The sequence below is a fragment of the Escherichia sp. WS1265 genome (assembly GCF_046487585.1).
Classification (GTDB): Bacteria; Pseudomonadota; Gammaproteobacteria; order Enterobacterales; family Enterobacteriaceae; genus Escherichia; species Escherichia coli.
On sequence record NZ_JBJQJE010000004.1, the window covers coordinates 112,825 to 170,495 of the forward strand.

Here is a 57,671-nt window from a genome sequence, read left to right on the forward strand (position 1 = left end):
TTTCAGCTTCAGTTTCATGGTCGCTTTCTGGCTACCGAACAGGGAGTTCATGTCCAGATTGGCGTCTCCGGTTAGGGTAACCTTATTCGGCTCTTCGCGACCAATTTGGCTGGTCAGGTTTGTCAGAACAATATGGGCGTCAGCCACGCCGGGTAAACCGATATCTTTTGAGAAATTATTATGTTTCGCAAGCGACTGGTTAATTTCTTGTTCGGTGATGGTGTATTGGGTGAGTTGATTACAGCCAACGAGCAGGCCACTGACGATCAATGCAGCGGCAAATAAAAACTTGTTCATGGTAGTCCTCGACATGAAATCTGCGTCAATATCCTGACACAACGCAGCATGTGTCACCAGCGATAAACGCGCCAGCAGAAAAAACTGAAAACGGCGGCAACCCGCGAATACAGGCTGCCGCGGCGGGTCAGGATTAAATCGCCATTGATGATAACAAATTGATTTGTGTCTGTTTCGCCATATTATCGCGGTAATCAGCAACGCGGCTTGGCCAGTTGATTCCGGCTACCAGCGTCAGATTACGCAGTAGCGGAAAAAGCTGAATATCATCTTCCGAAAGTTCGCCATTCACGGCGTTCGGTTTGACGATCAGTTTGTCCAGCGCACGTAAATCATCGCTGATATTCTTAATCAGACCGTCAGAGTGGGCCAGCAGGTCGGCAAAATTACCCGCGCTGGCCTCTTTCTTGTCGACGAAATATTTGCGCGCGGCGGGAGTAGAAAACTCATCAAATGCCGATTTGGCAAAACGCGGCAACAGCAGTTTGTTGGCGTAGCCATTGACCTTGCGCAGCCACTCTTCAATGGCAGGGGAACGTTTGCCGGTCAGTAACGGTTTGCCGTCGAGTTTATCGACATAGTGAACGATGTCCATGCTTTCTGGCATATAGCGGCTGTCATCTTTTTGCAGAATGGGAACCTGTTTTTGACCGACCATCCGGGTGGGTGTTTCTGCGTCGTCGTTGAGCAGAACATGTAATTCGACGGGGATATTTTTCAGGCCGAAAATCATGCGGGCTTTGAGGCAGTAAGGGCAGTGATCGTAAATGTATAGCTTCACGTGACTCCTCCATTTGGCTGTCAGTTCACTTTCAGTATGGAGGAGTCAGGGGGGAGTATCAAATCAGGCGTCGCGTTCAAGCAAACGACGCGCGGCGCGTTTCTGGCTAAACTGCCAACCCAGCGCAAGGAAAGTGAAGATGCCAATAATGCCCAGCATCATCCACGGAAGCTCTGGCTGGTGTGCCGATTTGCCCAGGTCAAACAGCCAGCCGCCACCGATATAACCAATAGCGCCGCCAATCGCCAGACCCAGACGGCTAAACCCCATATAGCTGCCGCGAGCTCTTGCGTCTGCCAGCGAAGCACTTAAGGTTTCACGCGCAGGCTCGGCAATGATCGACCCGATATAAAACAGACAAATCAGGGTGAAAAGTTGTTGCAGGCCGCTGACCATGCCCACCGGCATCATGCTTAATGACATTATCAACAGCCCAGCCATCAACCGGTGTTCCAGACGAAAATGCTTTTCACTCCAGCGGGCGATAGGATAGAGCAACGTTAACGACAGACACGCTTCAATGGCATACATCCATTTAACGGCAGAGGGCGCGCCCGCCACGTCGTTGACCATAATTGGCAGCATCAGCATCACTTGTACAGCCAGCATGTAGTAACCCGCCAGCGTCAGGACATAGGTGACAAAACGCTTGTCGCGCATCACGCGGGTCATGCCTTCGCGAACGGGCGTGCGTACGGTGGAGAGTTTCCATGCCGGTAACAACCACGCATTGAACGCTGCACACAGCACAAACAAAACTGCCCCTGTGGCGCAGACCAGGCGAAAGTCGTATTGCAACAGCCAGCTACCCAACAATGCGCCAATGACCGCACCGGCACTGTCCTGCATCATCAACAGCGAGAAAAAACGACCACGCTGTTGTGGACGGATTAGTTTCACCACCAGCGCCGAACGCGGCGGATCAAACAACGTGCCGCCGAGTCCCGAGAGCAGGCATGAAAACCACAATAGCCACGGTTCGTGGGCGATACCCATCGTGGCGAATCCGGCGGCACGCATCAGCATACCGGTAACAATCATCGGTTTGGCACCAAAGCGGTCGGCAATTGCGCCGCCGAAAATACCCAGACCTTGCTGAATAAACTGGCGTAGGCCGAGGGCAATACCGACCATGACGGCGGCCCAGCCCATTTGATCAACGAAGCGGATAGAGATCAGCGGGAAGACAACAAAGAACCCCAGCACGACCAGCATATTATCGATGAGCAGGAAATATTTACCCAGGTTCCTCGCCTGCGACACGCGGGACATTTCCCCTCCCGGGAAATAAAAGATGAGCACTTTCTATTCTGCATTGCCGCTAAGACTTTTCCCATCACTTCGGGGACAATATTTTTTTATCAAAACGTCGCTTTGATAGAGAGTTTTTATCAAATATGTGAATAATGCAGAAAATGGCATTCTGGACTTTTCACAGGGTCTGGTTGCGCAGGTATAGTAATACTTACAGCGTATTAAAGACGTTACGGGAAGGAGTAGGTATAGAATGTTTGGCTATCGCAGTAACGTGCCAAAAGTGCGCTTAACCACAGACCGACTGGTCGTGCGTCTGGTGCATGATCGTGATGCCTGGCGTCTTGCGGATTATTACGCAGAGAATCGCCATTTCCTCAAGCCCTGGGAGCCAGTGCGCGACGAAAGCCACTGTTATCCATCAGGCTGGCAGGCCAGGCTAGGGATGATTAACGAATTTCATAAACAAGGTTCAGCTTTCTACTTTGGCTTATTCGACCCGGACGAAAAAGAGATTATTGGCGTTGCCAATTTTTCCAATGTTGTTCGTGGCTCTTTTCATGCCTGCTATCTCGGTTATTCGATTGGGCAAAAATGGCAGGGCAAAGGACTCATGTTTGAAGCCCTGACCGCAGCCATTCGTTATATGCAGCGCACCCAACATATTCATCGCATTATGGCTAATTATATGCCGCACAATAAACGCAGCGGTGATTTACTGGCGCGACTGGGTTTTGAAAAAGAAGGCTATGCGAAAGACTATCTGTTGATTGATGGACAATGGCGCGATCACGTACTGACGGCATTAACTACCCCAGACTGGACGCCCGGCCGCTAAGGAGAATCTCTTGAAATATCAACTGACCGCCCTGGAAGCCCGCGTGATTGGCTGCTTGCTGGAAAAGCAGGTGACCACGCCGGAGCAATACCCGCTCTCAGTAAATGGTGTAGTCACGGCCTGTAATCAGAAAACGAACCGTGAACCGGTCATGAATCTGAGTGAATCCGAAGTGCAGGAACAGCTGGATAATCTGGTCAAACGTCATTATCTACGCACAGTGAGCGGTTTTGGTAATCGGGTCACCAAATATGAGCAACGTTTTTGTAATTCAGAATTTGGCGATCTGAAACTGAGCGCCGCAGAAGTGGCGTTAATCACCACGTTGTTATTGCGTGGTGCCCAGACGCCGGGTGAACTGCGCAGCCGCGCCGCGCGAATGTATGAATTCAGCGATATGGCGGAAGTGGAGTCGACGCTGGAACAACTGGCAAATCGCGAAGATGGTCCTTTTGTGGTGCGTCTGGCCCGCGAACCGGGTAAACGTGAAAGCCGCTACATGCATCTTTTCAGTGGTGAGGTTGAAGATCAGCCGGCGGTAACGGATATGTCGAACGCGGTTGACGGTGATTTACAGGCACGCGTCGAAGCCCTGGAAATCGAAGTGGCAGAACTGAAACAGCGTCTTGATTCGTTGCTGGCCCATCTGGGAGATTAAAGTGAAAAAATTACGTATCGGCGTAGTGGGATTAGGCGGCATTGCGCAAAAAGCGTGGTTACCGGTGCTGGCGGCAGCGTCTGACTGGATGTTACAAGGAGCCTGGTCGCCTACGCGCGCGAAAGCCCTGCCAATTTGTGAAAGCTGGCGCATTCCTTATGCCGATTCGTTATCCAGCCTTGCCGCCAGTTGCGATGCTGTTTTTGTGCATTCCAGCACCGCCAGCCACTTTGACGTGGTCAGTACGTTACTCAATGCGGGGGTACATGTCTGTGTCGATAAACCGCTGGCAGAAAATCTGCGCGATGCTGAACGGCTGGTGGAACTTGCGGCGCGGAAAAAACTGACGTTGATGGTCGGTTTTAACCGTCGTTTCGCACCACTCTACGGTGAGTTAAAAACGCAACTCGCCACCGCAGCCTCGCTAAGAATGGATAAACATCGTAGCAATAGCGTCGGGCCACACGATCTTTATTTCACGTTGCTGGATGATTATCTGCATGTGGTGGATACCGCGCTGTGGTTGTCGGGCGGTAAAGCCTCTCTGGATGGCGGTACGCTACTGACTAATGACGCTGGCGAAATGCTGTTTGCCGAGCACCATTTTTCGGCCGGTCCTTTGCAGATCACCACCTGTATGCATCGCCGTGCCGGAAGCCAGCGTGAAACCGTGCAGGCCGTGACTGACGGTGCGCTCATCGACATTACGGATATGCGCGAATGGCGTGAGGAGCGTGGGCAGGGTGTAGTGAATAAACCGATTCCTGGTTGGCAGAGTACGCTTGAGCAACGTGGATTTGTCGGCTGTGCGCGGCACTTCATTGAATGCGTGCAAAATCAGACAGTTCCGCAAACCGCCGGCGAACAGGCTGTGCTGGCGCAACGTATCGTTGACAAGATCTGGCGCGATGCGATGAGTGAATAAACCCTGTAACATCTGGCGGTAGCAATTCACCATAATCCAGGTAGACTATTCGCCTCTTTCAGCGCCTGCCTTGCAGGCGTTTTGCCCGTGGGTCTGGATTAGAACACCGATGAATTTATTAAAATCGCTGGCCGCCGTCAGCTCGATGACCATGTTTTCGCGTGTGCTTGGCTTCGCACGTGACGCAATTGTCGCCAGAATCTTTGGCGCAGGGATGGCAACCGACGCCTTTTTCGTCGCTTTTAAACTTCCTAACTTGTTACGCCGTATCTTTGCCGAAGGGGCATTTTCCCAGGCATTTGTACCGATTCTGGCGGAATATAAAAGTAAGCAGGGTGAAGACGCCACGCGGGTCTTTGTCTCTTATGTTTCTGGTCTGTTGACACTCGCGCTGGCGGTTGTGACGGTCGCTGGCATGCTCGCCGCACCGTGGGTGATCATGGTGACTGCGCCAGGCTTCGCTGACACAGCTGACAAATTTGCCCTGACCAGCCAGCTACTAAAGATTACCTTTCCCTATATCTTGCTGATCTCCCTGGCGTCGCTGGTGGGAGCGATTCTGAATACGTGGAACCGCTTCTCGATTCCGGCGTTTGCTCCAACACTGCTTAACATCAGCATGATTGGTTTCGCGCTGTTTGCCGCACCGTACTTTAACCCACCGGTGCTGGCGCTGGCGTGGGCTGTTACGGTCGGCGGCGTCCTGCAGCTGGTGTATCAGCTACCGCACCTGAAGAAGATCGGCATGCTGGTCCTGCCGCGCATTAACTTCCACGATGCCGGAGCAATGCGCGTGGTAAAACAGATGGGACCGGCGATCCTTGGCGTCTCTGTGAGCCAGATCTCCTTAATCATCAACACCATTTTTGCCTCGTTTCTTGCTTCCGGTTCGGTGTCTTGGATGTATTACGCCGACCGCTTAATGGAGTTTCCGTCCGGTGTGCTGGGCGTGGCGCTTGGCACCATTTTGCTGCCGTCGCTGTCGAAAAGTTTTGCCAGTGGCAATCATGATGAATACAACCGTTTGATGGACTGGGGGCTGCGTCTTTGTTTCCTGTTGGCGCTGCCGAGTGCGGTTGCGTTGGGCATTCTTTCAGGTCCGTTAACCGTTTCGCTGTTCCAGTACGGTAAATTTACCGCCTTTGATGCGCTGATGACCCAGCGGGCGTTAATTGCCTACTCGGTGGGTTTGATTGGCCTGATTGTAGTGAAAGTGTTGGCTCCTGGCTTTTATTCCCGCCAGGACATTAAAACGCCAGTGAAAATTGCCATCGTTACGCTGATTTTAACGCAATTGATGAACCTGGCGTTTATCGGTCTGTTGAAACATGCCGGGCTGTCACTTTCTATTGGTCTGGCGGCGTGTCTGAATGCTTCGCTGCTTTACTGGCAGTTGCGTAAGCAGAAAATCTTTACCCCGCAACCTGGCTGGATGGCGTTTCTGTTGCGTCTGGTGGTGGCGGTACTGGTGATGTCGGGCGTGCTTTTAGGTATGTTACATATCATGCCGGAGTGGTCATTGGGTACCATGCCCTGGCGCTTACTGCGTTTAATGGCGGTCGTGCTGGCGGGGATTGCCGCGTACTTTGCAGCACTGGCGGTACTGGGCTTCAAAGTTAAAGAGTTTGCCCGCCGGACGGTGTAACAAGGCATTCCGGCCTGCAGTGCAGGCCGGAGATAATCTTCAGATCGAAATCTTTTTACTGCCGCGATGGGTTGTTGAGGTCTGACCGTTCGCTCCATATAGCGTCGGTTCCTGATGCGGTTTCAACATTTCCAGCGCCTGTTGATTGCGCTCAATCTGTCCTTCCAGTAACCAGCCGTTATGTTGATTCATTTGGCGTAGTTGCTGCGTTTTCACAGTAATATCCTGCCAGCGTTGACTAATATCAACGCTATTTGCTGAATTGGGTTCTTTCCTGCGTAACTGTTCGAGGTAATCCAGCGTCGCCAGCAGTGAGCTTTTTTGTTCTGTAATCCATTGCAACTGGCTGCCGTTGATCTGCCCCATAGAGAGATGTTGCTGCTCTTGATCCATTACCGTTTTGAGATCGTTAAGCACAGCGGACATCTGGTCGAGGATCTCTGCAAGACGTGTCATACGATCAGTTACTCTGCAAGTCTTGCTGAGCTTCGTTGATCAGCGCATCGGCAATTTTGCCTGTGTCCATTTTTAGTTCACCGTTACGAATCGCCAGTTTTAACGCTTCGACACGTTCAAGATTGATATCACTGCTGCCGGGTTGCATCAGTTTTGCTTGCGCGTCGCTTAACGTCACACTGGTGCTGGTGGAGGCGGTTGTTTTTGCCGCCCGGGTGTTCGTTACCGGCGCGTCAGTGGTTTCGCGCGGTTGAACGGTGCTTACGGGCTTCAGAGGCGAAGTGCGATCAATACTCATGGTTTATTCCTCATTGAGGGCGCTTTTATCATGTGTTGCTTATTTATCGGCAAGGGACGGGTAATCTTTAACAGCTTACAGGTTTATAAGAATATTCCCATCTGCATCAACAACGCCGCTGACCACTTGTCCCGATACCATGCGCACCCGCGCATTCTGTGCGACGGCAGCATTGTTCAGCGCCTGACCTTCTGCGTTGGCGCTAAACCCATCACCGCTGGCGATCACGTTGACGCGTTGTCCCGCTTTTACCCGCCATGCCTGGCGAAACTGGGTTAACTGGATAGGTTGATCGGGTGATAGATCGCGCAGGCTAACGGCATCAACAAGTTGATTGATATCCAGCACCGTACGCGGTGGCAAGGTGTCCAGCCGTCCGCGTTTCAGTTTGACATTGCCAGCTTCCAGCTTTCCTCCCCGCACAATGGGAATTGCGGCAACCACATAATTTCCTGTGGCCTGCACATTAACCTGTAAATATCGTTTGTCGTTACCGCAGCGTGCCAACACATTCACATTGCCCCACAGGCGGGAATTATTGCTCATCGAAAGCAATGGCTGCTCGCACGGCGGTAGTAGATTGGGCGCTGTACGAATAGAAACACGAACCTCATCACTTACCCCCGCGAGCTGGGCGCTAAAAAAGGTGTGCAATTGCGATGTGAGATTGCTCGCCGCACTTAACGGACTGAACAGTATCGCGATGATCGCCACGCTACGTTTTATTGCCAGCATTTTCGCCCCCCAGCCATTTCTACAACGTGAATTGTACCTGTCCGCAATGACCATCAACGGCATAAATAGCGACCCATTTTGCGTTTATTCCGCCGATAACGCGCGCGTAAAGGCATTTAAGCTGATGGCAGAATTTTGATACCTGCGGAGGAGATATGCTCGATAAGCTCGACGCCGCCTTACGTTTTCAACAAGAGGCGCTCAATCTGCGCGCCCAGCGTCAGGAAGTGCTGGCAGCAAACATCGCCAATGCCGATACCCCTGGTTATCAGGCGCGCGATATCGATTTTGCCAGTGAACTTAAAAAAGTCATGCAACGTGGACGGGATGCAACAAGCGTGGTTGCACTGACGATGACCTCAACGCAACACATTCCGGCGCAGGCGCTGACGCCTCCTACCGCAGAACTGCAATACCGTATTCCGGACCAGCCTTCGCTTGACGGTAATACCGTCGATATGGATCGCGAACGCACCCAGTTTGCCGATAACAGCCTGCAATACCAGATGAGCCTTAGTGCGTTGAGCGGGCAAATCAAAGGCATGATGAACGTTTTACAGAGCGGAAATTAACGGATGGCACTGCTGAATATTTTTGATATCGCCGGGTCGGCGTTAACTGCCCAGTCCCAGCGCCTGAACGTGGCGGCCAGTAATCTGGCGAATGCTGATAGCGTGACCGGTCCCGATGGACAGCCATATCGGGCAAAACAGGTGGTATTCCAGGTTAACGCTGCACCAGGTGCTGCGACAGGCGGCGTAAAGGTTGCCGATGTTATAGAAAGTCAGGCCCCGGACAAACTGGTTTATGAACCGGGTAATCCGCTGGCGGATGCAAAGGGCTACGTGAAAATGCCAAACGTTGATGTCGTCGGGGAGATGGTTAACACCATGTCGACGTCACGCAGCTATCAGGCCAATGTTGAAGTGCTCAACACGGTGAAAAGCATGATGCTGAAAACCCTTACGCTCGGTCAATAAAGGAGAAAGCTATGTCCATTGCGGTAACCACCACCGATCCGACAAATACCGGCGTCAGTACCACCAGCAGTAGTTCGCTCACGGGCAGCAACGCCGCAGATTTACAAAGCAGTTTTCTGACTTTGCTGGTGGCGCAGCTGAAAAACCAGGACCCGACCAATCCAATGGAAAACAACGAGCTGACGTCGCAACTGGCACAAATCAGCACGGTCAGCGGGATTGAAAAACTCAATACCACGCTCGGATCTATTTCCGGACAGATTGATAACAGCCAGTCGTTACAGGCCAGTAACCTGATCGGTCACGGCGTGATGATCCCCGGCACCACTGTTCTTGCGGGAACCGGTAGTGAAGAAGGGGCTGTGACCACGACCACGCCGTTTGGTGTTGAGCTGCAACAGGCGGCAGACAAAGTTACGGCCACCATCACCGATAAAAATGGCGCGGTTGTGCGTACCATTGATATTGGTGAACTGACCGCCGGAGTCCACAGTTTCACTTGGGACGGTACGTTGACTGACGGCACCACTGCGCCGAACGGTTCTTACAACGTAGCGATTAGCGCCAGTAACGGTGGTACACAACTGGTTGCCCAGCCGCTGCAGTTTGCTCTGGTGCAGGGTGTGATCCGCGGCAACAACGGTAATACGCTGGATCTCGGCACTTACGGCACCACCACCCTCGACGAAGTACGGCAGATAATTTAAGCCTTCACATTTCAGGAGTCAGTCATGGCCTTTTCTCAAGCGGTTAGCGGATTAAACGCTGCCGCCACCAACCTCGATGTTATTGGCAACAATATCGCCAACTCCGCCACCTACGGCTTTAAATCAGGCACGGCCTCTTTTGCCGATATGTTTGCCGGTTCGAAAGTGGGACTGGGGGTAAAAGTTGCCGGTATCACCCAGGACTTTACCGATGGCACGACCACCAACACCGGGCGAGGTCTGGACGTTGCTATCAGCCAGAACGGTTTTTTCCGTCTGGTAGACAGCAACGGTTCGGTGTTCTACAGCCGTAACGGACAATTTAAGCTGGATGAAAACCGTAACCTGGTGAATATGCAAGGTTTACAGCTGACGGGTTACCCGGCAACCGGTACGCCGCCGACTATTCAGCAAGGGGCGAATCCGACCAATATTTCGATCCCGAATACCCTGATGGCAGCGAAAACTACCACCACGGCGTCGATGCAGATCAACCTGAATTCCAGTGATCCGCTTCCCTCTGTTAACGCATTTGATGCCAGCAATGCGGATAGCTATAACAAAAAAGGTTCGGTGACTGTTTTCGATAGTCAGGGTAATGCTCATGACATGAGCGTGTATTTTGTGAAGACCGGGGATAATAACTGGCAGGTCTACACCCAGGATAGCAGTGATCCAAACAGCATTGCGAAGACAGCGACAACACTGGAATTTAATGCTAATGGCACATTAGTGGATGGTGCGATGGCGAATAATATCGCAACCGGCGCAATTAACGGCGCAGATCCCGCCACGTTTAGCCTGAGCTTCCTCAACTCCATGCAGCAAAATACCGGTGCTAACAACATTGTGGCAACCACCCAGAACGGCTACAAACCGGGCGATCTGGTGAGTTATCAAATCAATGATGACGGTACGGTTGTCGGCAACTATTCCAACGAACAAACCCAACTGCTGGGGCAGATTGTACTGGCGAACTTTGCCAACAACGAAGGTCTGGCATCCGAAGGCGACAACGTCTGGTCTGCGACGCAATCTTCTGGCGTGGCGCTGTTGGGGACAGCAGGGACGGGCAACTTTGGCACCCTGACCAACGGTGCGCTGGAAGCGTCCAACGTCGATCTCAGTAAAGAACTGGTCAATATGATCGTTGCTCAGCGTAACTATCAGTCTAACGCCCAGACCATCAAAACCCAGGACCAGATCCTCAACACGCTGGTTAACTTACGCTAATCGCTGACGGGATAGCTCAATGGATCACGCAATTTATACCGCGATGGGAGCAGCCAGCCAGACGTTGAATCAACAGGCGGTAACCGCCAGTAATCTGGCCAATGCCTCTACGCCCGGTTTTCGCGCGCAGTTAAACGCCTTGCGCGCAGTGCCGGTGGAAGGGCTTTCACTGCCCACGCGCACGCTGGTAACGGCGTCAACGCCGGGTGCAGACATGACGCCCGGCAAGATGGATTACACCTCGCGCCCGCTGGACGTTGCGTTGCAGCAGGATGGCTGGCTGGCCGTGCAGACCGCTGACGGCAGCGAAGGGTATACGCGTAATGGCAGCATTCAGGTTGATCCCACCGGGCAACTGACAATTCAGGGGCATCCGGTGATAGGCGAGGCGGGGCCAATTGCTGTGCCGGAAGGGGCGGAAATCACTATTGCTGCCGATGGCACAATCGCGGCGCTGAATCCGGGCGATCCGGCAAATACGGTTGCGCCAGTGGGGCGTCTGAAACTGGTGAAAGCCACGGGCAGCGAAGTGCAGCGCGGTGACGACGGCATTTTTCGTTTAAGCGCGGAAAGCCAGGCCACGCGTGGGCCGGTACTGCAGGCAGATCCAACCTTGCGTGTGATGTCGGGAGTTCTGGAAGGCAGTAACGTCAATGCCGTTGCGGCAATGAGCGACATGATTGCCAGCGCGCGGCGTTTTGAAATGCAGATGAAGGTGATCAGCAGCGTCGATGATAACGCAGGCCGTGCCAACCAACTGCTGTCGATGAGTTAATTAAACGATTGATGACATTGCAATAAAAGCGCGCGGACTATTCTCTCGCCCATTTTGGGAGAGGTTAGGGTGAGGGGAAATTCGCACCGTCGCGTGCTTCTGCTCTGCTTGTCACTAATCCACTACAGGACATTTTATGATAAGTTCATTATGGATCGCCAAAACGGGCCTGGATGCCCAGCAAACCAATATGGACGTCATTGCCAACAACCTGGCAAACGTCAGTACCAACGGTTTTAAGCGTCAGCGCGCGGTATTTGAAGATCTGCTTTATCAAACCATTCGCCAGCCGGGGGCACAGTCTTCCGAACAAACCACCTTACCCTCCGGATTACAAATCGGCACGGGTGTACGCCCGGTCGCCACTGAACGCTTACACAGCCAGGGCAACCTGTCGCAAACCAATAACAGCAAAGATGTCGCGATTAAAGGGCAGGGCTTTTTCCAGGTGATGTTGCCAGATGGCTCATCAGCCTATACCCGTGACGGCTCTTTCCAGGTGGATCAGAACGGGCAGCTGGTGACGGCAGGTGGTTTTCAGGTGCAGCCAGCGATCACCATTCCGGCGAATGCGCTAAGTATCACCATCGGTCGTGATGGCGTGGTCAGCGTAACCCAACAAGGCCAGGCAGCTCCGGTTCAGGTTGGGCAGCTCAATCTCACCACCTTTATGAATGACACCGGACTGGAGAGTATTGGCGAAAACCTCTACACCGAAACGCAATCCTCCGGTGCACCGAACGAAAGCACGCCGGGCCTGAACGGCGCGGGACTGCTGTATCAAGGGTATGTTGAAACGTCTAACGTCAACGTGGCGGAAGAACTGGTCAATATGATTCAGGTGCAACGCGCTTACGAAATCAACAGTAAAGCGGTATCCACCACCGATCAGATGCTGCAAAAACTGACGCAACTCTAAGGCATAACCGGTGGCAGATTCACCGGTTTACTGATTTTTGAAGATGATAGCCATGCAAAAAAACGCTGCGCATACTTATGCCATTTCCAGCTTGTTGGTGCTTTCACTAACCGGCTGCGCCTGGATACCCTCCACGCCGCTGGTACAGGGGGCGACCAGTGCACAACCGGTTCCCGGTCCGACGCCCGTCGCCAACGGTTCTATTTTCCAGTCTGCTCAGCCGATTAACTATGGCTATCAACCGCTGTTTGAAGATCGTCGACCACGCAATATTGGCGATACGCTGACCATCGTGTTGCAGGAGAACGTCAGCGCCAGCAAAAGCTCCTCTGCGAATGCCAGCCGTGACGGTAAAACTAATTTTGGCTTTGATACTGTGCCGCGCTATTTGCAGGGGCTGTTTGGTAACGCTCGTGCCGATGTCGAAGCCTCCGGTGGTAACACGTTCAACGGAAAAGGCGGGGCCAATGCCAGTAATACCTTTAGCGGCACGTTGACGGTGACGGTTGACCAGGTACTGGTTAACGGCAACCTGCATGTGGTGGGTGAAAAACAGATCGCCATTAATCAGGGTACCGAATTTATTCGCTTCTCTGGCGTGGTTAATCCACGCACTATCAGCGGCAGCAATACCGTACCGTCTACTCAGGTGGCGGATGCGCGCATTGAATACGTAGGCAATGGCTACATTAACGAAGCGCAAAATATGGGCTGGTTGCAGCGTTTCTTTCTTAACCTGTCTCCAATGTAAGTGAGGCTGTGGTGATTAAATTTCTCTCTGCATTAATTCTTCTACTGGTTACGACGGCGGCTCAGGCTGAGCGTATTCGCGATCTCACCAGTGTTCAGGGGGTAAGGCAAAACTCACTGATTGGCTATGGCCTGGTGGTGGGGCTGGATGGAACTGGTGACCAGACAACCCAGACGCCGTTTACCACACAAACGCTTAATAACATGCTCTCACAGCTGGGAATTACCGTTCCGACGGGCACCAATATGCAGCTAAAAAACGTCGCTGCGGTAATGGTGACGGCGTCACTTCCGCCGTTTGGACGCCAGGGGCAAACCATCGATGTGGTGGTATCTTCCATGGGTAATGCCAAAAGCTTGCGTGGCGGTACGTTGTTGATGACACCGCTTAAGGGCGTTGACAGTCAGGTGTATGCGCTGGCGCAGGGCAATATTCTGGTTGGCGGCGCAGGAGCCTCCGCTGGCGGTAGCAGTGTTCAGGTGAACCAACTGAACGGTGGACGGATCACCAATGGTGCGGTTATTGAACGTGAATTGCCCAGCCAGTTTGGCGTCGGGAATACCCTTAATTTGCAACTTAACGACGAAGATTTCAGCATGGCGCAGCAAATCGCTGACACCATCAACCGCGTGCGTGGATATGGCAGCGCCACCGCGTTAGATGCGCGGACTATTCAGGTGCGCGTACCGAGTGGCAACAGTTCCCAGGTCCGTTTCCTTGCCGATATCCAGAATATGCAGGTTAATCTCACCCCGCAGGACGCCAAAGTAGTGATTAACTCGCGTACCGGTTCGGTGGTGATGAATCGCGAAGTGACCCTCGACAGCTGCGCAGTAGCGCAGGGGAATCTCTCGGTTACGGTCAATCGTCAGGCCAATGTCAGCCAGCCAGATACACCGTTTGGTGGCGGGCAGACCGTGGTAACGCCACAAACGCAGATCGATTTACGCCAGAGCGGCGGTTCGCTGCAAAGCGTACGTTCCAGCGCCAGCCTCAATAACGTGGTGCGTGCGCTCAATGCGCTGGGCGCTACGCCGATGGATCTGATGTCCATACTGCAATCAATGCAAAGTGCGGGATGTCTGCGGGCAAAACTGGAAATCATCTGATGATCAGCGACAGCAAACTACTGGCAAGTGCGGCCTGGGATGCACAATCGCTCAACGAACTTAAGGCGAAAGCGGGCGAAGATCCGGCGGCAAATATCCGTCCGGTGGCCCGCCAGGTGGAAGGGATGTTCGTGCAGATGATGTTGAAAAGCATGCGCGACGCTTTACCAAAAGATGGCCTGTTCAGCAGCGAGCACACTCGCCTGTATACCAGTATGTATGACCAGCAGATTGCCCAACAGATGACGGCGGGCAAAGGTCTGGGGCTGGCAGAGATGATGGTTAAACAGATGACGCCAGAACAACCATTGCCAGAGGAGTCCACGCCAGCAGCACCGATGAAATTCCCGCTCGAAACCGTGGTGCGTTATCAAAATCAGACGCTTTCGCAGCTGGTGCAAAAGGCCGTCCCACGTAACTACGATGATTCGCTGCCGGGTGACAGTAAAGCATTCCTCGCGCAACTCTCGCTGCCAGCCCAACTGGCAAGCCAGCAAAGCGGTGTGCCACATCATTTGATCCTCGCTCAGGCGGCGCTGGAATCTGGCTGGGGGCAACGACAAATCCGCCGCGAAAACGGCGAGCCGAGCTATAACCTGTTTGGTGTCAAAGCCTCTGGCAACTGGAAAGGGCCAGTCACTGAAATTACCACGACTGAATATGAAAACGGCGAAGCGAAGAAAGTAAAAGCGAAGTTTCGGGTCTACAGCTCGTATCTGGAAGCATTGTCGGATTACGTTGGGCTGTTAACACGTAACCCGCGCTACGCCGCCGTGACGACCGCCGCGAGTGCGGAGCAGGGGGCGCAGGCCCTACAGGACGCGGGCTATGCCACCGATCCTCACTATGCCCGTAAACTCACCAACATGATTCAGCAAATGAAATCGATAAGCGACAAGGTGAGCAAAACCTACAGCATGAACATTGATAATCTGTTCTGAATAACTCAAGTCCGGCGGGTCGCTGCCGATAATACTCTGTAATTGAAGGCTTATAAGGAACCTCCATGTCCAGCTTGATCAATAACGCCATGAGCGGACTGAACGCGGCCCAGGCGGCGTTAAATACGGCAAGTAATAATATCTCCAGCTATAACGTTGCCGGATATACCCGCCAAACCACTATTATGGCGCAGGCCAATAGCACGTTGGGCGCTGGCGGCTGGGTTGGCAATGGCGTCTACGTTTCTGGTGTGCAGCGTGAGTATGATGCGTTTATTACCAACCAGTTACGTGCTGCGCAGACGCAAAGTAGCGGCCTGACTGCCCGCTATGAGCAGATGTCGAAAATCGACAATATGCTCTCCACCAGTACCTCTTCGCTGGCAACACAGATGCAGGATTTTTTCACCAGCCTGCAAACGCTGGTGAGTAACGCGGAAGATCCGGCAGCGCGCCAGGCGCTGATTGGGAAATCAGAAGGGTTGGTAAATCAGTTTAAAACCACCGATCAATATCTGCGCGACCAGGACAAACAGGTCAATATCGCGATAGGTGCCAGCGTTGATCAGATCAACAATTACGCTAAACAAATCGCCAGCCTGAACGATCAGATCTCCCGCCTGACAGGCGTGGGGGCAGGGACGTCACCTAACAATCTGCTGGATCAACGCGATCAACTGGTGAGCGAATTAAACCAGATTGTTGGCGTAGAAGTCAGCGTTCAGGATGGTGGCACTTATAACATCACGATGGCCAATGGCTACTCACTGGTTCAGGGAAGTACGGCGCGGCAACTTGCGGCAGTTCCTTCCAGCGCCGACCCTTCTCGTACGACTGTCGCTTATGTTGATGGGACGGCAGGCAATATTGAGATCCCTGAAAAATTACTGAATACCGGGTCGCTGGGCGGCATTCTGACATTCCGTTCTCAGGATCTGGACCAGACGCGTAATACGCTTGGACAAATGGCGCTGGCATTTGCCGAGGCTTTCAACACCCAACACAAAGCCGGATTTGATGCTAACGGCGATGCCGGTGAAGATTTCTTTGCTATCGGTAAGCCCGCGGTTCTGCAAAACACGAAAAACAAAGGTGACGTTGCGATCGGTGCAACGGTAACTGATGCCTCCGCGGTACTGGCGACAGATTACAAAATCTCGTTCGATAATAATCAGTGGCAGGTCACCCGCCTTGCCAGCAATACCACTTTTACGGTGACGCCGGATGCCAACGGTAAAGTGGCATTTGATGGTCTGGAGTTGACGTTTACAGGAACGCCTGCCGTTAACGACAGCTTCACACTGAAACCGGTAAGTGACGCCATCGTCAACATGGATGTATTAATCACCGACGAAGCGAAAATCGCCATGGCGAGCGCAGAAGATGCGGGTGATAGCGACAACCGCAACGGTCAGGCCCTGCTCGATCTGCAAAGCAACAGTAAAACGGTGGGCGGTGCGAAATCCTTTAACGACGCTTATGCCTCGTTAGTGAGTGATATCGGTAATAAAACCGCGACGTTGAAAACCAGTAGCACCACGCAAGGTAATGTGGTGACGCAGCTTTCCAATCAGCAGCAGTCGATTTCCGGTGTCAATCTCGATGAGGAGTACGGAAATCTGCAACGTTTTCAGCAGTATTACCTCGCGAATGCGCAGGTTCTGCAGACGGCAAACGCGATTTTTGATGCGCTGGTTAACATTCGCTAAGGGGAGATAAAATGCGTTTCAGTACCCAGATGATGTACCAGCAAAACATGCGCGGCATCACCAATTCTCAGGCAGAATGGATGAAGTACGGTGAACAGATGTCGACGGGTAAGCGAGTCGTTAACCCTTCAGATGATCCCATTGCTGCATCACAAGCTGTTGTTCTCTCCCAGGCACAGGCGCAAAACAGCCAGTACACGCTGGCGCGTACTTTCGCCACTCAAAAAGTGTCACTGGAAGAGAGTGTACTTAGCCAGGTCACCACCGCTATCCAGAATGCTCAGGAAAAAATTGTCTACGCCAGCAATGGCACCTTGAGTGACGATGACCGGGCCTCGCTGGCTACGGATATTCAGGGGCTTCGTGACCAGTTGCTGAATCTGGCGAACACCACTGACGGTAACGGGCGCTACATTTTTGCCGGTTATAAAACAGAAACTGCGCCGTTTAGTGTGGCAGACGGCGAATATGTTGGCGGAGCAGAAAGTATTAAACAACAGGTCGATGCTTCGCGTTCGATGGTGATAGGGCACACGGGTGACAAAATTTTCGACAGTATTACCAGCAACGCGGTAGCGGAACCAGACGGTAGCGCTTCTGAAACCAATCTTTTTGCCATGCTGGATAGTGCCATCGCAGCCCTGAAAACGCCGGTCGCGGATAGCGAAGCGGATAAAGAAACCGCCGCTGCGGCACTGGATAAAACCAACCGCGGACTGAAAAACTCGCTGAACAATGTGCTGACTGTTCACGCGGAATTAGGCACGCAGCTGAACGAACTGGAGTCGCTGGATTCATTAGGTAGCGATCGCGCTTTAGGGCAAACGCAGCAGATGAGCGATCTGGTTGATGTGGACTGGAATGCAACTATTTCATCTTACATCATGCAGCAAACGGCATTGCAGGCATCGTATAAAGCATTTACCGATATGCAGGGATTGTCGCTCTTCCAGCTCAACAAATAAGCTCGCTTTAAAACATATCATGAAACTGGGTATGTTTTGTCTGCCCGCTCTGGGATCGCCGGGGCGGGCATTTTTTTGCCTATTTTGTATTGTTGGTTAGCAAGGATGCCATTTGATGAATTTTAATATGTTGATTTAAAGATGAAATAAAAAAGCCCTGGCAGTTACCAGGGCTTGATTGCTTGAGCTAATTATTACTCAACAGGTTGCGGACGCGCAGGAGCGGCAGAGGCATGATGCGTTGCCGTATGACCACCTGCGGCACCTTTGCCTTCGAAGGCAAAAGTAGGGCGCTGCCAGTCACTGTGACGCGGTGCCTCCGGAACATATTCCGGTGCCGGAGCGCGCGTCATTGGCGCGGTAGCGTGGTTATGCTCAACGGTGACCTCAGGTTTAACCGCGGCTACCGTTTCAACTTCTGCTGCGACTTCAGCGACGACTGGCGCGGCAGGTTGAGCAACAACTTCAGGTTCAGCAACCACAACCTCAGCAGTTTCGGCAACTTCTTCAATATCAGCCGTCTCTTCCTGCGGTTCAACCACCGGTTCTGCGTGTTCTGCAACTTCCTGGGCTACGGCAACATCAGACTCGGTAATCACCTGTGGCTGTTCAGTTACCGCGGCGGCAATCACTTCAGGATGCGTCGTTTCAACCACTTCAGGTTGCGGTTCGGCAACCTGAACGGGGGCTTCTACAACTTCAGCCACTTCTTCAACAACCGGTGCGCTAACAACAGGTTCGACAGCGGCGGCGACAGGGACCTCAGTCACCATCGGCTGCACTTGTACTTCTTCCTGTTCGCGCTGCTCTTCGACCTGTACATCTTGCGGACGTACAATTGGATAGCGGATCCAGACTTTGCCAGAGGCCAGTTCCGGAGATGCGCACGCTACGGTCAAAGGCATTGGCGATTGGGTTGGATAACGCTCGTCACGATAGCGACGACGACGCTGACCACTCACGCGCAGGTGACGAGGCGAGCGGCGAGAACGACGCGGCATGCCACCGTTGTCACGGTTATCGGCATTGTTCTCTTCTTGCTGTTCTGGTGCAGCTTGCGCTACGACTGGCAGCGGGACTTTCACCAGTTCTGTGCGTGGAGCTGGCGCTTCCTGAACAATTGGTTCGGCAGCGACAGTTTCTTCAACCACCGGTGCGACTACCGCTTCTTCGGCTACGCTTTGCTCGTAACGCACTTTCTGATTGAGCTGACGCTGTTTACGACGCGGCTGAACCGGACGTACACGTTCTTCCTGTTCGGTTTCCTGAACAGATTGCTCTTCAACATTCAGCGCCTTCGCTTCTTGTTGCGCCTGACGTTTATCATCGTTACGGCGGCGGCTACGTTCACGACGCGGCGCTTGCTGCTCGTCGGTGGTACGTGCTTTTTCCGTTACCTCAGCCTGCTGACGGCTCTCACGCGTCTCGGCAGTCTGCTGCTGTGCCTGGCGACGATTACGACGGTTTTCTTCGCGATTATCGCTGCCTTCAGTACGTTCACTACGGGTGTCGCGGCGCTCATTACGATCACGGCGGTTGTTCTGACGAGGCTTGCGACGATCCTGTTGACGTTCCGGTTTCGCTTCTGCTTTCGGTGCTGGTTGCTCGGTCGGCTTGGTTTCTTCCCCACCGCTGAACAGCGCTTTCAGTGCGCCGAAGAAGCGGCTTAACAGCCCAGGTTGTGCAGGAGCTGCTGGTGTTGCCGGTGCAGCTTTAGGTGCTGGGGCTACGACAGGCGCGGCAGGTTCAGCTGGGGTTGGTGCTGGCGGCACATCCGGCATGGCAAAGGTAGCCAGCGCAGGTTGTTCCGGACGCTTACGTTCAGCGAACTCTTCTTCAGACGGCAGCGCCATCGCTTCTTCATGCAGCTTCGGCAGCATGTAGCTTAAGGTTGGGGTTTCTTCCCCTTTGCGAACGCGCAGCACATGGTAGTGCGGGGTTTCCATCTGATCGTTTGGCACAATCACACAGCGCACGCCGTCCTGACGAGTTTCAATCGCATTCACTGCAGAACGTTTTTCATTCAGCAGATAAGAAGCGATTGGCACAGGAACAATGGCGTGCACTTCCTGGGTGTTCTCTTTCAGCGCTTCTTCTTCGATCAGACGCAGAATAGAGAGCGACAGCGATTCGTTGTCACGCACGGTACCGGTACCGGAGCAGCGCGGGCAGACGTGATGGCTGGATTCACCCAGTGATGGGCTCAGGCGCTGACGGGACATTTCCAGCAGGCCAAAGCGAGAAATATGGCTGATTTGAATACGCGCACGGTCCTGACGCACCGCTTCACGCAGACGGTTTTCTACCGCACGCTGGTGGCGTACTGGCGTCATGTCGATGAAGTCGATAACAATCAGGCCGCCGAGGTCACGCAGGCGCAGCTGACGAGCAATCTCATCGGCAGCTTCGAGGTTGGTGTTAAACGCGGTTTCTTCGATATCGCCGCCGCGGGTCGCGCGTGCGGAGTTGATGTCGATGGCCGTTAACGCTTCGGTGCTGTCGATAACAATGGAACCACCGGATGGCAGACGAACTTCACGCTGGAAGGCGGACTCGATCTGTGACTCGATCTGGTAGTGGCTGAACAGCGGGATCTCGCCGGTGTACAGCTTGATTTTGCTGCTGAAATCCGGGCGACCTAATGCAGCGATATGCTGGCGTGCCAGTTCGAGCACTTTCGGGTTATCGATAAGGATTTCGCCGATGTCCTGGCGTAAGTAATCGCGGAATGCGCGAACGATTACGTTGCTCTCCTGATGAATCAGGAACGGAGCTGGGCGGCTTTCAGCGGCTTTTTTGATGGCTTCCCAGTGTTTCAGACGGAAGCTTAAATCCCATTGCAGCGCCTCAGCAGATTTGCCGACGCCAGCGGTGCGCACGATAAGCCCCATGCCTTCCGGCAGTTCAAGGCTTGCCAGTGCTTCTTTTAATTCGGTACGGTCGTCGCCTTCGATACGACGAGAAATGCCACCCGCGCGCGGGTTGTTCGGCATCAGAACCAGATAGCTACCCGCCAGACTGATAAAGGTGGTTAATGCCGCGCCTTTGTTGCCGCGCTCTTCTTTATCGATCTGAACAATGACTTCCTGACCTTCACGCAACACATCTTTAATGTTGGGACGACCATGAGCACTGTAGTTAGCAGGGAAATATTCGCGGGCAATTTCTTTTAGTGGGAGGAAACCGTGACGTTCAGCGCCGTAATCAACAAAAGCAGCTTCCAGACTCGGTTCAATGCGGGTGATTTTACCTTTGTAGATGTTTGCCTTTTTCTGCTCGTGCCCTGGACTTTCGATATCCAGGTCATACAGACGCTGCCCATCTACAAGGGCAACGCGCAACTCTTCCTGCTGAGTTGCGTTGATTAACATTCTTTTCATCGTAACTTACTCATTATTCTTACATTGACGACTAAGCTGCGGGCAAAGTAACGCCTTTCCGGGTGTGAACCGATGGCCTCGTGTCTAGTCGCGTCGCCAACCTCACGGTTATCGTCAGCTCAAAGAGGCGCAGAGTGTCGGTTGCCCGTTTTTCATGCGGAAAAACAGCGCAATTATCAAAGAAACAGACTGGGTATTACTCTCCAGAAATATTTCCATCTACCGGTAAGGACTGCAACCCGCAGCCCGCTAACTGCCTGAAAGATCAATACGTCTTACGCCATTGCTGCGTGGATGATCGGTCGGGCAAAATGGGTTATTCCGTAAAATTTCTTGTTTTAACAAGGATGGACACGGAAACGGCCTCATTATTCCACTGCAAGCCTTGTTATAGCAAGATGACTTTTACCATTTATCACCCGCTTACTCACAGTTTTTTCACTTCTTGCTGGTGATTGGTTTAATAACCATCAATAAAGTGATCACGTAGTGAAGTAATAAGGTGCAAAACTAAATATAAGCATAGAAAAATGAGTGGCGCGAATCCTGTTGGCTAATTAGAATCGCCCACCATGAAAACAGAGACTCCATCCGTAAAAATTGTTGCTATCACCGCTGACGAAGCGGGGCAACGTATCGATAACTTTTTGCGTACCCAATTGAAAGGCGTACCAAAAAGTATGATTTACCGTATTTTGCGTAAAGGCGAAGTGCGGGTGAACAAAAAACGTATTAAGCCTGAATATAAACTCGAAGCGGGTGATGAGGTGCGTATCCCACCGGTTCGCGTTGCTGAACGGGAAGAAGAGGCGGTATCGCCACATCTGCAAAAGGTGGCAGCGCTGGCGGACGTCATCTTATATGAAGATGACCATATCCTGGTGCTGAATAAACCTTCCGGTACGGCGGTACATGGCGGCAGTGGTTTAAGCTTCGGCGTTATCGAAGGTTTGCGGGCGTTGCGCCCGGAAGCGCGGTTCCTTGAACTGGTTCATCGTCTCGACCGGGACACTTCAGGTGTGTTGCTGGTAGCGAAAAAACGCTCGGCGTTGCGTTCTCTGCATGAGCAATTACGTGAAAAAGGGATGCAAAAAGATTACCTGGCGCTGGTGCGCGGTCAGTGGCAGTCGCATGTGAAGAGCGTTCAAGCGCCGTTATTGAAAAATATTCTGCAAAGCGGCGAACGTATCGTGCGTGTCAGTCAGGAAGGCAAACCGTCGGAAACACGCTTTAAAGTGGAAGAACGCTATGCATTTGCCACCCTGGTGCGTTGTAGCCCGGTAACAGGGCGTACTCATCAGATCCGTGTGCATACACAGTATGCGGGTCATCCGATTGCCTTTGACGATCGCTACGGTGACCGTGAATTTGACAGACAGCTCACTGAAGCAGGCACAGGATTAAATCGTCTGTTCCTGCACGCCGCAGCGTTGAAGTTTACCCATCCGGGGACCGGTGAGGTGATGCGTATCGAAGCGCCGATGGATGATGGTTTGAAGCGTTGTTTGCAAAAACTGCGTAACGCGCGCTAATACGAGCATATAAGCATGATAATGGGCGGTTGGCCTGATAAGGCGTTTACGCCGCATCAGGCTGCCAGCACCGATTGCCGGATGCGACGTAATCGCATCCGGCGCAAATAACTATCCCATCAGCGGGTTTTTCCCTTCCCGACGTAACATCTGACACAGCGCGATTAGCGGTAAACCAACCAGCGTGTTAGGATCACGCCCCTCTAAACGCTCAAACAGAGTAATGCCAAATCCTTCACTCTTAAAGCTACCCGCGCAGTGCAGGGGATGCTCTTTACGCACGTAATTATCAATCTCCGCCTCGCTCAGGTGACGGAAATGGACGTCAAAAGGCTCCACTTCTGTTTGTAGATGCCCATTCGCCGAATTAAACAACGCCAGTCCAGTATAGAAGGTGACGATATTGCCGCTGGCTTTGCGTAATTGCAGACGGGCATTTTCTTCCGTTAACGGTTTACCGGTGATTTCGCCATCAAGAACACATACCTGGTCTGAACCAATAATTAAATGATCCGGATAACGTGACGCCAGAGATTGCGCTTTTTCTTGTGCCAGTCGAAGCACCAACTGTCGCGGTGATTCGTCGCTGCGTGGGGTTTCGTCGACCTCTGGTGCTGCACATTCAAAAGAGATTTGCAGTTTTTCCAGAAGAGCGCGACGCCATGGCGAGGTGGAGGCTAAAATAAGTTTAGGCATATTTTTTTCCATCAGATATAGCGTATTGATGATAGCCATTTTAAACTATGCGCTTCGTTTTGCAGGTTGATGTTCGTTATCAGCACTGAACGAAAATAAAGCAGTAACCCGCAATGTGTGCGAATTATTGGCAAAAGGCAACCACATGCTGCCTTTTTCTTTGACTCTATGACGTTACAAAGTTAATATGCGCGCCCTATGCAAAAGGTAAAATTACCCCTGACTCTCGATCCGGTTCGTACGGCTCAAAAACGCCTTGATTACCAGGGTATCTATACTCCTGATCAGGTTGAGCGCGTCGCCGAATCCGTAGTCAGTGTGGACAGTGATGTGGAATGCTCCATGTCGTTCGCTATCGATAACCAACGTCTCGCAGTGTTAAACGGCGATGCGAAGGTGACGGTAACGCTCGAGTGTCAGCGTTGCGGGAAGCCGTTTACTCATCAGGTCTACACAACGTATTGTTTTAGTCCTGTGCGTTCAGACGAACAGGCTGAAGCACTGCCGGAAGCGTATGAACCGATTGAGGTTAACGAATTCGGTGAAATCGATCTGCTTGCAATGGTTGAAGATGAAATCATCCTCGCCTTGCCGGTAGTTCCGGTGCATGATTCTGAACACTGTGAAGTGTCCGAAGCGGACATGGTCTTTGGTGAACTGCCTGAAGAAGCGCAAAAGCCAAACCCATTTGCCGTATTAGCCAGCTTAAAGCGTAAGTAATTGGTGCTCCCCGTTGGATCGGGGATAAACCGTAATTGAGGAGTAAGGTCCATGGCCGTACAACAGAATAAACCAACCCGTTCCAAACGTGGCATGCGTCGTTCCCATGACGCCCTGACCGCAGTCACCAGCCTGTCTGTAGACAAAACTTCTGGTGAAAAACACCTGCGTCACCACATCACTGCCGACGGTTACTACCGCGGCCGCAAGGTCATCGCTAAGTAATCACGCGTCTGCGTGATGAAGCTTAGTGAGGATTTTCCCCAGGCAACTGGGGAAAGACCAAACCGGGCGGCGACGATACCTTGACACGTCTAACCCTGGCGTTAGATGTCATGGGAGGGGATTTTGGCCCTTCCGTGACAGTGCCTGCAGCATTGCAGGCACTGAATTCTAATTCGCAACTCACTCTTCTTTTAGTCGGCAATCCCGACGCCATCACGCCATTACTTGCTAAAGCTGACTTTGAACAACGTTCGCGTCTGCAGATTATTCCTGCGCAGTCAGTTATCGCCAGTGATGCCCGGCCTTCGCAAGCTATCCGCGCCAGTCGTGGGAGTTCAATGCGCGTGGCCCTGGAGCTGGTGAAAGAAGGTCGAGCGCAAGCCTGTGTTAGTGCCGGTAATACCGGGGCGCTGATGGGGCTGGCAAAATTATTACTCAAGCCCCTGGAGGGGATTGAGCGTCCGGCGCTGGTGACGGTATTACCGCATCAGCAAAAGGGCAAAACGGTGGTCCTCGATTTAGGGGCCAACGTCGATTGTGACAGCACAATGTTAGTGCAATTTGCCATTATGGGCTCAGTTCTGGCTGAAGAGGTGGTGGAAATTCCCAATCCTCGCGTGGCGTTGCTCAATATTGGTGAAGAAGAAGTAAAGGGTCTCGACAGTATTCGGGATGCCTCAGCGGTGCTTAAAACAATCCCTTCTATCAATTATATCGGCTATCTTGAAGCCAATGAGTTGTTAACTGGCAAGACAGATGTGCTGGTTTGTGATGGCTTTACAGGAAATGTCACATTAAAGACGATGGAAGGTGTTGTCAGGATGTTCCTTTCTCTGCTGAAATCTCAGGGTGAAGGGAAAAAACGGTCGTGGTGGCTACTGTTATTAAAGCGTTGGCTACAAAAGAGCCTGACGAGGCGATTCAGTCACCTCAACCCCGACCAGTATAACGGCGCCTGTCTGTTAGGATTGCGCGGCACGGTGATAAAAAGTCATGGTGCAGCCAATCAGCGAGCTTTTGCGGTCGCGATTGAACAGGCAGTGCAGGCGGTGCAGCGACAAGTTCCTCAGCGAATTGCCGCTCGCCTGGAATCTGTATACCCAGCTGGTTTTGAGCTGCTGGACGGTGGCAAAAGCGGAACTCTGCGGTAGCAGGACGCTGCCAGCGAACTCGCAGTTTGCAAGTGACGGTATATAACCGAAAAGTGACTGAGCGTACATGTATACGAAGATTATTGGTACTGGCAGCTATCTGCCCGAACAAGTGCGGACAAACGCCGATTTGGAAAAAATGGTGGACACCTCTGACGAGTGGATTGTCACTCGTACCGGTATCCGCGAACGCCACATTGCCGCGCCAAACGAAACCGTTTCAACCATGGGCTTTGAAGCGGCGACACGCGCAATTGAGATGGCGGGCATTGAGAAAGACCAGATTGGCCTGATCGTTGTGGCAACGACTTCTGCTACGCACGCTTTCCCGAGCGCAGCTTGTCAGATTCAAAGCATGCTGGGCATTAAAGGTTGCCCGGCATTTGACGTTGCAGCAGCCTGCGCAGGTTTCACCTATGCATTAAGCGTAGCCGATCAATACGTGAAATCTGGGGCGGTGAAGTATGCTCTGGTCGTCGGTTCCGATGTACTGGCGCGCACCTGCGATCCAACAGATCGTGGGACTATTATTATTTTTGGCGATGGCGCGGGCGCTGCGGTGCTGGCTGCCTCTGAAGAGCCGGGAATCATTTCCACCCATCTGCATGCCGACGGTAGTTATGGTGAATTGCTGACGCTGCCAAACGCCGACCGCGTAAATCCAGAGAATTCAATTCATCTGACGATGGCGGGCAACGAAGTCTTCAAGGTTGCGGTAACGGAACTGGCGCACATCGTTGATGAGACGCTGGCGGCGAATAATCTTGACCGTTCTCAACTGGACTGGCTGGTTCCGCATCAGGCTAACCTGCGTATTATCAGTGCAACGGCGAAAAAACTCGGCATGTCGATGGACAATGTCGTGGTGACGCTGGATCGCCACGGTAATACCTCTGCGGCCTCTGTCCCGTGCGCTCTGGATGAAGCTGTACGCGACGGGCGCATTAAGCCGGGGCAGTTGGTTCTGCTTGAAGCCTTTGGCGGTGGATTCACCTGGGGCTCCGCGCTGGTTCGTTTCTAGGATAAGGATTAAAACATGACGCAATTTGCATTTGTGTTCCCTGGACAGGGTTCTCAAACCGTTGGAATGCTGGCTGATATGGCGGCGAGCTATCCAATTGTCGAAGAAACGTTTGCTGAAGCTTCTGCGGCGCTGGGCTACGACCTGTGGGCGCTGACCCAGCAGGGGCCGGCTGAAGAACTGAATAAAACCTGGCAAACCCAGCCAGCGCTGTTGACTGCATCTGTTGCGCTGTATCGCGTATGGCAGCAGCAGGGCGGTAAAGCACCGGCAATGATGGCTGGTCACAGCCTGGGGGAATACTCCGCGCTGGTTTGCGCTGGTGTGATTGATTTCGCTGATGCGGTGCGTCTGGTTGAGATGCGCGGCAAGTTCATGCAAGAAGCCGTACCGGAAGGCACGGGCGCTATGGCGGCAATCATCGGTCTGGATGATGCGTCTATTGCGAAAGCGTGTGAAGAAGCTGCAGAAGGTCAGGTCGTTTCTCCGGTAAACTTTAACTCTCCGGGACAGGTGGTTATTGCCGGTCATAAAGAAGCAGTTGAGCGTGCTGGCGCTGCCTGTAAAGCTGCGGGCGCAAAACGCGCTCTGCCGTTACCAGTGAGCGTACCGTCTCACTGTGCGCTGATGAAACCAGCAGCCGACAAACTGGCAGTAGAATTAGCGAAAATCACCTTTAACGCACCAACAGTTCCTGTTGTGAATAACGTTGATGTGAAATGCGAAACCAATGGTGATGCCATCCGTGACGCACTGGTACGTCAGTTGTATAACCCGGTTCAGTGGACGAAGTCTGTTGAATACATGGCAGCGCAAGGCGTAGAACATCTCTATGAAGTCGGCCCGGGCAAAGTGCTTACAGGCCTGACGAAACGCATTGTCGACACCCTGACCGCCTCGGCGCTGAACGAACCTTCAGCGATGGCAGCGGCGCTCGAGCTTTAAAAGAGGAAAATCATGAGTTTTGAAGGAAAAATCGCACTGGTAACCGGTGCAAGCCGCGGAATTGGCCGCGCAATTGCTGAAACGCTCGCAGCCCGTGGCGCGAAAGTTATTGGCACTGCGACCAGTGAAAATGGCGCTCAGGCGATCAGTGATTATTTAGGTGCCAACGGCAAAGGTCTGATGTTGAATGTGACCGACCCGGCATCTATCGAATCTGTTCTGGAAAAAATTCGCGCAGAATTTGGTGAAGTGGATATCCTGGTCAATAATGCCGGTATCACTCGTGATAACCTGTTAATGCGAATGAAAGATGAAGAGTGGAACGATATTATCGAAACCAACCTTTCATCTGTTTTCCGTCTGTCAAAAGCGGTAATGCGCGCTATGATGAAAAAGCGTCATGGTCGTATTATCACTATCGGTTCTGTGGTTGGTACCATGGGAAATGGCGGTCAGGCCAACTACGCTGCGGCGAAAGCGGGCTTGATCGGCTTCAGTAAATCACTGGCGCGCGAAGTTGCGTCACGCGGTATTACTGTAAACGTTGTTGCTCCGGGCTTTATTGAAACGGACATGACACGTGCGCTGAGCGATGACCAGCGTGCGGGTATCCTGGCGCAGGTTCCTGCGGGTCGCCTCGGCGGCGCACAGGAAATCGCCAACGCGGTTGCATTCCTGGCATCCGACGAAGCAGCTTACATCACGGGTGAAACTTTGCATGTGAACGGCGGGATGTACATGGTCTGACCGCGATTTGCACAAAATGCTCATGTTGCGCGCAGTCTGCGTGGTTATGAGTAATAATTAGTGCAAAATGATTTGCGTTATTGGGGGGTAAGGCCTCAAAATAACGTAAAATCGTGGTAAGACCTGCCGGGATTTAGTTGCAAATTTTTCAACATTTTATACACTACGAAAACCATCGCGAAAGCGAGTTTTGATAGGAAATTTAAGAGTATGAGCACTATCGAAGAACGCGTTAAGAAAATTATCGGCGAACAGCTGGGCGTTAAGCAGGAAGAAGTTACCAACAATGCTTCTTTCGTTGAAGACCTGGGCGCGGATTCTCTTGACACCGTTGAGCTGGTAATGGCTCTGGAAGAAGAGTTTGATACTGAGATTCCGGACGAAGAAGCTGAGAAAATCACCACCGTTCAGGCTGCCATTGATTACATCAACGGCCACCAGGCGTAAGTGAACATCTCCAGGCGGTCGTTCGACCGCCTGAGTTTTATCTTTTTGTCCCACTAGAATCATTTTTTCCCTCCCTGGAGGACAAACGTGTCTAAGCGTCGTGTAGTTGTGACCGGACTGGGCATGTTGTCTCCTGTCGGCAATACCGTAGAGTCTACCTGGAAAGCTCTGCTTGCCGGTCAGAGTGGCATCAGCCTAATCGACCATTTCGATACTAGCGCCTATGCAACGAAATTTGCTGGCTTAGTAAAGGATTTTAACTGTGAGGACATTATCTCGCGCAAAGAACAGCGCAAGATGGATGCCTTCATTCAATATGGAATTGTCGCTGGCGTTCAGGCCATGCAGGATTCTGGCCTTGAAATAACGGAAGAGAACGCAACCCGCATTGGTGCCGCAATTGGCTCCGGGATTGGCGGCCTCGGACTGATCGAAGAAAACCACACATCTCTGATGAACGGTGGTCCACGTAAGATCAGCCCATTCTTCGTTCCGTCAACGATTGTGAACATGGTGGCAGGTCATCTGACTATCATGTATGGCCTGCGTGGCCCAAGCATCTCTATCGCGACCGCCTGTACTTCCGGCGTGCACAACATTGGCCATGCTGCGCGTATTATCGCGTATGGCGATGCTGACGTGATGGTTGCAGGTGGCGCAGAGAAAGCCAGTACGCCGCTGGGCGTTGGTGGTTTTGGCGCGGCACGTGCATTATCTACCCGCAATGATAACCCACAAGCGGCGAGCCGCCCGTGGGATAAAGAGCGTGATGGTTTCGTACTGGGCGATGGTGCCGGTATGCTGGTACTTGAAGAGTACGAACACGCGAAAAAACGCGGTGCGAAAATTTACGCTGAACTCGTCGGCTTTGGTATGAGTAGCGATGCTTATCATATGACGTCACCGCCAGAAAATGGCGCAGGCGCAGCTCTGGCAATGGCAAATGCTTTGCGTGATGCAGGCATTGAAGCGAGTCAGATTGGCTACGTTAACGCACACGGTACTTCTACTCCGGCTGGCGATAAAGCTGAAGCGCAGGCGGTGAAAACCATCTTCGGTGAAGCTGCAAGCCGTGTGTTGGTAAGCTCCACGAAATCTATGACCGGTCACCTGTTAGGTGCGGCGGGTGCAGTAGAATCTATCTACTCCATCCTGGCGCTGCGCGATCAGGCTGTTCCGCCAACCATTAACCTGGATAACCCGGATGAAGGTTGCGATCTGGATTTCGTACCGTACGAAGCGCGTCAGGTCAGCGGAATGGAATACACGCTGTGTAACTCCTTCGGCTTCGGTGGCACTAATGGTTCTTTGATCTTTAAAAAGATCTAAGTTGTCATTTTCCACCCTTATAAAAGGTCCGCTTGCGGGCCTTTTTTCTTAGCTTTTATTCCGACTTGTTCCGTAGTGAACATGCTGCCACACTAACAATTCTCTGATAAGGAGCCGGTATGTTCTTAATTAACGGTCATAAGCAGGAATCGCTGGCAGTAAGCGATCGGGCAACGCAGTTTGGTGATGGTTGTTTTACCACCGCCAGAGTTATCGACGGTAAAGTCAGTTTGTTATCGGCGCATATCCAGCGACTACAGGATGCTTGTCAGCGGTTGATGATTTCCTGTGACTTCTGGCCTCAGCTTGAACAAGAGATGAAAACGCTGGCAGCAGAACAGCAAAATGGTGTACTGAAAGTCGTGATCAGTCGCGGTAGTGGCGGGCGAGGGTACAGCACATTGAACAGTGGACCGGCAACGCGGATTCTCTCCGTTACGGCTTATCCTGCACATTACGACCGTTTGCGTAACGAAGGGATGACGTTGGCGCTAAGCCCGGTGCGGCTGGGGCGCAATCCTCATCTTGCAGGTATTAAACATCTTAATCGGCTTGAGCAAGTATTGATCCGCTCTCATCTTGAGCAGACAAACGCTGATGAGGCGCTGGTCCTTGACAGCGAAGGGTGGGTTACGGAATGCTGTGCGGCTAATTTGTTCTGGCGGAAGGGCAACGTAGTTTATACGCCGCGACTGGATCAGGCAGGTGTTAACGGCATTATGCGACAATTCTGTATCCGTTTACTGGCACAATCCTCTTATCAGCTTGTCGAAGTGCAAGCCACTCTGGAAGAGGCGTTGCAGGCAGATGAGATGGTTATTTGTAATGCGTTAATGCCAGTGATGCCCGTACGTGCCTGTGGCGATGTCTCCTTTTCGTCAGCAACGTTATATGAATATTTAGCCCCACTTTGTGAGCGCCCGAATTAGTCATGAAAAAAGTGTTATTGATTATCTTATTATTGCTGGTGGTACTGGGTATCGCCGCTGGTGTGGGCGTCTGGAAGGTTCGCCATCTTGCCGACAGCAAATTGCTTATCAAAGAAGAGACGATATTTACCCTGAAGCCAGGGACCGGACGTCTGGCGCTCGGTGAACAGCTTTACGCCGATAAGATCATCAATCGCCCACGGGTTTTTCAATGGCTGCTGCGTATCGAACCGGATCTTTCTCACTTTAAAGCCGGGACTTACCGCTTTACACCGCAGATGACCGTGCGCGAGATGCTGAAATTGTTGGAAAGCGGTAAAGAAGCACAGTTCCCGCTGCGACTGGTAGAAGGGATGCGTCTGAGCGACTACCTCAAGCAATTGCGTGAGGCTCCGTATATCAAGCACACGCTGAGCGACGATAAGTACGCCACCGTAGCGCAGGCACTTGAACTGGAAAACCCGGAGTGGATTGAAGGTTGGTTCTGGCCAGACACCTGGATGTATACCGCCAATACCACCGATGTCGCGTTACTCAAGCGAGCGCACAAGAAAATGGTGAAAGCGGTCGATAGCGCCTGGGAAGGGCGTGCGGACGGTCTGCCTTATAAAGATAAGAACCAGCTGGTGACGATGGCATCAATTATCGAAAAAGAAACCGCCGTTGCCAGTGAACGCGATCAGGTTGCCTCGGTATTTATCAACCGTTTACGCATTGGTATGCGCCTGCAGACCGACCCGACCGTGATTTACGGGATGGGAGAGCGTTATAATGGCAAACTTTCTCGTGCAGACCTGGAAACGCCGACAGCGTATAACACCTATACCATTACCGGTTTGCCTCCAGGTGCGATAGCGACGCCGGGGGCGGATTCGCTGAAGGCTGCTGCGCATCCGGCAAAAACGCCGTATCTCTATTTTGTGGCCGATGGTAAAGGTGGTCACACGTTTAATACCAATCTTGCCAGTCATAACAAGTCTGTGCAGGATTATCTGAAAGTGCTTAAGGAAAAAAATGCGCAGTAAGTATATCGTCATTGAGGGGCTGGAAGGCGCAGGCAAAACTACCGCGCGTAACGTGGTGGTTGAGACGCTCGAGCAACTGGGTATCCGCGACATGGTTTTCACTCGGGAACCTGGCGGTACGCAACTTGCCGAAAAGTTAAGAAGCCTGGTGCTGGATATCAAATCGGTAGGCGATGAAGTCATTACCGATAAAGCCGAAGTTCTGATGTTTTATGCCGCGCGCGTTCAACTGGTAGAAACGGTCATCAAACCTGCGCTGGCTAACGGCACTTGGGTGATTGGCGATCGCCACGATCTCTCCACTCAGGCGTATCAGGGCGGCGGACGTGGTATTGACCAACATATGCTGGCAACATTGCGTGATGCTGTTCTCGGGGATTTTCGCCCCGACTTAACGCTCTATCTCGATGTTACCCCGGAAGTTGGCTTAAAACGCGCGCGTGCGCGCGGCGAGCTGGATCGTATTGAGCAAGAGTCTTTCGATTTCTTTAATCGCACCCGCGCCCGCTATCTGGAACTGGCAGCACAAGATAAAAGCATTCATACCATTGATGCCACCCAGCCGCTGGAGGCCGTGATGGATGCAATCCGCACTACCGTGACCAACTGGGTGAAGGAGTCGGACGCATGAGATGGTATCCATGGTTACGACCTGATTTCGAAAAACTGGTAGCCAGCTATCAGGCCGGAAGAGGTCACCATGCGCTGCTCATTCAGGCGTTACCGGGCATGGGCGATGATGCTTTAATCTACGCCCTGAGCCGTTATTTACTCTGCCAACAACCGCAGGGCCACAAAAGTTGCGGTCACTGTCGTGGATGTCAGTTGATGCAGGCTGGCACGCATCCCGATTACTACACCCTGGCTCCCGAAAAAGGGAAAAATACGCTGGGCATTGATGCGGTACGTGAGGTCACCGAAAAGCTGAATGAGCACGCACGCTTAGGTGGTGCGAAAGTTGTCTGGGTAACCGATGCTGCCTTACTAACCGACGCCGCGGCTAACGCATTGCTGAAAACGCTTGAAGAGCCACCAGCAGAAACGTGGTTTTTCCTTGCTACCCGCGAGCCAGAACGTTTACTGGCAACATTACGTAGTCGTTGTCGGTTACATTACCTTGCGCCGCCGCCGGAACAGTACGCCGTGACCTGGCTTTCACGCGAAGTGACAATGTCACAGGATGCACTACTTGCCGCATTGCGCTTAAGCGCCGGTTCGCCTGGCGCGGCACTGGCGTTGTTTCAGGGAGATAACTGGCAGGCTCGTGAAACATTGTGTCAGGCGCTGGCATATAGCGTGCAATCGGGCGACTGGTATTCGCTGCTAGCGGCCCTTAATCATGAACAAGCTCCGGCGCGTTTACACTGGCTGGCAACGTTGCTGATGGATGCGCTAAAACGCCATCATGGCGCTGCGCAGGTGACCAATGTTGATGTGCCGGGACTAGTCGTCGAACTGGCAAACCATCTTTCTCCCTCGCGCCTGCAGGCTATACTGGGGGATGTTTGCCACATTCGTGAACAGTTAATGTCTGTCACAGGCATCAACCGCGAGCTTCTCATCACCGATCTTTTACTGCGTATTGAGCATTACCTGCAACCGGGCGTTGTGCTACCGGTTCCTCATCTTTAAGAGAGACATCATGTTTTTAGTCGACTCACACTGCCATCTCGATGGTCTGGATTATGAATCTTTGCATAAGGACGTGGATGACGTTCTGGCGAAAGCCGCCGCACGCGATGTGAAATTTTGTCTGGCAGTCGCCACAACATTACCAGGTTATTTACATATGCGGGATCTGGTAGGCGAACGTGACAACGTCGTATTTTCTTGTGGCGTGCATCCACTCAACCAGAATGATCCCTACGATGTAGAAGATTTACGCCGTCTGGCGGCAGAAGAGGGTGTTGTAGCGCTGGGTGAAACCGGTCTGGATTATTATTACACACCGGAAACTAAAGTACGTCAGCAAGAGTCCTTCATTCATCATATCCAGATTGGTCGTGAACTGAACAAGCCGGTTATCGTCCATACCCGTGACGCCCGCGCCGATACGCTGGCAATTCTGCGCGAAGAAAAAGTGACGGATTGCGGTGGCGTACTACACTGTTTTACAGAGGACAGAGAAACGGCGGGTAAATTACTGGATCTCGGATTTTACATCTCCTTTTCCGGCATTGTGACCTTCCGTAATGCGGAGCAACTGCGCGATGCTGCGCGTTATGTCCCCCTGGATCGGTTACTGGTGGAAACTGACTCACCTTACCTTGCGCCGGTGCCGCATCGAGGAAAAGAGAATCAACCTGCGATGGTTCGTGACGTTGCAGAATACATGGCTGTGTTGAAAGGTGTTGCCGTTGAAGAACTGGCGCAGGTAACCACCGATAACTTCGCCCGTCTGTTTCACATCGATGCTTCCCGCCTTCAATCCATCCGTTGAATGAGTTTTTTTAAAGCTCGTAATTAATGGCTAAAACGAGTAAAGTTCACCGCCTAAAATTGGGCGGTGAATAACCACGTTTGAAATATTGTGACATATGTTTTGTCAAAATGTGCAACTTCTCCAATGATCTGAAGTTGAAACGTGATAGCCGTCAAACAAATTGGCACTGAATTATTTTACTCTGTGTAATAAATAAAGGGCGCTTAGATGCCCTGTATACGGCGAGGCTCTCCCCCCTTGCCACGCGTGAGAACGTAAAAAAGCACCCATACTCAGGAGCACTCTCAATTATGTTTAAGAATGCATTTGCTAACCTGCAAAAGGTCGGTAAATCGCTGATGCTGCCGGTATCCGTACTGCCTATCGCAGGTATTCTGCTGGGCGTCGGTTCCGCGAATTTCAGCTGGCTGCCCGCCGTTGTATCGCATGTTATGGCAGAAGCAGGCGGTTCCGTCTTTGCAAACATGCCACTGATTTTTGCGATCGGTGTCGCCCTCGGCTTTACCAATAACGATGGCGTATCCGCGCTGGCTGCAGTTGTTGCCTATGGCATCATGGTTAAAACCATGGCCGTGGTTGCGCCACTGGTACTGCATTTACCTGCTGAAGAAATCGCCTCTAAACACCTGGCGGATACTGGCGTACTCGGAGGGATTATCTCCGGTGCGATTGCAGCGTATATGTTTAACCGTTTCTACCGTATTAAGCTGCCTGAGTATCTTGGCTTCTTTGCCGGCAAACGCTTTGTGCCGATCATTTCTGGCCTGGCTGCCATCTTTACTGGCGTTGTGCTGTCCTTCATTTGGCCGCCGATTGGTTCTGCAATCCAGACCTTCTCTCAGTGGGCTGCTTACCAGAACCCGGTAGTTGCGTTTGGCATTTACGGTTTCATCGAACGTTGCCTGGTACCGTTTGGTCTGCACCACATCTGGAACGTACCTTTCCAGATGCAAATTGGTGAATACACCAACGCAGCAGGTCAGGTTTTCCACGGCGACATTCCGCGTTATATGGCGGGTGACCCGACTGCGGGTAAACTGTCTGGTGGCTTCCTGTTCAAAATGTACGGTCTGCCAGCTGCCGCAATTGCTATCTGGCACTCTGCTAAACCAGAAAACCGCGCGAAAGTGGGCGGTATTATGATCTCCGCGGCGCTGACCTCGTTTCTGACCGGTATCACCGAGCCGATCGAGTTCTCCTTCATGTTCGTTGCGCCGATCCTGTACATCATCCACGCGATTCTGGCAGGCCTGGCATTCCCAATCTGTATTCTTTTGGGGATGCGTGACGGTACGTCGTTCTCGCACGGTCTGATCGACTTCATCGTTCTGTCTGGTAACAGCAGCAAACTGTGGCTGTTCCCGATCGTCGGTATCGGTTATGCGATTGTTTACTACACCATCTTCCGCGTGCTGATTAAAGCACTGGATCTGAAAACGCCGGGTCGTGAAGATGCGACTGAAGATGCAAAAGCGACTGGTACCAGCGAAATGGCACCGGCTCTGGTTGCTGCATTTGGTGGTAAAGAAAACATTACTAACCTCGACGCATGTATTACCCGTCTGCGCGTCAGCGTTGCTGATGTGTCTAAAGTGGATCAGCCTGGCCTGAAGAAACTGGGCGCAGCGGGCGTAGTGGTTGCTGGTTCTGGTGTTCAGGCGATTTTCGGTACTAAATCCGATAACCTGAAAACCGAGATGGATGAGTACATCCGTAACCACTAATCCGTAAGACGTTGGGGAGACTAAGGCAGCCGGATGGCTGCCTTTTTTACAGGTGTTATTCAGAATTGATACGTGCCGGTAATGCTGAAATTACGCGGTGCGCCGTAGACGATAGAACCTTCCACGTTGGTATCGTAGGTTTTGTCGAACAGGTTATTGACGTTCCCCTGTAACGAGAAGTTTTTCGTCACCTGGTAGCGGGTGAAGAGATCCACCAGCGCGTAGCTACCTTGCTCGGCGCGGAAGGTGCCATACGGTGTCACGGTGTCGGTATACACGCGATTTTGCCAGTTAACACCACCGCCGACCGTCAACTCTGGCATGACAGGCAACCGGTAGCTGGTGAACATTTTAACCGTGGTGCGTGGCAGATTAGGATTAACGGCGTTTCCTTCGTTATCCTCTGCAATATAGCGCGTTGCGCCAAACGTCAGCTGCCAGTTGTCGGTAATTGCGCCGTTGAGTTCAAATTCCACACCTTTACTGACTGTCCCATCCACCGCTTTATAGGCGGTTTCGCCGTTGCTGCCGGGGATAGGTGTACCGGTGGACTGAGCGACATTATCCTGCTCAATACGGAAGATGGCTAACGTGGTGGTCAGACGGCTATTCATCCAGTCCGATTTCAGACCCAGCTCGTAGTTGTTACCGGTGATTGGAGCCAGATATTTGCCTGAACTGTCACGATCATTTTGCGGCTGGAAAATAGAGGTATAGCTGGCGTAGGTCGACCAGTTGTCATTGATGTCAAACACCAGACCAGCATAAGGCGTGGTGTGGTTTTTCTCCATGCTGTAAGTCAGCGTATCAACCCGCCAGTTGGTATAACGAGCGCCGAGGATCAGATGCAGCGGATCGGCAAGGGTGACACGAGTGGCAGCATATAACGATTTCATATGTGTGGTATCGTCCTGCGCCAGGCTCTGTGGTGACCAGTCGGTTTGTGGGAAATTGCCATTAAAGTTGTAGAAACTGCCAATTTCATCCGGGAAGATGTTGGCCCATGAACTGAAGTAACGATTGTTTTGTTTGCTGTAACTGCCACCAAACATTAGATTGTGCTGACGACCAAACAATTCATAACTACCGTCAGCGAACAAATCCAGCGCATCAACTTTACGTTTGCCGCTGTTCCAACCGGTGCCGCCGACATAATCAAAGCCAGGTCCATAATTACTGTATGGCCCAACCAGCATACCATCCGCTTTGTTTACATAGGCATCGACATACATCATTTTGCTGTCAAATTCGACTTCGGAGTGGGTGGCATTCAGTGTCGCTTGCCAGGTATCAGCAAACCGCTGCTTCAGGGTCATAAAGACCTTGTTGATCTCTTTATCGTTGTACGCCCAGTCAGGTGCGGTACTGCGTGCGCGATCGTAACTGTTGCTGCTGCCATCAGTATTCCAGCGCGGTAAACCGCCCCAGGTTGGGCTATTAACATCAATGCGCTGATATTCGTAACCGGCTGAAAGCGTCGTAAGATCGCCTAAATCAGCATCAACAATGCCGGAGAAGAAGGTCTTTTCACTGTTGTAGCGGTCCAGCCATGAGTCGTTATTCTGGTAGCCGCCGACAATTCGCGCGCGGATTTTACCATCTTCGGTGAGTGGGCTTTGTAAATCCGCCACATACCGTTCTTTGTTCCAGCTACCGTATTCCGCCGAGACATCGCCTTTAAATTCACGACTGGTCGCGTGTTTTCGAACCATATTAATTGCCGCAGATGGATTACCCGTCCCGGTCATGAGTCCTGTCGCGCCACGCACTACTTCTACGCGTTCAAACAGTGCCATATCAGAAAGTGCGTCGCCCAGATTCCAGCGCGATTCAAAATAGGTGGGGATACCATCAACCATATAGTTATCAATCTGGAATCCGCGGGAATAATAAAGAGCACGATCGGAATCCGCCTGACTTTTGCTGATCCCCAGTGTGTTTTCCATCACTTCGCCCAGCGTTTGTAACTGCTGATCTTCCATCCGCTGCTGGCTAACAATAGTGACCGACTGAGGTATATCACGTTGAGTCATCTGCATTTTGGTACCCGCAGAGGTAGACGTTACGCTGTAATCATTTTCGTCATCAACTGGAGTAGTGGCTGAACCCTCAACAATCACCGTTTCTTCAGTGGCTGGTGCAGCAAAAGCGGCGGAAGGTAAGAGTGCCAGTGCTATGCAGGCGGCAAGCAGTGACGGTTTGGAGGTGGTTTGATGTTGATTATCCCTGTTAAATTGTGTTGAAAGCATCTGAAATCTCTTGGTTTATGTTGTCGTCAGGCTCATGCCGGAGGAGGGTGATGAGCGGTTATATTTAGTGTGCGAATAATTTTGCATGTAAATGCAAATGAGAAATATACGCATTCATATTTGACGTGTAAACCAAACAGAGAATGTCTTTTCAGCGCATTCGCAGGCAGAAATGGGAATAATGGCGATATATACGGCAGCAAAACGATTTTTTGCTTAAGAAATCGTGAGTTAAGGTTGAAAGAGCAGGTTTAACTCGACCATACTCTATACTCGCAGTGTGGCGCGGCGTAGCATGGCGCAACGCATGGCTATTTGAAAAAGGAAAATGTCGTGGCAGAAGAAACTATATTTAGCAAAATTATTCGTCGTGAGATCCCCTCCGATATCGTCTACCAGGATGATCTGGTAACGGCGTTTCGCGATATTTCGCCGCAAGCGCCAACGCATATTCTGATCATTCCAAATATCCTCATTCCAACTGTGAACGACGTGTCTGCTGAGCATGAGCAGGCGCTGGGACGCATGATCACCGTAGCGGCAAAAATTGCTGAGCAAGAAGGTATTGCCGAAGATGGCTATCGTCTGATCATGAACACCAACCGCCACGGCGGACAAGAGGTTTACCACATCCATATGCACTTGTTGGGTGGCCGTCCGCTGGGACCAATGCTGGCGCATAAAGGTCTGTAACGATGAGAAAAGGATGCTTTGGGCTGGTGTCTCTGGCGTTGTTAGTGCTGGTGGGCTGTCGTTCACATCCGGAAATTCCGGTGAATGATGAGCAATCGCTGGTGATGGAGTCATCTTTATTGGCTGCGGGCATCAGTGCAGAAAAGCCCGTCCTTTCGGCGTCTGATATTCAACCTTCAGCATCCTCAACGCTTTATAACGAAAGGCAAGAACCCGTTACCGTTCATTATCGTTTTTACTGGTATGACGCCAGAGGGCTGGAGATGCATCCTCTGGAAAGGCCACGCAGCGTTACCATTCCCGCGCATTCGGCGGTAACGCTGTACGGCAGCGCCAATTTTCTGGGGGCGCACAAAGTCAGACTTTATCTATATTTGTAAGGGGTGAATCTTGATGACAAAAATGAGTCGCTACGCCTTGATTACCGCGCTGGCGATGTTTCTCGCCGGGTGTGTGGGGCAACGTGAACCTGCGCCGGTAGAAGAAGTGAAACCAGCGCCGGAACAACCAGCCGAGCCGCAACAGCCTGTCCCCACAGTGCCATCGGTGCCGACGATACCGCAGCAGCCAGGCCCAATTGAGCACGAAGATCAAACGGCGCCGCCTGCGCCGCATATTCGCCATTATGACTGGAATGGCGCAATGCAGCCGATGGTCAGTAAGATGCTTGGGGCTGACGGCGTGACTGCGGGTAGCGTCCTGCTGGTTGATAGCGTTAACAACCGTACTAACGGTTCGCTGAATGCCGCAGAAGCGACCGAAACGCTGCGAAATGCGCTGGCTAATAACGGTAAATTTACCCTGGTTTCCGCCCAGCAGCTGTCGATGGCAAAGCAACAGTTAGGTTTGTCGCCGCAGGACAGTTTAGGCACCCGTAGTAAAGCCATAGGCATTGCCCGCAATGTCGGCGCTCATTACGTGCTGTACTCCAGCGCCTCTGGCAACGTTAACGCTCCGACCCTACAAATGCAGCTGATGCTGGTGCAGACGGGCGAAATTATCTGGTCAGGTAAAGGTGCCGTTTCGCAGCAATAATCCCATCACGCGCGACGAATTGCTGTCGCGCTTTTTCCCGCAGTTTCATCCCGTCACGACGTTTAATAGTGGGCTTAGTGGCGGGAGTTTTCTCATTGAACATCAGGGCCAGCGTTTTGTTGTGCGTCAGCCGCACGATCCTGATGCGCCGCGGTTCGCGTTCTTGCGCCAGTATCGGGCTTTATCACAACTACCCGCATGCATTGCACCGAAGCCGCATTTATATCTCCGTGACTGGATGGTGGTCGACTATCTGCCCGGCGAGGTAAAAACGTATTTGCCGGATACCAACGAACTGGCAGGCTTGCTGTATTATCTACATCAACAACCGCGTTTTGGCTGGCGAATAACGCTGTTGCCGTTACTGGAACTGTACTGGCAGCAAAGCGATCCGGCGCGGCGGACAGTGGGTTGGCTGCGAAGGTTAAAACGTCTGCGCAAAGCGCGGGAACCACGGCCTTTACGCTTAAGTCCATTGCATATGGATGTCCACGCCGGAAATTTAGTGCATAGCGCGTCAGGGTTAAAACTCATCGACTGGGAGTATGCCGGAGATGGTGATATCGCGCTGGAACTGGCGGCGGTGTGGGTGGAAAATACTGACCAGCACCGGCAATTGGTCAATGACTATGCCACTCGCGCGAAGATTTACCCGGCGCAATTATGGCGTCAGGTCAGGCGATGGTTTCCCTGGCTGCTGATGCTCAAAGCAGGGTGGTTTGAGTACCGCTGGGGACAAACCGGCGATCAACAATTTATCAGGCTGGCCGATGACACCTGGCGGCAGCTATTAATAAAACAATAAGGAGAGCAGTGTGGGTCCAGTAATGTTGGATGTCGAAGGTTACGAACTGGACGCGGAAGAGCGTGAAATACTGGCGCATCCGCTGGTGGGAGGGCTGATTCTCTTTACGCGTAACTATCATGATCCTGCCCAGTTACGTGAACTGGTGCGACAGATCCGCGCAGCTTCGCGCAATCATCTGGTGGTGGCGGTAGATCAGGAAGGTGGACGCGTGCAGCGTTTTCGTGAAGGTTTTACCCGCTTGCCAGCGGCACAATCATTCGCTGCGCTGTTGGGAATGGAAGAAGGCGGAAAACTGGCGCAAGAGGCAGGTTGGTTGATGGCCAGCGAAATGATTGCTATGGATATTGATATCAGCTTTGCGCCAGTGCTGGACGTCGGGCATATCAGCGCGGCGATTGGCGAGCGTTCTTATCATGCCGATCCCGAAAAAGCCCTGGCAATTGCCAGCCGGTTTATTGATGGTATGCATGAAGCCGGAATGAAAACTACCGGGAAACACTTCCCAGGACACGGTGCAGTAACGGCAGACTCACACAAAGAAACACCGTGTGACCCACGTCCGCAAGCGGAGATTCGCGCTAAAGATATGTCGGTCTTCAGTTCCTTAATCCGCGAGAATAAACTCGACGCCATTATGCCTGCGCATGTGATCTACAGTGATGTCGATCCGCGTCCGGCGAGCGGTTCTCCCTACTGGCTGAAAACCGTTTTGCGTCAGGAACTGGGTTTTGATGGCGTGATTTTCTCTGACGATTTATCGATGGAAGGTGCCGCAATTATGGGCAGTTATGCCGAACGCGGGCAGGCATCACTGGACGCGGGTTGCGATATGATCCTGGTCTGCAATAATCGTAAAGGGGCCGTCAGCGTGTTAGATAATCTGTCACCGATCAAGGCAGAACGTGTTACACGTTTGTATCATAAAGGTTCATTTTCGCGACAGGAACTGATGGACTCGGCTCGCTGGAAAGCGATCAGCGCCCGTCTGAATCAGTTACATGAACGCTGGCAGGAAGAGAAAGCAGGTCACTAACCCTGGCTTATGTGAGGAAGCGATGATTATCTATTTACACGGTTTTGACTCTAACAGTCCGGGTAACCACGAGAAAGTCTTACAATTGCAGTTTATTGACCCGGATGTACGCTTGATAAGCTACAGTACGCGGCATCCGAAACATGATATGCAGCATCTGCTTAAAGAAGTGGACAAAATGTTGCAGCTGAACGTCGACGAGCGTCCGCTGATTTGCGGCGTTGGTCTGGGCGGATACTGGGCGGAACGGATTGGTTTTCTTTGCGACATCCGCCAGGTGATCTTCAACCCTAATTTGTTCCCTTATGAGAACATGGAAGGCAAGATTGATCGCCCGGAAGAGTATGCCGATATTGCCACTAAGTGTGTGACCAACTTCCGTGAGAAGAATCGCGATCGTTGCCTGGTGATTTTGTCGCGTAATGATGAAGCGCTTAACAGCCAGCGGACATCTGAAGAGCTGCATCATTATTACGAGATTGTCTGGGACGAAGAGCAGACGCACAAATTCAAGAATATCTCCCCGCATTTGCAGCGCATTAAAGCGTTCAAAACCCTCGGGTAAATGCCCTCGTCGCATCAGGTAACCTTGCCGGTACCTGATGCGCATTTTATCAGGCCTACCAAACGTCCTCCATACACCCCTCACGCTATACCACTCTCATAAATTCGCTCAAATAATAAACAATAAGCTCTGTTTTTTGATCTCGCCCGGTAAAGTCGCCTATCTTTTCAGCAACAAAACTTGATTAACATCAATTTTGGTATGACCAATGCACCATTCATGTTATTCTCAATAGTGAAGAACATTTTCATTGCTGTAACCTGTTGTTAATTAAGAGCTATGTTAATAACCATTAATTAACAATTGGTTAATAAATTTAAGGGGGTCACGTTGACTACTCCATTGAAAAAAATTGTGATTGTCGGCGGCGGTGCTGGTGGGCTGGAAATGGCAACACAGCTGGGGCATAAGCTGGGACGCAAGAAAAAAGCCAAAATCACGCTGGTCGATCGTAACCACAGCCACCTGTGGAAACCGCTGCTGCACGAAGTGGCGACTGGCTCGCTTGATGAAGGCGTTGATGCGTTGAGCTATCTGGCCCATGCGCGTAATCATGGTTTCCAGTTCCAGCTGGGTTCCGTCATTGATATTGATCGTGAAGCGAAAACAATCACTATTGCAGAACTGCGCGACGAAAAAGGTGAATTGCTGGTTCCGGAACGTAAAATCGCCTATGACACCCTGGTAATGGCGCTGGGTAGCACCTCCAACGATTTCAATACGCCAGGTGTCAAAGAGAACTGCATTTTCCTCGATAACCCGCACCAGGCGCGTCGCTTCCACCAGGAGATGCTGAATCTGTTCCTGAAATACTCCGCCAACCTGGGCGCGAATGGCAAAGTGAACATTGCGATAGTCGGCGGCGGCGCGACGGGTGTAGAACTCTCCGCTGAATTGCACAACGCGGTCAAGCAACTGCACAGCTACGGTTATAAAGGTCTGACCAACGAAGCCCTGAACGTAACGCTGGTAGAAGCGGGCGAACGTATTTTGCCTGCATTACCGCCACGTATCTCTGCTGCGGCTCATAATGAGTTAACGAAACTTGGCGTTCGCGTGCTGACGCAAACCATGGTCACCAGTGCTGATGAAGGCGGCCTGCATACTAAAGATGGCGAATATATTGAGGCTGATCTGATGGTATGGGCAGCCGGGATCAAAGCGCCAGACTTCCTGAAAGATATCGGTGGTCTTGAAACCAACCGTATCAACCAGCTGGTGGTGGAACCGACGCTGCAAACCACCCGCGATCCAGACATATACGCTATTGGCGACTGCGCGTCATGCCCGCGTCCGGAAGGGGGCTTTGTTCCGCCGCGTGCGCAGGCCGCACACCAGATGGCAACCTGCGCAATGAACAACATTCTGGCGCAGATGAACGGTAAGCCGCTGAAAAATTATCAGTATAAAGATCACGGTTCTCTGGTATCGCTGTCGAACTTCTCCACCGTCGGTAGCCTGATGGGTAACCTGACGCGCGGCTCAATGATGATTGAAGGACGAATTGCGCGCTTTGTATACATCTCGCTATACCGAATGCACCAGATTGCGCTGCATGGTTACTTTAAAACTGGATTAATGATGCTGGTGGGGAGTATTAACCGCGTTATCCGTCCGCGTTTGAAGTTGCATTAATCGACGTACACTGGCGGATGCGGCGTAAACGCCTTATCCGCCCTGGACAAATGGTACGAGCGGTAGGCCTGATAAGACGCGTTAAGCGTCGCATCAGGCATTCCTTCAGACTCCTCCGAATCCTTAAGTATTTCCAGCCATTCCCGCGCTTTTCATCTTCTGTCTGATAGCTGCTTTTCTCCTTCGCTTGCATGATTGGCATAACTGCAAAGAAGGAGGTGTTCCCGTGAATAAATCAATGTTGGCGGGTATCGGGATTGGTGTCGCAGCTGCGCTGGGCGTAGCGGCAGTGGCCAGTCTGAACGTGTTTGAACGTGGCCCGCAATACGCTCAGGTTGTTTCTGCAACCCCAATCAAGGAAACGGTTAAAACACCGCGTCAGGAGTGTCGCAACGTCACAGTGACCCATCGTCGACCGGTGCAGGATGAAAATCGCATTACCGGGTCGGTGCTCGGCGCTGTTGCTGGCGGCGTGATAGGGCATCAGTTTGGTGGCGGTCGTGGTAAAGATGTCGCCACTGTTGTGGGGGCGCTGGGTGGTGGATATGCCGGTAACCAGATCCAGGGCTCTCTCCAGGAAAGCGATACTTACACGACTACGCAACAGCGTTGTAAAACGGTGTATGACAAGTCAGAAAAAATGCTCGGTTATGATGTGACCTATAAGATTGGCGATCAGCAGGGCAAAATCCGCATGGACCGCGATCCGGGTACGCAGATCCCGCTAGATAGTAACGGGCAACTGATTTTGAATAACAAAGTATAACAAGGCTGTACTCTGCAATTTGGCCCCTCATTCGCTCAGGCTGAGGGGCTTTTTTTGCGACTTATTTCAGCAGTTCCGGCCATAAACGCAAAGTCGTTCGGGCAATTTGCATCAGTTTTTCCAGCGATGCACCTTCGCGTGCGCTGATCGACATCCCCTGAATAATACAATTAAGGAATTCTGCCAGATGCGTCACGTCACAGTGGGTCGGGATTTCCCCGCGCGCTTGTCGTTGACATAAAAACTGCTGCAAAGTGCGCTCTTGCATCGCATGGCGTGATTTCAGCGTATTGGCGATATCTCCGGAATCCGGGGAGAGGGTGGTGCAGTTGTTGATCATAAAGCAGCCAGCCGGGGTGTCTTTGCTGGTAAAGCAGTTGGCGATGGCAGCAAAATAGTCAGCCAGCGCAGACTCCACGCTTTTCTCTTCACAAAACAGCTGTGCTTCATGCTTAGCGGCAAAACGATCGATATAGCGGTCGAGTACGGCGCGGAATAACCCCTCTTTGTTGGTAAATTCCGCGTATAGCGTGGGCGCTTTGGCTCCGGTCGCTTCGACGAGGTCCGCAAGAGAAGTCGCTTCATAACCGTGTTGCCAGAACAATTTCATGGCCTTATCAAGCGCGGCATCCCTGTCGAACACTTTTGGGCGGCCACGGCTTTTTTTTACACATTGTGTTGAGTCAGTTGCCATGATGCCGTTGTACCTGGTGACTGTGAATGAAAGGTTATTATAAAAATAATTACCTCCGTTCACCAGTCCAGATCCCATAAAAATAATTGCTTTCTATTTAACTGAAATTTAAGGATTTTTAAATTAATTAATGATTGTTATAAAAAATATCTTGTATGTGATCCAGATCACATCTATCATTTAGTTATCGATCGTTAAGTAATTGCTTGCGACGTCATTCATCTGCATAAGGCCACTATTATGAAAAACGTAAAAACCCTCATCGCTGCGGCGATTTTAAGCTCAATGTCATTTGCCAGCTTTGCGGCTGTCGAAGTTCAGTCAACGCCAGAAGGCCAACAAAAAGTCGGTACTATCAGTGCTAACGCGGGGACAAATCTGGGATCGCTGGAAGAGCAGCTGGCGCAAAAAGCGGATGAGATGGGCGCAAAATCTTTCCGTATTACTTCTGTAACCGGTCCGAATACCCTCCATGGAACAGCAGTAATTTATAAATAAGCATTAACCCTCATTAATGCCTGCTACTGCTGATTTTTTTCCCCGCGACATGCCGTGTCGCGGGGATTTTTTTATCCAGGATTTACAAAGTTTGTGGGCTCACTTGATGACGGCGGACATCCACCGGCATCCCGGAACGGACATCCATCACATGTTGCATCACTTCAGCGTCAGTTTGTGCTGCATCTTTAAATGATTGCATTGCGCTATTCAGCGTAATTGGCAGCAGCTGCGGATCGTCATCAATCTTCTCTGACAGCGGCTGATGTACTTCAACCAGACGCGCACCGTTTGGTTCGGCAGAGACTTTAATCGGGGTGTTGATGATATTTACTTTGGTACCTGGGGTGACCTGGCTAAAGAGTGTTTTGATATCGTCATCCCGCAGACGAATACAGCCAGAACTTACCCGCATGCCAATGCCGAAATCGGCGTTCGTACCATGAAGCAAATAAACGCCGCCATAGGCCGCCAGACGAATCGCATGATGGCCCATTGGGTTATCCGGTCCAGCCGGCACTACCGCAGGCAACTCAATTCCCTGTGCTTTATAACGGGCGCGGATGTTTGCCGTTGGCGTCCAGGTTGGGTTTGCTCGTTTGTCTGAAACGGTGGTCACCATTGTCGGTGTCAGCGTGTCACCACCCAACTGACCAATACCTATTGGATACACGGTTACCGAATTTTTACCCGGCGGGTAGTAATAGAGACGCAGCTCCGCAATATTGATCACAATGCCTTCGCGCGGCGCATCTGGAAGTAGGGTTTGCAACGGGATCGTTAACACGCTACCCGCGCGCGGTACGTAAGGATCAACGCCGGGGTTAGCCTGTAACAGAGCGAGAAAGCCGACGTTATATTTTTTGGCGATGGCTTCCAGAGAACCACCGTCATTTTCCACCACATGAAATTTGTTTTCGCCAACCAGACGACTGCCCGCTGGCGGCAGCGGCCAGGTGTTGGCTTTTGCCGGCAGCGCCAGCACCACGGCAGCGGCGAACGTAAAAAACGTTAGCCAGCGAGAAAAACGCGTTTTGATCATCACCAAAAATCCATAATAAATATAAGGTTATTGTAATAAACAGATAAGCCTGAATTATGGATGGTGACAGTGTCGGATAGTGCAGGGAAGTGCAAAGAATTTGTAAATGTTGCAGATGGGGGCGCAGAAACGCCCCCGATTTACTATTAAGCGATCGCGTTCTCTTCCAGTTCACGCATAAACTGGCGTACCCATTCGATACGCGTTTTTCGCTCGCTCAAATCCTGAATAAACTTCAGGCGAGTCGGGCCATCGAGGCGATAATGCTGCGGCTGTTTTTGCAGCAAACCAATCAGCCATGCCGGATTAACGTGATTCTTCTCGGCAAATTCGATCACGCCGCCTTTCTCATTACCTTCCAGCTTCCTGATCCCCAGTTTCTGCGCTTGCTGGCGCAGACGGGCAATATCCAGCAGGGTACGCGCCGGATCCGGCAGCAGGCCGAAGCGATCGATAAGCTCGACTTTGATCTCTTCCAGTTCGTTTTCCGTTTTGGCGCTGGCAATACGTTTATAGAACGACAAACGCGTATTCACGTCAGGAATGAAATCATCTGGCAATAGCGACGGCATCCGCAGCTCGACTTCTGTTTGCTGGCTGGTGAGATCTTCCAGCGACGGCTCGCGTCCGGCTTTCAGTGCATCGACGGCGTTTTCCAGCAACTCCATATACAGCGAGAAACCGATGGTTTCCATTGAGCCGCTTTGTTCTTCGCCAAGCAGTTCACCCGCGCCCCGAATCTCCAGATCGTGCGTTGCCAGCGCAAAACCTGCCCCGAGATCTTCCAGCGAGGCAATCGCTTCAAGACGTTTTTGCGCATCGGTAGTCATCGCTTTTGGATGCGGCGTCAGCAGCCATGCATATGCCTGATGATGCGAACGTCCGACGCGACCGCGCAACTGGTGCAGCTGCGCCAGACCGAAGTGATCCGCGCGTTCAATGATAATGGTGTTGGCTGTCGGGATGTCGATCCCGGTTTCGATAATGGTGGTACAAACCAGCACGTTGAAACGTTGATGATGGAAATCATTCATCACCCGTTCCAGTTCGCGCTCACGCATCTGCCCGTGACCGATGGCAATCCGCGCTTCAGGTACCAGTTCTGCCAGCCGTTCGGCGGCTTTCTGGATGTTTTCCACATCATTGTAGAGATAATAAACCTGTCCCCCGCGCAAAATTTCACGCAGGATCGCCTCCCGGACCACCAGACTGTCATACTCACGGACAAAGGTTTTAACTGCCAGACGACGGGCGGGCGGTGTGGCGATAATCGACAGATCGCGCATTCCGCTCATCGCCATATTCAGCGTACGTGGGATCGGCGTAGCGGTAAGCGTCAGAATATCCACGTTCGCGCGCATCGCTTTAATGCGCTCTTTATGACGCACCCCGAAGCGGTGTTCTTCATCGACAATCAGCAGGCCTAAATCTTTAAACTTGACGTCACTTTGCAGCAGTTTGTGCGTACCGATCAGAATATCGATTTTCCCTTCCGCTACTTCCGCAAGGATTTGCGTCTGCTCTTTGGCGCTGCGGAAACGGGAGATCATTTCGATACGTACCGGCCAGTTGGCGAAACGGTCGCGGAAGTTGTCGTAATGCTGCTGCGCGAGAAGGGTGGTAGGCACCAGCACCGCCACCTGCTTGTGGTTATCTACTGCCAGGAAAGCGGCGCGCATCGCCACTTCTGTTTTACCAAAGCCAACATCGCCGCACACCAGACGATCCATTGCCAGCGGCTGACACATGTCGCTAAGTACCGCATTAATGGCCTGCGCCTGATCCGGCGTGGTTTCAAACGGGAAGCTGTCGCAGAACAACTGATACTGCTCACGATCGTGTTTAAACGCGAAGCCCTCTTTGGCGGCGCGTTGCGCGTAGATATCCAGCAATTCCGCCGCCACATCACGCACTTTTTCCGCCGCTTTCTGCCGCGCGCGTGACCACGCATCGCCGCCAAGTTTATGCAGCGGGGCGTTTTCTTCCGCGCCACCTGCGTAACGGCTAATCAGATGCAGTGACGACACCGGAACATACAGTTTGGCGTCGTTGGCATAGGTGAGCATCAAATACTCGCCAGTAATGCCTCCAGCTTCGAGCGTGGTCATTCCGGCATAACGACCGACGCCGTGCTCCAGATGGACCACCGGCTGACCAATATGCAGCTCCGCAAGGTTACGGATCAGTGTATCGGGGTTGATGGCGCGGCGAGAATCCTGACGACGACGGGCAACGCGTTCACCGAGCAGATCGCTTTCGCAAATCAGCGCCAGATTACGTACCGTATCGACAAAACCATGTTCGGCAGCGCCAATCATCAGATAACGCCCACGGTCTTTGGCTTCATCAAGACGCATAATGCGTTGCGGAGCAATTTTAATTCGCGCGAGCAGTTCACCCAGCGCTTCACGGCGACCTTCACTTTCTACCGAGAACACCACCGGACCGTCGAAAGACTCGAGGAACTTACGCAGCGCATCCAGCGGCGCTTTTTGTTGTGCCTGAACGGCCAGGTCTGGCAGTTTCTGGAAACCTAAATTGGCATTCGCGGCTTTTGTCGGTAAATGTTCAGTTTTTAGCTGCACTCGGGGCCAGTTTTTCAGCTCTGAGAAGAGCTCGTCCACCCGCAGCCAGAGCGATTGTGGTGGCAACAGTGGGCGCATCGGATCGACGCCGCGATTCTCAAAACGCGCCAGCGTGTCAGCCTGGAAACGTTCGGCACTGTTTTCCAGATCGCCAGTATTCACCAGCAAGGTATTGGCAGGGAAATAACTGAACAGCGGCGGCAGTGGTTCGCTGAAGAACAATGGCTGCCAGTACTCGATCCCGGCAGGTAATGTGCCTTTACTCACTTGCTGGTAAATATGTTCCGGATCGCGCTTTACTTCGAAGGTATCGCGCCACTGGCTGCGGAACAGTTCAATTGCCGCTTTATCGGCCGGAAATTCGTGCGCGGGCAGCAGATTGATCGCTTCTACTTCCTCCAGCGTGCGCTGGCTGTCGACGTCAAACACCCGCAGACTGTCGATTTCATCATCAAAGAAATCAAGACGATAAGGCAGCTCACTTCCCATCGGGAAGAGATCCAGCAACGCGCCGCGCGTGGCGTATTCGCCGTGCTCCATAACCTGGTCAACATGGCGATAACCGGCGCTGTCCAGTTGGGTTCGTAATGCATCTCGTGACAGGCGCTGACCTTTTTTCATCACCAGCGCATGACCGTGGAGAAAACTGTGCGGGCAAACGCGCTGCATAAGCGTATTCACCGGAACAATCAGTACGCCACGCTGCATCGTCGGTAGCTGGTAAAGGGTGGAAAGGCGCGAGGAGATAATGTCCTGATGAGGCGAAAAACTGTCGTAGGGAAGGGTTTCCCAGTCCGCCAGATTCATCACCATCTGATCGGTAAACTGGCTGATTTCATCATGCAAACGCAGGGCATTTTGCATATCTGGTGCAATGAGTACCACCGGACCGGCGTGACGTTCGGCAATTTCCGCTACCAGCGTCGCGCAGGCAGCGCCGGTTAACTCGCCCAGCAGACGCTGCTCACCCGCTTTGACGGGCAGCGTATAACGATATTGTTCAGGCATAACGGTTGTCAGATTCTCGTTAGGATATGCCTCAACATATGGGGGCATATCTCTGATAAGCAATGCTGTTCATTATCCGTAATCGACATGGTTTAGCAAATTGAATCGCCCCGGCTGGGGCGATGGCTTAGCGGGAGTAACTGACGGCCGCGGGCAGAGAAGGCGGGGAGAACAACAGATCGCTGAATGCGCGCTGTGAAAGTTTTCTTACCAGCAAGCCCGCAACAGTACAGATGAACAAACTAACAAAGGGGTAAACCAGCAGGAGTGTCAGTTCGACTTGCGGCGACCAGCGTGCTGCGTTCATTTGCGCAAGCAGAGTTAAGCTGAATATTTCAACCAGAATGCGATGGGTGGTGTAGATAGCAATGGTGTTGGAACCAATCACATTCAGCAGGATGGTGGAGCGCATACCGAAACGTTGCTCGTATTGATAAAACAGCTTCATGATCACCACAATCGATACCAGCGACAACAGCAGCGAGATAGTAAACAACCAGGCACCGACCGCCAGAACGGTAAGCAAAGAAGCCATCAGCAGATGGCGGCGCAACGGCACCTCTTTAACACAGGTCATTATTGTTGCGCCAAACCATGCGCCAAGGCTGTAATAAGGCAAATTGCGGATCACACTGTTCATTCCCCACCACGGCGTGGGAACGAAATTAACCGCCACACTCAGCAGTACAAACAAGGCGAATAGTGGCAGCGCCAGACGGCTAAAAATTTTACATACCACGAAATAGACAATTAACGCATACAGATACCACAAGCTGGTGCTGGCGGTGATCATCCCGTGCAGGAACTCACCGGTGGAATCGGCATAAGCGGCATTGGAGGCATTGCTTAAATCGCGCTCAGGTGCCAGCCACTGGTTCAGCGCACTTAACGCCAGCCACTGCACCACGCCCCAAAGCGCCAGCACCCAGAAGATGTTCCAGATCCGTTTATCGAGACAATTTCCCCACGGTACGCTGTCGATATAGCGGCGAATCAAATAGCCGGATATAAAGAAAAAAACCGGCATACGAAAGGGTGCAAGGTAAAGATTGAAATAGATCCAGCATTTGCTCAGGACTTCCGATAACGGATGCTGGAAAGTGGTCAGATGCGGATAAAAGGTAATAACCGAGTGATAAATCACCACCAGACAAATACATAACCCTTTGATCTGGTTAATCCATAGCTCTTTTTGTTTCATCAGGACAACACGCTCTTTTTATTTAACATGCTGTTGATCCTGAGGGGCCAGTCGCGTGGTGTAATGCGTATCTGTCTGTATTTGGTTATTTTTCAGATAAAGATCAGGCTACAAGGCCGATGAGAAAATGAGGCCCTTTAGCCGATTGATTTGCTGGCACTTTTCAGATTAGCCCTGACGATCACTTACAGTTCAGACGTTTACCCATCCCGCTTTCGCTTATATACTCGTGTCTTTGCTAACAGCAACCAGACGGATTTCATGTACCAACCTGTCGCTCTATTTATTGGCCTGCGTTACATGCGTGGGCGTGCAGCGGATCGCTTCGGTCGTTTCGTCTCCTGGCTTTCTACCATCGGCATTACCCTCGGGGTGATGGCGCTGGTCACAGTATTGTCAGTGATGAACGGCTTTGAGCGCGAGCTGCAAAACAACATCCTTGGCCTGATGCCACAGGCAATTCTCTCTTCTGAGCATGGCTCTCTTAACCCGCAGCAACTCCCGGAAACGGCCGTCAAACTGGACGGCGTTAATCGCGTCGCACCTATCACTACCGGTGATGTGGTACTGCAAAGCGCGCGCAGCGTGGCGGTCGGGGTGATGCTGGGTATCGACCCGGCGCAAAAAGATCCACTAACGCCGTATCTGGTCAATGTGAAACAAACTGACCTCGAGCCGGGGAAATATAATGTCATCCTCGGTGAACAGCTTGCCTCACAGTTGGGCGTCAATCGCGGTGATCAAATCCGCGTGATGGTGCCATCTGCCAGCCAGTTCACGCCGATGGGGCGTATTCCAAGCCAGCGCCTGTTCAATGTGATTGGCACTTTCGCCGCCAACAGTGAAGTCGATGGCTATGAAATGCTGGTGAATATTGAGGATGCCTCGCGTCTGATGCGTTATCCGGCAGGCAATATTACCGGCTGGCGTTTGTGGCTGGATGAGCCGCTGAAAGTTGACTCATTAAGTCAGCAAAAACTGCCTGAAGGCAGCAAATGGCAGGACTGGCGTGACCGTAAAGGCGAGCTGTTCCAGGCCGTACGCATGGAAAAAAATATGATGGGCTTGCTGCTGAGCCTGATTGTCGCCGTTGCAGCGTTTAACATTATTACCTCACTAGGGCTGATGGTAATGGAGAAGCAGGGCGAAGTCGCGATCCTGCAAACGCAAGGCTTAACTCCGCGACAAATCATGATGGTCTTTATGGTGCAAGGGGCCAGCGCCGGGATTATCGGTGCGATCCTCGGAGCGGCGCTTGGCGCACTGCTTGCCAGCCAGTTAAATAATCTGATGCCGATAATCGGCGTCCTGCTTGATGGCGCGGCGCTGCCGGTCGCTATCGAACCTTTACAGGTCATTGTTATTGCGCTGGTGGCGATGGCTATCGCGCTGCTGTCTACGCTTTACCCTTCATGGCGCGCTGCCGCCACTCAACCCGCTGAGGCTTTACGTTATGAATAAGATCCTGTTGCAATGCGACAACCTGTGCAAACGCTATCAGGAAGGCAGTGTGCAAACCGATGTACTGCACAATGTCAGTTTCAGCGTCGGCGAAGGTGAAATGATGGCGATCGTCGGTAGCTCTGGTTCCGGTAAAAGTACCTTGCTGCACCTGCTGGGCGGGCTGGATACACCAACCTCCGGTGATGTGATCTTTAACGGTCAACCGATGAGCAAACTGTCTTCGGCGGCGAAAGCAGAACTGCGCAACCAGAAGCTGGGCTTTATTTATCAGTTTCACCACCTGCTGCCGGATTTTACTGCCCTGGAAAACGTGGCTATGCCACTGCTGATTGGCAAGAAAAAGCCCGCTGAAATCAACAGCCGTGCGCTGGAGATGTTAAAAGCGGTGGGTCTGGAGCATCGTGCGAATCACCGCCCATCTGAACTTTCTGGTGGCGAACGCCAGCGTGTGGCGATTGCCCGTGCGCTGGTCAATAACCCGCGTCTGGTACTGGCGGATGAACCTACCGGTAACCTTGATGCGCGTAACGCCGACAGCATCTTCCAGTTACTTGGGGAGTTGAATCGTTTGCAGGGCACCGCCTTCCTGGTGGTTACTCACGACCTGCAACTGGCGAAACGTATGAGCCGCCAACTGGAGATGCGTGATGGTCGTCTGACGGCGGAACTGAGCCTGATGGGGGCGGAGTAATGGCGATGCCTTTATCGTTATTAATTGGCCTGCGTTTTAGTCGCGGACGGCGGCGCGGCGGCATGGTGTCGCTGATCTCCGTCATTTCTACCATCGGCATTGCCCTCGGCGTGGCGGTATTGATCGTCGGCTTAAGCGCGATGAACGGCTTTGAACGCGAACTGAATAACCGCATTCTGGCGGTGGTGCCGCATGGTGAAATCGAAGCGGTGGATCAGCCGTGGACTAACTGGCAGGAAGCACTGGATAAAGTGCAGAAAGTGCCGGGTATTGCCGCCGCTGCGCCATATATCAATTTCACCGGACTGGTAGAAAGTGGTGCCAATCTGCGCGCAATCCAGGTGAAGGGCGTTAACCCGCAACAGGAACAGCGTCTGAGCGCATTACCCTCGTTTATTCAGGGGGATGCCTGGCGCAATTTTAAAGCGGGCGAACAGCAAATTATCATCGGCAAAGGCGTGGCGGATGCGCTGAAAGTGAAGCAGGGCGATTGGGTGTCGATTATGATCCCCAACTCGAATCCTGAGCATAAACTGATGCAGCCAAAACGTGTGCGTTTGCACGTTGCCGGTATTTTGCAGTTGAGTGGTCAACTCGATCACAGTTTTGCCATGATCCCGCTGGCAGATGCCCAACAATATCTTGATATGGGTTCCAGCGTGTCAGGTATTGCCCTTAAAATGACGGATGTTTTCAACGCCAATAAGCTGGTACGCGATGCGGGTGAAGTGACCAACAGCTATGTTTATATTAAAAGCTGGATTGGTACTTACGGCTATATGTATCGCGATATCCAGATGATCCGCGCCATTATGTATCTGGCGATGGTACTGGTGATTGGCGTAGCCTGTTTCAACATCGTCTCCACCTTAGTGATGGCGGTGAAAGACAAGAGTGGCGATATCGCAGTATTAAGAACGCTGGGGGCGAAAGATGGTTTAATTCGCGCCATCTTTGTCTGGTATGGATTGCTGGCAGGGCTGTTCGGCAGCCTGTGTGGTGTGATTATCGGCGTAGTTGTTTCACTGCAACTTACCCCGATTATTGAGTGGATTGAAAAGTTGATCGGTCATCAGTTCCTCTCCAGCGATATCTATTTTATTGACTTCCTGCCATCGGAATTGCACTGGCTGGACGTCTTCTACGTACTGGTCACAGCATTGTTGCTGAGTCTTTTGGCAAGTTGGTATCCGGCGCGGCGCGCCAGTAATATTGACCCTGCGCGAGTCCTTAGCGGCCAGTAAAGGCAGTACATTAAAACAAGGAGCGGCAATGTATTACGGGTTTGATATTGGTGGAACGAAAATTGCGCTTGGCGTGTTTGATAGCGGTCGGCAGTTGCAGTGGGAAAAGCGGGTGCCGACACCGCGTGACAGCTATGACGCATTTTTAGATGCAGTGTGCGAGCTGGTGGCTGAAGCCGATAAGCGTTTTGGCTGTGAAGGTTCTGTCGGCATCGGTATTCCGGGAATGCCGGAAACAGAAGATGGTACGCTGTATGCTGCCAATGTACCCGCTGCCAGCGGTAAACCGCTGCGTGCCGACCTGAGCGCACGTCTTGATCGCGATGTCCGCCTTGATAACGATGCCAACTGTTTTGCCCTTTCAGAAGCCTGGGATGATGAATTTACTCAATATCCACTGGTGATGGGGTTGATTCTCGGCACCGGCGTTGGCGGCGGGCTGATTTTCAACGGTAAACCAATTACCGGTAAAAGCTATATTACCGGCGAGTTTGGCCATATGCGTCTGCCGGTTGATGCGTTAACCATGATGGGGCTGGGTTTCCCGTTACGCCGCTGCGGCTGTGGTCAGCATGGCTGCATTGAAAATTATCTGTCTGGTCGCGGTTTTGCGTGGCTGTATCAACACTATTATCATCAACCGTTGCAGGCTCCCGAAATTATTGCGCTTTATGATCAAGGTGATGAGCAGGCAAGGGCGCACGTTGAGCGTTATCTGGATTTATTAGCGGTTTGTCTGGGAAATATCCTGACCATTGTTGACCCTGACCTGGTCGTCATTGGTGGTGGCTTATCGAATTTCCCGGCAATCACAACGCAACTGGCGGACAGGCTGCCTCGTCATCTCTTACCTGTAGCTCGTGTTCCGCGCATTGAACGCGCGCGCCACGGTGATGCGGGGGGAATGCGTGGTGCGGCCTTCCTACATCTAACCGATTAATCAACAGAGGTTGCTATGCTGTCGCGTCGGGGTCATCGGTTAAGTCGTTTTCGTAAAAATAAACGCCGTCTGCGCGAGCGTTTGCGTCAGCGTATTTTTTTCAGAGATAAAGTGGTGCCGGAAGCAATGGAAAAACCAAGAGTACTCGTACTGACAGGGGCAGGGATTTCTGCGGAATCAGGTATTCGTACCTTTCGCGCCGCAGATGGCCTGTGGGAAGAACATCGGGTTGAAGATGTGGCAACGCCGGAAGGTTTCGATCGCGATCCTGAACTGGTACAAGCGTTTTATAACGCCCGTCGCCGACAGCTGCAGCAGCCAGAAATTCAGCCTAACGCCGCGCATCTTGCGCTGACTAAACTGCAAGACGCCCTCGGCGATCGCTTTTTGCTGGTGACGCAGAATATCGACAACCTTCATGAGCGTGCCGGTAACACCAATGTTATTCATATGCATGGGGAACTGCTGAAAGTTCGTTGTTCACAAAGTGGTCAGGTTCTCGACTGGACCGGAGACGTTACCCCAGAAGATAAATGCCATTGCTGCCAGTTCCCGGCACCCTTGCGACCGCACGTAGTGTGGTTTGGCGAAATGCCACTCGGCATGGATGAAATTTATATGGCGTTGTCGATGGCCGATATTTTCATTGCCATTGGTACTTCGGGGCATGTTTATCCGGCGGCTGGGTTTGTTCACGAAGCGAAACTGCATGGCGCGCACACCGTGGAACTGAATCTTGAACCAAGTCAGGTCGGTAATGAATTTGCCGAGAAATATTACGGCCCGGCAAGCCAGGTGGTGCCAGAATTTGTTGAAAAGTTGCTGAAGGGCTTATAAAGCAGGAAGCATTGCCTGATGCGCTACGCTTATCAGGCCTACAAGGGGACGCAATTAATTGAATTTGCGGGTTTTGTGGGCCAGATAAGGCGTTCGCGCCGCATCCGGCATAATACATGCGAACTTTACTGCCTCTTTTACCGTTTACTCGTCCATAGTAACGCGGCAATAAACGTACAGACACCAATCAGCCCTGCCCAGAGTGGCGATATTCTGGTAATCGCAAAGCTGTTATCGATATACAAACATAAAGCCTGATAACCCATATTGGCAACAGCCATCGCCACTGAAAATTTTAACGCATAATAAAGGCGCGTTGTGTAGTTAAAAAATGCAGCAAAGACGATGAATGCAACTGCCCAGGCAAAAAGACCTAATATCGTGGTACTGCCG

58 protein-coding genes (2 of these 58 only partly in view) are annotated in these 57,671 nt (G+C 52.1%); 44 read left to right on the forward strand and 14 right to left on the reverse strand.

The window, feature by feature from the left end:
* The 3 genes from ACJHX3_RS05770 to mdtH form a co-directional block, all read right to left on the reverse strand.
* Positions 1-297 carry the 5' portion of a lipoprotein gene (locus ACJHX3_RS05770; RefSeq protein ID WP_001366232.1) on the reverse strand. The gene continues 264 nt to the left of window position 1, outside the view, so 297 of the gene's 561 nt are visible here — the first part of the coding sequence; it begins with the start codon at positions 295-297; its stop codon lies beyond the left edge, outside the window.
* Between the two features lie 133 nt (positions 298-430).
* A complete protein-coding gene (gene grxB / locus ACJHX3_RS05775) occupies positions 431-1,078 on the reverse strand; it encodes a glutaredoxin 2 (RefSeq protein ID WP_000780912.1) in 648 nt (215 codons plus the stop codon).
* A 63-nt stretch (positions 1,079-1,141) separates the two neighbouring features.
* Positions 1,142-2,350, reverse strand: a complete 1,209-nt coding sequence (gene mdtH, locus ACJHX3_RS05780) for a multidrug efflux MFS transporter MdtH (RefSeq protein ID WP_000092206.1) — start codon at positions 2,348-2,350, stop codon at positions 1,142-1,144.
* A 235-nt stretch (positions 2,351-2,585) separates the two neighbouring features.
* Between mdtH and rimJ the strand changes: the two genes are divergently transcribed.
* The 4 genes from rimJ (at position 2,586) to murJ (ending at position 6,398) form a co-directional block, all read left to right on the forward strand.
* Positions 2,586-3,170: a ribosomal protein S5-alanine N-acetyltransferase gene (gene rimJ / locus ACJHX3_RS05785; protein WP_000468186.1), complete on the forward strand. Its 585-nt coding sequence runs from the start codon at positions 2,586-2,588 to the stop codon at positions 3,168-3,170.
* A 10-nt stretch (positions 3,171-3,180) separates the two neighbouring features.
* Positions 3,181-3,828, forward strand: a complete 648-nt coding sequence (locus ACJHX3_RS05790) for a YceH family protein (RefSeq protein WP_000877116.1) — start codon at positions 3,181-3,183, stop codon at positions 3,826-3,828.
* Between the two features lies 1 nt (position 3,829).
* Positions 3,830-4,753, forward strand: a complete 924-nt coding sequence (locus ACJHX3_RS05795) for a Gfo/Idh/MocA family protein (RefSeq protein ID WP_020233634.1) — start codon at positions 3,830-3,832, stop codon at positions 4,751-4,753.
* 109 nt (positions 4,754-4,862) lie between these two features.
* A complete protein-coding gene (gene murJ, locus ACJHX3_RS05800; RefSeq protein ID WP_024044306.1) occupies positions 4,863-6,398 on the forward strand; it encodes a murein biosynthesis integral membrane protein MurJ in 1,536 nt (511 codons plus the stop codon).
* Positions 6,399-6,437: 39 nt separating this feature from the next.
* Here murJ and flgN read toward each other — a convergent pair whose 3' ends face one another.
* From flgN to flgA, 3 genes are all read right to left on the reverse strand, one after another.
* Positions 6,438-6,854, reverse strand: coding sequence for a flagella biosynthesis chaperone FlgN (gene flgN, locus ACJHX3_RS05805; RefSeq protein ID WP_000197349.1), 417 nt, complete (start codon positions 6,852-6,854; stop codon positions 6,438-6,440).
* A 4-nt stretch (positions 6,855-6,858) separates the two neighbouring features.
* Positions 6,859-7,152, reverse strand: a complete 294-nt coding sequence (flgM, locus tag ACJHX3_RS05810) for a flagellar biosynthesis anti-sigma factor FlgM (protein ID WP_000020884.1) — start codon at positions 7,150-7,152, stop codon at positions 6,859-6,861.
* A 75-nt stretch (positions 7,153-7,227) separates the two neighbouring features.
* Positions 7,228-7,887 carry a flagellar basal body P-ring formation chaperone FlgA gene (gene flgA, locus ACJHX3_RS05815; RefSeq protein WP_024044307.1) on the reverse strand — a complete coding sequence of 220 codons (660 nt, stop codon included), beginning with the start codon at positions 7,885-7,887 and terminating at the stop codon, positions 7,228-7,230.
* Between the two features lie 155 nt (positions 7,888-8,042).
* On the opposite strand from flgA, the gene flgB reads away from it, so the two are divergent.
* The 11 genes from flgB to flgL all read left to right on the forward strand — a co-directional run bounded on the left by flgB (position 8,043) and on the right by flgL (position 17,976).
* A complete protein-coding gene (gene flgB / locus ACJHX3_RS05820; RefSeq protein WP_000884702.1) occupies positions 8,043-8,459 on the forward strand; it encodes a flagellar basal body rod protein FlgB in 417 nt (138 codons plus the stop codon).
* Between the two features lie 3 nt (positions 8,460-8,462).
* Positions 8,463-8,867 (forward strand): flagellar basal body rod protein FlgC, encoded by a 405-nt coding sequence (flgC, locus tag ACJHX3_RS05825; RefSeq protein ID WP_094322061.1) that lies wholly within the window; start codon positions 8,463-8,465, stop codon positions 8,865-8,867.
* Positions 8,868-8,878: 11 nt separating this feature from the next.
* Positions 8,879-9,574: a flagellar hook assembly protein FlgD gene (flgD, locus tag ACJHX3_RS05830; RefSeq protein WP_000020493.1), complete on the forward strand. Its 696-nt coding sequence runs from the start codon at positions 8,879-8,881 to the stop codon at positions 9,572-9,574.
* Positions 9,575-9,598: 24 nt separating this feature from the next.
* On the forward strand, positions 9,599-10,807 hold the full coding sequence (gene flgE, locus ACJHX3_RS05835) for a flagellar hook protein FlgE (RefSeq protein ID WP_024044308.1): 1,209 nt from the start codon (positions 9,599-9,601) through the stop codon (positions 10,805-10,807).
* A gap of 19 nt (positions 10,808-10,826) precedes the next feature.
* On the forward strand, positions 10,827-11,582 hold the full coding sequence (flgF, locus tag ACJHX3_RS05840) for a flagellar basal-body rod protein FlgF (protein ID WP_024044309.1): 756 nt from the start codon (positions 10,827-10,829) through the stop codon (positions 11,580-11,582).
* Positions 11,583-11,718: 136 nt separating this feature from the next.
* Complete coding sequence (gene flgG, locus ACJHX3_RS05845; RefSeq protein ID WP_000625837.1) at positions 11,719-12,501, forward strand: flagellar basal-body rod protein FlgG; 783 nt, start codon at positions 11,719-11,721, stop codon at positions 12,499-12,501.
* A 52-nt stretch (positions 12,502-12,553) separates the two neighbouring features.
* Positions 12,554-13,252 carry a flagellar basal body L-ring protein FlgH gene (flgH, locus tag ACJHX3_RS05850; protein ID WP_001295442.1) on the forward strand — a complete coding sequence of 233 codons (699 nt, stop codon included), beginning with the start codon at positions 12,554-12,556 and terminating at the stop codon, positions 13,250-13,252.
* Between the two features lie 11 nt (positions 13,253-13,263).
* Positions 13,264-14,361 carry a flagellar basal body P-ring protein FlgI gene (gene flgI, locus ACJHX3_RS05855; RefSeq protein ID WP_094322059.1) on the forward strand — a complete coding sequence of 366 codons (1,098 nt, stop codon included), beginning with the start codon at positions 13,264-13,266 and terminating at the stop codon, positions 14,359-14,361.
* Positions 14,361-15,302 (forward strand): flagellar assembly peptidoglycan hydrolase FlgJ, encoded by a 942-nt coding sequence (flgJ, locus tag ACJHX3_RS05860; RefSeq protein WP_001305885.1) that lies wholly within the window; start codon positions 14,361-14,363, stop codon positions 15,300-15,302. The genes flgI and flgJ overlap by 1 nt, the downstream gene beginning before the upstream one ends.
* Positions 15,303-15,367: 65 nt before the next feature.
* The gene (flgK, locus tag ACJHX3_RS05865) at positions 15,368-17,011 is read left to right on the forward strand and encodes a flagellar hook-associated protein FlgK (protein WP_094322058.1); all 1,644 of its coding nucleotides are present in this window, start codon (positions 15,368-15,370) and stop codon (positions 17,009-17,011) included.
* A gap of 11 nt (positions 17,012-17,022) precedes the next feature.
* Complete coding sequence (gene flgL, locus ACJHX3_RS05870) at positions 17,023-17,976, forward strand: flagellar hook-associated protein FlgL (RefSeq protein WP_094308540.1); 954 nt, start codon at positions 17,023-17,025, stop codon at positions 17,974-17,976.
* Between the two features lie 194 nt (positions 17,977-18,170).
* On the opposite strand, the gene rne is transcribed toward flgL, so the two are convergent.
* Entirely contained in the window at positions 18,171-21,356 is a 3,186-nt protein-coding gene (rne, locus tag ACJHX3_RS05875) for a ribonuclease E (protein ID WP_001605239.1), read from the reverse strand.
* A 572-nt stretch (positions 21,357-21,928) separates the two neighbouring features.
* Between rne and rluC the strand changes: the two genes are divergently transcribed.
* The gene (gene rluC, locus ACJHX3_RS05880) at positions 21,929-22,888 is read left to right on the forward strand and encodes a 23S rRNA pseudouridine(955/2504/2580) synthase RluC (RefSeq protein WP_000846342.1); all 960 of its coding nucleotides are present in this window, start codon (positions 21,929-21,931) and stop codon (positions 22,886-22,888) included.
* A gap of 111 nt (positions 22,889-22,999) precedes the next feature.
* Here rluC and yceF read toward each other — a convergent pair whose 3' ends face one another.
* Positions 23,000-23,584, reverse strand: coding sequence for a 7-methyl-GTP pyrophosphatase (gene yceF, locus ACJHX3_RS05885; protein ID WP_001125202.1), 585 nt, complete (start codon positions 23,582-23,584; stop codon positions 23,000-23,002).
* A 198-nt stretch (positions 23,585-23,782) separates the two neighbouring features.
* On the opposite strand from yceF, the gene yceD reads away from it, so the two are divergent.
* From yceD to ptsG, 14 genes are all read left to right on the forward strand, one after another.
* Complete coding sequence (gene yceD / locus ACJHX3_RS05890) at positions 23,783-24,304, forward strand: 23S rRNA accumulation protein YceD (RefSeq protein WP_001174481.1); 522 nt, start codon at positions 23,783-23,785, stop codon at positions 24,302-24,304.
* 51 nt (positions 24,305-24,355) lie between these two features.
* On the forward strand, positions 24,356-24,529 hold the full coding sequence (rpmF, locus tag ACJHX3_RS05895) for a 50S ribosomal protein L32 (RefSeq protein WP_000290727.1): 174 nt from the start codon (positions 24,356-24,358) through the stop codon (positions 24,527-24,529).
* Positions 24,530-24,609: 80 nt separating this feature from the next.
* A complete protein-coding gene (gene plsX / locus ACJHX3_RS05900) occupies positions 24,610-25,680 on the forward strand; it encodes a phosphate acyltransferase PlsX (RefSeq protein WP_000197578.1) in 1,071 nt (356 codons plus the stop codon).
* Between the two features lie 67 nt (positions 25,681-25,747).
* Entirely contained in the window at positions 25,748-26,701 is a 954-nt protein-coding gene (gene fabH, locus ACJHX3_RS05905) for a beta-ketoacyl-ACP synthase III (protein WP_000288132.1), read from the forward strand.
* A 15-nt stretch (positions 26,702-26,716) separates the two neighbouring features.
* Entirely contained in the window at positions 26,717-27,646 is a 930-nt protein-coding gene (gene fabD, locus ACJHX3_RS05910; protein ID WP_000191372.1) for an ACP S-malonyltransferase, read from the forward strand.
* A 12-nt stretch (positions 27,647-27,658) separates the two neighbouring features.
* On the forward strand, positions 27,659-28,393 hold the full coding sequence (gene fabG, locus ACJHX3_RS05915; RefSeq protein ID WP_000007233.1) for a 3-oxoacyl-ACP reductase FabG: 735 nt from the start codon (positions 27,659-27,661) through the stop codon (positions 28,391-28,393).
* Positions 28,394-28,603: 210 nt separating this feature from the next.
* The gene (acpP, locus tag ACJHX3_RS05920; RefSeq protein ID WP_000103754.1) at positions 28,604-28,840 is read left to right on the forward strand and encodes an acyl carrier protein; all 237 of its coding nucleotides are present in this window, start codon (positions 28,604-28,606) and stop codon (positions 28,838-28,840) included.
* Positions 28,841-28,927: 87 nt separating this feature from the next.
* On the forward strand, positions 28,928-30,169 hold the full coding sequence (fabF, locus tag ACJHX3_RS05925; protein ID WP_000044681.1) for a beta-ketoacyl-ACP synthase II: 1,242 nt from the start codon (positions 28,928-28,930) through the stop codon (positions 30,167-30,169).
* 119 nt (positions 30,170-30,288) lie between these two features.
* A complete protein-coding gene (gene pabC, locus ACJHX3_RS05930; RefSeq protein ID WP_000478686.1) occupies positions 30,289-31,098 on the forward strand; it encodes an aminodeoxychorismate lyase in 810 nt (269 codons plus the stop codon).
* A 2-nt stretch (positions 31,099-31,100) separates the two neighbouring features.
* Complete coding sequence (yceG, locus tag ACJHX3_RS05935) at positions 31,101-32,123, forward strand: cell division protein YceG (RefSeq protein ID WP_000756838.1); 1,023 nt, start codon at positions 31,101-31,103, stop codon at positions 32,121-32,123.
* Complete coding sequence (gene tmk, locus ACJHX3_RS05940; RefSeq protein WP_001257003.1) at positions 32,113-32,754, forward strand: dTMP kinase; 642 nt, start codon at positions 32,113-32,115, stop codon at positions 32,752-32,754. The genes yceG and tmk overlap by 11 nt, the downstream gene beginning before the upstream one ends.
* Positions 32,751-33,755: a DNA polymerase III subunit delta' gene (holB, locus tag ACJHX3_RS05945; protein WP_001267948.1), complete on the forward strand. Its 1,005-nt coding sequence runs from the start codon at positions 32,751-32,753 to the stop codon at positions 33,753-33,755. The genes tmk and holB overlap by 4 nt, the downstream gene beginning before the upstream one ends.
* Positions 33,756-33,765: 10 nt before the next feature.
* Positions 33,766-34,563, forward strand: coding sequence for a metal-dependent hydrolase (locus ACJHX3_RS05950; protein WP_000480245.1), 798 nt, complete (start codon positions 33,766-33,768; stop codon positions 34,561-34,563).
* Positions 34,564-34,856: 293 nt separating this feature from the next.
* Positions 34,857-36,290, forward strand: coding sequence for a PTS glucose transporter subunit IIBC (gene ptsG / locus ACJHX3_RS05955; protein WP_000475720.1), 1,434 nt, complete (start codon positions 34,857-34,859; stop codon positions 36,288-36,290).
* Between the two features lie 59 nt (positions 36,291-36,349).
* Here ptsG and fhuE read toward each other — a convergent pair whose 3' ends face one another.
* Complete coding sequence (fhuE, locus tag ACJHX3_RS05960) at positions 36,350-38,539, reverse strand: ferric-rhodotorulic acid/ferric-coprogen receptor FhuE (RefSeq protein ID WP_000953427.1); 2,190 nt, start codon at positions 38,537-38,539, stop codon at positions 36,350-36,352.
* 333 nt (positions 38,540-38,872) lie between these two features.
* Between fhuE and hinT the strand changes: the two genes are divergently transcribed.
* From hinT to ACJHX3_RS06000, 8 genes are all read left to right on the forward strand, one after another.
* Positions 38,873-39,232 carry a purine nucleoside phosphoramidase gene (hinT, locus tag ACJHX3_RS05965; RefSeq protein WP_000807125.1) on the forward strand — a complete coding sequence of 120 codons (360 nt, stop codon included), beginning with the start codon at positions 38,873-38,875 and terminating at the stop codon, positions 39,230-39,232.
* 2 nt (positions 39,233-39,234) lie between these two features.
* Entirely contained in the window at positions 39,235-39,612 is a 378-nt protein-coding gene (locus tag ACJHX3_RS05970) for a YcfL family protein (RefSeq protein ID WP_001225290.1), read from the forward strand.
* Between the two features lie 13 nt (positions 39,613-39,625).
* Positions 39,626-40,267: a penicillin-binding protein activator LpoB gene (gene lpoB, locus ACJHX3_RS05975; protein WP_000164439.1), complete on the forward strand. Its 642-nt coding sequence runs from the start codon at positions 39,626-39,628 to the stop codon at positions 40,265-40,267.
* On the forward strand, positions 40,248-41,072 hold the full coding sequence (thiK, locus tag ACJHX3_RS05980) for a thiamine kinase (protein ID WP_024043818.1): 825 nt from the start codon (positions 40,248-40,250) through the stop codon (positions 41,070-41,072). The genes lpoB and thiK overlap by 20 nt, the downstream gene beginning before the upstream one ends.
* A gap of 10 nt (positions 41,073-41,082) precedes the next feature.
* Entirely contained in the window at positions 41,083-42,108 is a 1,026-nt protein-coding gene (nagZ, locus tag ACJHX3_RS05985) for a beta-N-acetylhexosaminidase (RefSeq protein ID WP_000529284.1), read from the forward strand.
* A gap of 22 nt (positions 42,109-42,130) precedes the next feature.
* Positions 42,131-42,673, forward strand: a complete 543-nt coding sequence (gene ycfP, locus ACJHX3_RS05990) for an alpha/beta hydrolase YcfP (RefSeq protein ID WP_000587933.1) — start codon at positions 42,131-42,133, stop codon at positions 42,671-42,673.
* Positions 42,674-43,003: 330 nt separating this feature from the next.
* Entirely contained in the window at positions 43,004-44,308 is a 1,305-nt protein-coding gene (gene ndh / locus ACJHX3_RS05995) for an NADH-quinone dehydrogenase (RefSeq protein WP_000211045.1), read from the forward strand.
* Positions 44,309-44,534: 226 nt separating this feature from the next.
* On the forward strand, positions 44,535-45,074 hold the full coding sequence (locus ACJHX3_RS06000) for a glycine zipper 2TM domain-containing protein (RefSeq protein ID WP_001043459.1): 540 nt from the start codon (positions 44,535-44,537) through the stop codon (positions 45,072-45,074).
* A 61-nt stretch (positions 45,075-45,135) separates the two neighbouring features.
* On the opposite strand, the gene comR is transcribed toward ACJHX3_RS06000, so the two are convergent.
* Complete coding sequence (comR, locus tag ACJHX3_RS06005; protein WP_001298465.1) at positions 45,136-45,768, reverse strand: TetR family copper-responsive transcriptional repressor ComR; 633 nt, start codon at positions 45,766-45,768, stop codon at positions 45,136-45,138.
* 240 nt (positions 45,769-46,008) lie between these two features.
* Between comR and bhsA the strand changes: the two genes are divergently transcribed.
* Positions 46,009-46,266, forward strand: coding sequence for a multiple stress resistance protein BhsA (gene bhsA / locus ACJHX3_RS06010; RefSeq protein ID WP_000800153.1), 258 nt, complete (start codon positions 46,009-46,011; stop codon positions 46,264-46,266).
* An 82-nt stretch (positions 46,267-46,348) separates the two neighbouring features.
* Here bhsA and ldtC read toward each other — a convergent pair whose 3' ends face one another.
* The 3 genes from ldtC to ACJHX3_RS06025 form a co-directional block, all read right to left on the reverse strand.
* The gene (gene ldtC / locus ACJHX3_RS06015) at positions 46,349-47,311 is read right to left on the reverse strand and encodes a L,D-transpeptidase LdtC (RefSeq protein ID WP_001469339.1); all 963 of its coding nucleotides are present in this window, start codon (positions 47,309-47,311) and stop codon (positions 46,349-46,351) included.
* Positions 47,312-47,454: 143 nt separating this feature from the next.
* Positions 47,455-50,901 carry a transcription-repair coupling factor gene (gene mfd / locus ACJHX3_RS06020; RefSeq protein ID WP_042063996.1) on the reverse strand — a complete coding sequence of 1,149 codons (3,447 nt, stop codon included), beginning with the start codon at positions 50,899-50,901 and terminating at the stop codon, positions 47,455-47,457.
* 127 nt (positions 50,902-51,028) lie between these two features.
* Positions 51,029-52,102, reverse strand: a complete 1,074-nt coding sequence (locus ACJHX3_RS06025; RefSeq protein ID WP_000810252.1) for an acyltransferase family protein — start codon at positions 52,100-52,102, stop codon at positions 51,029-51,031.
* A 261-nt stretch (positions 52,103-52,363) separates the two neighbouring features.
* Here ACJHX3_RS06025 and lolC point away from each other — a divergent pair, with 261 nt between their 5' ends.
* The 5 genes from lolC to cobB are packed head-to-tail and all read left to right on the forward strand — an operon-like array spanning position 52,364 to position 57,278.
* Positions 52,364-53,563, forward strand: coding sequence for a lipoprotein-releasing ABC transporter permease subunit LolC (lolC, locus tag ACJHX3_RS06030; RefSeq protein WP_000284714.1), 1,200 nt, complete (start codon positions 52,364-52,366; stop codon positions 53,561-53,563).
* On the forward strand, positions 53,556-54,257 hold the full coding sequence (lolD, locus tag ACJHX3_RS06035) for a lipoprotein-releasing ABC transporter ATP-binding protein LolD (RefSeq protein ID WP_001033695.1): 702 nt from the start codon (positions 53,556-53,558) through the stop codon (positions 54,255-54,257). The genes lolC and lolD overlap by 8 nt, the downstream gene beginning before the upstream one ends.
* Positions 54,257-55,501 (forward strand): lipoprotein-releasing ABC transporter permease subunit LolE, encoded by a 1,245-nt coding sequence (lolE, locus tag ACJHX3_RS06040; RefSeq protein WP_094322057.1) that lies wholly within the window; start codon positions 54,257-54,259, stop codon positions 55,499-55,501. The genes lolD and lolE overlap by 1 nt, the downstream gene beginning before the upstream one ends.
* 28 nt (positions 55,502-55,529) lie before the next feature.
* Positions 55,530-56,441: an N-acetylglucosamine kinase gene (gene nagK / locus ACJHX3_RS06045; protein ID WP_094322056.1), complete on the forward strand. Its 912-nt coding sequence runs from the start codon at positions 55,530-55,532 to the stop codon at positions 56,439-56,441.
* A gap of 15 nt (positions 56,442-56,456) precedes the next feature.
* A complete protein-coding gene (gene cobB / locus ACJHX3_RS06050) occupies positions 56,457-57,278 on the forward strand; it encodes a Sir2 family NAD+-dependent deacetylase (RefSeq protein ID WP_087891137.1) in 822 nt (273 codons plus the stop codon).
* Positions 57,279-57,415: 137 nt separating this feature from the next.
* On the opposite strand, the gene ACJHX3_RS06055 is transcribed toward cobB, so the two are convergent.
* Positions 57,416-57,671: the end of a TPM domain-containing protein gene (locus ACJHX3_RS06055; protein WP_042063993.1), read on the reverse strand. The gene runs 530 nt beyond the window's last position; the window shows 256 of its 786 coding nt (coding positions 531-786); its start codon lies off the right edge, out of view; the stop codon is at positions 57,416-57,418.

Bases quoted from the DNA above. Each gene is read 5' to 3' on its own strand.
- fabG (WP_000007233.1), top strand. From the start codon at position 27,659: ATGAGTTTTGAAGGAAAAATCGCACTGGTAACCGGTGCAAGCCGCGGA.
- flgM (WP_000020884.1), bottom strand. From the start codon at position 7,152: ATGAGTATTGATCGCACTTCGCCTCTGAAGCCCGTAAGCACCGTTCAA.
- flgJ (WP_001305885.1), top strand. From the start codon at position 14,361: ATGATCAGCGACAGCAAACTACTGGCAAGTGCGGCCTGGGATGCACAA.
- flgF (WP_024044309.1), top strand. From the start codon at position 10,827: ATGGATCACGCAATTTATACCGCGATGGGAGCAGCCAGCCAGACGTTG.
- flgN (WP_000197349.1), bottom strand. From the start codon at position 6,854: ATGACACGTCTTGCAGAGATCCTCGACCAGATGTCCGCTGTGCTTAAC.
- flgB (WP_000884702.1), top strand. From the start codon at position 8,043: ATGCTCGATAAGCTCGACGCCGCCTTACGTTTTCAACAAGAGGCGCTC.
- acpP (WP_000103754.1), top strand. From the start codon at position 28,604: ATGAGCACTATCGAAGAACGCGTTAAGAAAATTATCGGCGAACAGCTG.
- yceD (WP_001174481.1), top strand. From the start codon at position 23,783: ATGCAAAAGGTAAAATTACCCCTGACTCTCGATCCGGTTCGTACGGCT.
- yceF (WP_001125202.1), bottom strand. From the start codon at position 23,584: ATGCCTAAACTTATTTTAGCCTCCACCTCGCCATGGCGTCGCGCTCTT.
- flgK (WP_094322058.1), top strand. From the start codon at position 15,368: ATGTCCAGCTTGATCAATAACGCCATGAGCGGACTGAACGCGGCCCAG.
- rluC (WP_000846342.1), top strand. From the start codon at position 21,929: ATGAAAACAGAGACTCCATCCGTAAAAATTGTTGCTATCACCGCTGAC.
- fabD (WP_000191372.1), top strand. From the start codon at position 26,717: ATGACGCAATTTGCATTTGTGTTCCCTGGACAGGGTTCTCAAACCGTT.
- ptsG (WP_000475720.1), top strand. From the start codon at position 34,857: ATGTTTAAGAATGCATTTGCTAACCTGCAAAAGGTCGGTAAATCGCTG.
- flgA (WP_024044307.1), bottom strand. From the start codon at position 7,887: ATGCTGGCAATAAAACGTAGCGTGGCGATCATCGCGATACTGTTCAGT.
- cobB (WP_087891137.1), top strand. From the start codon at position 56,457: ATGCTGTCGCGTCGGGGTCATCGGTTAAGTCGTTTTCGTAAAAATAAA.
- flgD (WP_000020493.1), top strand. From the start codon at position 8,879: ATGTCCATTGCGGTAACCACCACCGATCCGACAAATACCGGCGTCAGT.
- rpmF (WP_000290727.1), top strand. From the start codon at position 24,356: ATGGCCGTACAACAGAATAAACCAACCCGTTCCAAACGTGGCATGCGT.
- ACJHX3_RS05950 (WP_000480245.1), top strand. From the start codon at position 33,766: ATGTTTTTAGTCGACTCACACTGCCATCTCGATGGTCTGGATTATGAA.
- mdtH (WP_000092206.1), bottom strand. From the start codon at position 2,350: ATGTCCCGCGTGTCGCAGGCGAGGAACCTGGGTAAATATTTCCTGCTC.
- flgC (WP_094322061.1), top strand. From the start codon at position 8,463: ATGGCACTGCTGAATATTTTTGATATCGCCGGGTCGGCGTTAACTGCC.
- mfd (WP_042063996.1), bottom strand. From the start codon at position 50,901: ATGCCTGAACAATATCGTTATACGCTGCCCGTCAAAGCGGGTGAGCAG.
- ACJHX3_RS05970 (WP_001225290.1), top strand. From the start codon at position 39,235: ATGAGAAAAGGATGCTTTGGGCTGGTGTCTCTGGCGTTGTTAGTGCTG.
- lolD (WP_001033695.1), top strand. From the start codon at position 53,556: ATGAATAAGATCCTGTTGCAATGCGACAACCTGTGCAAACGCTATCAG.
- comR (WP_001298465.1), bottom strand. From the start codon at position 45,768: ATGGCAACTGACTCAACACAATGTGTAAAAAAAAGCCGTGGCCGCCCA.
- pabC (WP_000478686.1), top strand. From the start codon at position 30,289: ATGTTCTTAATTAACGGTCATAAGCAGGAATCGCTGGCAGTAAGCGAT.
- lpoB (WP_000164439.1), top strand. From the start codon at position 39,626: ATGACAAAAATGAGTCGCTACGCCTTGATTACCGCGCTGGCGATGTTT.
- flgG (WP_000625837.1), top strand. From the start codon at position 11,719: ATGATAAGTTCATTATGGATCGCCAAAACGGGCCTGGATGCCCAGCAA.
- ACJHX3_RS06025 (WP_000810252.1), bottom strand. From the start codon at position 52,102: ATGAAACAAAAAGAGCTATGGATTAACCAGATCAAAGGGTTATGTATT.
- lolC (WP_000284714.1), top strand. From the start codon at position 52,364: ATGTACCAACCTGTCGCTCTATTTATTGGCCTGCGTTACATGCGTGGG.
- rimJ (WP_000468186.1), top strand. From the start codon at position 2,586: ATGTTTGGCTATCGCAGTAACGTGCCAAAAGTGCGCTTAACCACAGAC.
- holB (WP_001267948.1), top strand. From the start codon at position 32,751: ATGAGATGGTATCCATGGTTACGACCTGATTTCGAAAAACTGGTAGCC.
- flgH (WP_001295442.1), top strand. From the start codon at position 12,554: ATGCAAAAAAACGCTGCGCATACTTATGCCATTTCCAGCTTGTTGGTG.
- tmk (WP_001257003.1), top strand. From the start codon at position 32,113: ATGCGCAGTAAGTATATCGTCATTGAGGGGCTGGAAGGCGCAGGCAAA.
- yceG (WP_000756838.1), top strand. From the start codon at position 31,101: ATGAAAAAAGTGTTATTGATTATCTTATTATTGCTGGTGGTACTGGGT.
- fabH (WP_000288132.1), top strand. From the start codon at position 25,748: ATGTATACGAAGATTATTGGTACTGGCAGCTATCTGCCCGAACAAGTG.
- bhsA (WP_000800153.1), top strand. From the start codon at position 46,009: ATGAAAAACGTAAAAACCCTCATCGCTGCGGCGATTTTAAGCTCAATG.
- nagK (WP_094322056.1), top strand. From the start codon at position 55,530: ATGTATTACGGGTTTGATATTGGTGGAACGAAAATTGCGCTTGGCGTG.
- ycfP (WP_000587933.1), top strand. From the start codon at position 42,131: ATGATTATCTATTTACACGGTTTTGACTCTAACAGTCCGGGTAACCAC.
- rne (WP_001605239.1), bottom strand. From the start codon at position 21,356: ATGAAAAGAATGTTAATCAACGCAACTCAGCAGGAAGAGTTGCGCGTT.
- lolE (WP_094322057.1), top strand. From the start codon at position 54,257: ATGGCGATGCCTTTATCGTTATTAATTGGCCTGCGTTTTAGTCGCGGA.
- flgE (WP_024044308.1), top strand. From the start codon at position 9,599: ATGGCCTTTTCTCAAGCGGTTAGCGGATTAAACGCTGCCGCCACCAAC.
- fhuE (WP_000953427.1), bottom strand. From the start codon at position 38,539: ATGCTTTCAACACAATTTAACAGGGATAATCAACATCAAACCACCTCC.
- flgL (WP_094308540.1), top strand. From the start codon at position 17,023: ATGCGTTTCAGTACCCAGATGATGTACCAGCAAAACATGCGCGGCATC.
- murJ (WP_024044306.1), top strand. From the start codon at position 4,863: ATGAATTTATTAAAATCGCTGGCCGCCGTCAGCTCGATGACCATGTTT.